Below are 57,671 nucleotides of genomic sequence, written 5' to 3' on the forward strand. Positions count from 1 at the left end.
TTGCGTCGACGACGAGGTGCGCAGCCTGATCCACCAGGGCGCCGGCGAGCAGGATCTGCGCGTGGCGGCGCGGCGTGCGGGGATGTTCAGCATGCGTGAAGACGGCGAGCGCTGGGTGCGCAGCGGCGCCACCGCGCCCGAAGAAATCCTGCGCGTGACACGGGACGCCTGATGAACCGCTATCGCTATGAAGCCGCCGATGCCAGCGGCAAAGTCGAGGCCGGGCACCTGGAGGCCGACAGCCAGAGCGGGGCATTTGCCGTGCTGCGCAGCCGTGGCCTGACCGCGCTGCTGGTGCAGGTCGAGGGCGGTCAGCAAAGCGCCGCCGGCAGCAGCCTGTTCAGCGCCAAGCTGTCGGACAACGACCTGGCCTGGGCCACGCGGCAACTGGCGAGCCTGCTCGGCGCCAGCCTGCCCCTGGAGGCGGCATTAAGCGCCACGGTGGAACAGGCGGAGAAAAAACACATCGCCCAGACCCTGGCCGCCGTGCGTGCCGATGTACGCGGCGGCATGCGTCTGGCGGATGCCTTGGCGGCACGGCCACGGGACTTTCCGTCGATCTACCGCGCACTGATCGCGGCGGGGGAGGAGTCCGGTGACCTGGCCCAGGTGATGGAACGCCTGGCCGACTACATCGAGGAGCGCAACAACCTGCGCGGCAAGATCCTCACCGCCTTTATCTACCCCGGTGTGGTCGGGCTGGTGTCCATCGGCATCGTGATTTTTTTGCTCAGCTACGTGGTGCCCCAGGTGGTCAGCGCGTTTTCCCAGGCGCGCCAGGATCTGCCCGGGCTGACATTGGCGATGCTCAACGCCAGCGACTTTATCCGCGCGTGGGGCTGGCTGTGTTTCGGCGGGATTGTCGGTGGGTTCTGGGGCTGGCGCCTGTACCTGCGTAACCCGGTGGCGCGCTTGAACTGGCACAGCCGCGTGCTGCGCCTGCCGCTGATCGGGCGCTTTGTGCTGGGCCTGAACACCGCGCGCTTTGCCTCGACCCTGGCGATTCTCGGCGGTGCCGGGGTGCCGTTGCTGCGGGCCCTGGAAGCGGCGCGGCAAACCCTCTCCAATGAGCGCCTGAGCCAATGCGTCAACGATGCCACGGCCAAGGTGCGTGAGGGCGTCAACCTGGCCCCGGCACTGGCGGTGGAAAAAGTCTTCCCGCCGGTGCTGATCCACCTGATCGCCAGTGGCGAAAAAACCGGCTCGCTGCCACCGATGCTGGAGCGGGCGGCGCAGACCTTGTCGCGGGATATCGAACGGCGGGCCATGGGCATGACCGCGTTGCTGGAACCGTTGATGATCGTAGTGATGGGCGCGGTGGTGTTGGTGATTGTGATGGCGGTGCTGTTGCCGATCATCGAGATCAACCAACTGGTGACCTGAACACACCAAAAAACCAATGTGGGAGGGGGCTACACCCTGATAGCCATGGATATTTACACAACTTTCAGAGACGGGTGAGTTCCTCTGTGGTGAGCGGGCTTGCCCCGCGCCGTGCTGCGAAGCAGCCCCAGTAAAGCAGAATGCGGTGTATCAGAAACTCTGCTGAGGCTGGTTTTGGGGCAGGCCGATATCGCCGGCTCCCAACCTCGGGTTCCTCATTCCGTCACATCCAGGCCCTGCGCCACAGCCCGCGCCGCCTTGACTAAACCCACGCTGAAACCTCGCTGTCACCTGCCGCCAAACCGCTCAAAACCATGACCAAAACACCCGAGAATCTTTTTAAAAATCAAGCCCTTCCTCCCGAGGTTTTTTCCTTTTGCTGTCATCGGAAACTGCGAAATTTCCTACCCATGGCCTCACCCCTCGCCACCCCCGAGACACGGCCTGGGACCGAAGCCATGGCGTCATGCAAGAGCCATCTACCCCAACGTACAAACACGACGAAAGGAGATTCTTCATGTTTAAGCGCAACGTTCTCGCGGTATCCATGACCCTCGCCGCACTGTGCTCGGCACAGGCTGCAATGGCTGACATCAACGGCGGCGGTGCCACCCTGCCACAAGCGCTGTACCAGACCTCCGGCGTGCTGACGGCCGGTTTCGCCCAGTACATCGGTGTCGGCAGCGGCAACGGCAAGGCAGCCTTCCTGAACAATGACTACACCAAGTTCCAGGCGGGCGTGACGAACAAGAACGTGCACTGGGCCGGCAGCGACTCCAAGCTGAGCGCCACTGAGTTGTCGACCTACGCCTCTGCCAAGCAACCGACCTGGGGCAAGTTGATCCAGGTGCCATCGGTGGGGACTTCGGTTGCCATTCCTTTCAATAAAAGCGGTTCCGCCGCTGTAGACCTGAGCGTTCAAGAGTTGTGCGGCGTGTTCTCGGGCCGTATCAATACCTGGGACGGGATTTCCGGTTCTGGCCGTACCGGTCCGATCGTTGTGGTTTATCGCAGCGAAAGCAGTGGCACCACTGAGCTGTTCACCCGTTTCCTGAATGCCAAGTGCAACGCAGAAACAGGCAACTTCGCCGTCACCACCACCTTCGGCACCAGTTTCTCCGGTGGCTTGCCTGCCGGCGCCGTTGCTGCTACTGGCAGCCAAGGTGTAATGACTGCCCTGGCCGCCGGCGATGGTCGCATCACCTACATGAGCCCGGACTTCGCCGCCCCGACATTGGCCGGCCTGGACGACGCCACCAAAGTGGCTCGCGTGGGCAAAAACGTCGCCACCAACACCCAGGGCGTTTCGCCTGCCGCCGCCAACGTGTCTGCCGCCATCGGCGCAGTACCGGTACCGGCTGCCGCTGATCGTTCCAACCCGGACGCCTGGGTTCCAGTCTTCGGTCCGGACAACACCGCCGGTGTACAGCCTTACCCAACCTCGGGCTACCCGATCCTGGGCTTTACCAACCTGATCTTCAGCCAGTGCTACGCCGATGCCACCCAGACCAGCCAAGTGCGTGATTTCTTCACCAAGCACTACGGCGCCTCCAATAACAACGATGCAGCCATCACCGCCAACGCTTTCGTTCCGCTGCCAACCGCTTGGAAAGCCACCGTTCGCGCCAGCTTCCTGACCGCGAGCAACGCCCTGAGCATCGGCAACACCAACGTCTGCAACGGTATCGGTCGCCCGCTGTAACCCTCGCTTTCAACGACCTGCACCACCTGATCAGCAACGGCCTGTGCCGTTGCTGATTTTTGCGTTTGTGCGGTTTTTCGAGCCGTTAACAGCCCTATATGAACTTTGCGTGACAGAAGTTCAGTCCCGTCCCTCGCCAACCGCCTAACCCTCATACGTGAGCCTGTCTTGCTCCCTGCGTGATAACAAAGAAGGAAGATCCCCGATGGTCCGCTGCAAATCGCCGGTTAACCTGAAAGCCCAAGAAACTGTGCTGCGCCTCAAGCCCCTGGCCCAGGCCATCGCCTTGTTGATGGTGGCGGGCAATGCCCATGCGGCCACGGCGTTCAGTTCCAGCTGGTTTGCCGATAAAGGTGCGACCCAGGCGGCGACGGCGGCGCGGATCAGTGCCGGGCAGGTGCAGGGGATTCCTTCGCTGAACCAGCAGGCGCGGGTCAACCAGCAGTTGGCGCGTTCCATCAGCACTTTGAACACCAGCGTCGCGGCGATTGCGGCACAGCAGGCAGCACAAGCGGCGGGGCGTCAGGCGGCGTTTGGCCAAGTCTCGACGATTCCAGACGGCCTCGGCAAAGGTGGCCTGCAGGTGGATAACAGCCTGACCCAGGGCTGGACCAACGCCAAGGGCCCGGTGCAGACCCAGGCCGGCGGCAAGACCACGGTGACCATCGAACAGACCGCCGACAAGGCCATCCTCAATTGGGAAACCTTCAACGTCGGGCGCAACACCAGCGTCGACTTCCAGCAGCAGTCGAGCTGGGCCGTGCTCAACCGCGTCAACGACCCGAATGCGCGCCCGAGCGAAATCCAGGGCCAGATCAACGGCGCCGGTACGGTGATGATCGTGAACCGCAACGGCGTGGTGTTCAGTGGCACCAGCCAGGTCAACGTGCGCAATCTGGTGGCGGCGGCGGCGAACATCACCGATGAGCAGTTCACCCAGCGCGGTATCTACGTGGACGCCACCGGCACCCAGCCGACCTTCACTGACGCGGCCGGCAAGGTCGAGGTGCAGCGCGGCGCATTGATCCAGACCCACAACCCCGCCACCTCCACCGACGCCGGCGGCTATGCCTTGCTGCTGGGCTCGGAAGTGGAAAACGCCGGTACCCTCACTACCGCCAAGGGCCAGACCACCCTGGCCGCCGGCGACAGCTTTTACATCCGCAAGGGTGTCGGCACCACCGGCAATGACCGCTCCACCACCCGTGGCAATGAAGTGGCCACCGGCCTCAAGGCCGGCAGCAGCGCAGGCAAGGTCAGCAACACGGGCCTGATCATGGCGTCCACCGGTGACATCACCCTGACCGGGCACCAGGTGCAGCAAAATGGCGTGGCCTTGGCCAGCACGTCAGTGGACACCCGTGGCACCATCCATTTGCTGAATTCCGCTACCGACACCACCGGCAGCGTGACCCTTGGGGAGGGCAGCACCACCGCGATCCTGCTCGACAGCAGCGGCAGCACCGCGCTCAACGGCCAGAAGGACAACGGCCTGATCAAGCTCGACGGCACGCCCGCCAACCTGATCACCGGCCAGTTCAACAACCTCAGCGCCGTGGCCGACCGCACCGACCAATCACGCATCGAGATCGTCAGCGGCGGCACGGTGGACTTCCAGAAAGGCTCGATCACCCTGGCTACCGGTGGGCAGGTCGCGGTCAGTGCCACCGGGCGCAGCCTGGTACGCGACGGGGCGATGATCGATGTCTCCGGGGCGGTCGGTGTCAAGGTGTCGATGGAATCCAACAACATCAAGATCAACGTACAGGGCAACGAGCAGCGCGACGCACCGGTCAACCGTGACGATGGGCAGTTGATCAATAACGATGTGTGGGTCGACCTGCGCGAGCTGGTGTTTGTGCCCGCAGGCACCAACGGCTATGCGACGGATCGCTGGTACACCGCTGGCGGCTTGCTGGAAGTGGGCGGCTACCTGGGCACCCAAGGCCACTCGGTGGGCGAGTGGATGGCCCAGGGCGGTACCGTGACGTTTACCGGCAAGGACGTGGTGACCCAGAAGGACGCGCAGATCAACCTGTCGGGCGGCACCGTGGATGTGCAGGCCGGTTATATCCAGCAGACCTGGCTCAAGGGCCCGGATGGGCGCTTGTATGAGCTGTCCAACGCGCCGGGCGACATTCTCTATTCCGGGTTCTACAAGGGGTATGAAGACACCAGCAAGCGCTGGGGCCAGACCGATTACTACTACAACCCGATGATCGCCAAGCAGCGTCGTTATGAGAGCGGTTACACGGTGGGCCGCGATGCCGGCAAGCTGGTGATCGGTACCACCAGTGCGGTGCTCGAGGGCCAGGTGATCAGTGACGTGTTCCAGGGCGATCGCCAGACCCAGGCGCCGAACATCAACCTCGACGGTTACCAGCAGTCGCAGAAGGCCATGGCCCAGCGCGCGCAATTGATCATTGGCGGCTACACGCCTATCTACAACAAGACCACCGGCACCCTGCGCTATGCCTTGGGCGCAAACGCGGACGAGGTGTTGATCGAGGGCGGTACGCAAAAAATCGCCGATGGCCTGGACCTCACCACCGCGCTGCCCGCGGACCGCCAGGGCAAGATGGTACTCGACAGCGACCAACTCAATGGCTATCAGTTGGGCGCGATCAAGGTCGCGGCCAAGCAGCAGGTCACCGTCAACGGAGCGCTCAAGGTGGCCGATGGCGGCGATATCACCCTGTTCGGGCCAAGGGTCGACATCAACGCCCACCTCACGGCCCACGGCGGCAGCCTCAACGCGGGCAATATCCTCAGCCAGGTCGACCCGCTTAAAGGCGGTGCGGTGGGCGACAGCATCCTCAACGGCAACGGCAGCGGCACGCTGAACGTGGCCAGCGGGGTCACGCTGGATGCCACCGGGCGCTGGAACAATCTGCTGCTGGATCCGGCCAACAGCAGCGGCTTGGCCTATGTGAACGGCGGCAAGGTGTCGCTGCGCAGCACTGGCGGTGTGAACCTGGCGGCCGGCAGCGTGGTGGACACTTCCTCCGGTGGCACCCTCGGCTTGGATGGCAAGCTCAACGGTGGCAAGGGCGGCGACGTGACCTTGGCGTCTCTCGGTACCCTGGGTTTGGACGGCGAGATTCGCGGTTATGGCGTGAGCGGTGGCGGCACCCTGGCGTTGCAGGCGCGCAAAGTACAGATCGGCGACAGCGCCACGGCGCCCGATGTTGGCACCGTGCAACTGGCGGGGGATTTTTTCAACAAGGGCTTCTCGGCCTATGACATCACCGGCAATGAAGGGCTGCTGGTCACGGACGGTACCCAGGTCGAAGTCACGACGCCGGTCTACCGTATTGGCGAGCAGACCTCGGCCGCTGCCACGGGCAGCGACCCGGCCACCGCCCTTGAACGCTGGACGCCGGCGCTGTACCAGGAAGACGCCGCCAAAGGCGTACTGACCCAGCGCCGTGGCGCTAGCCTGACCTTGACCGCCGGCAATCTGAATTCCACGGCGGCTGAACTGGCCACCACGGCCTTGAGCGTGGGGCAGGGCGCGGTGATCACTGTCGACCCGGGCCAGGCCATCAACCTGCGCAGCGTCGGCCAGTTGACCATGAACGGCAGCCTCAACGCCTGGGGCGGCAGCGTCAGCCTGGGCGGCCTGACGGCGACGGGCTCGGAAGCGGCCAACGCCGCCGGCCATAGCCGTTCGATCTGGGTGGGTGAAAACGCGCTGATCGACGTGGCGTCGCGTGCGGTCACGGCGGTGAGCAACCGTGGCAATGTCTACGGCCAGGTGCGCAATGGTGGCACCATCAGCATCGGCGGCGATATCAACCTGGCCACCGGCATCGCCAAGGCCAGTGACCTGTTTGTGGTGGTGCGCGACGGCGCGCGCCTGGACGCGTCCGGTGCCCAGGCGATGCTGGATGTTCCCGGCCAGGGCCGCGTGCCGATGGCCAGCAATGGCGGCAGCATCAGCTTTGCGTCGAACAACGGCCTGTACCTGGACGGCAGCTTTGTTGCCCGCGCGGGTGGCGCAGGTGCTGCGGGCGGTAGCCTGGCCCTGGCCCTGGAAAGCCCGTATTACCTCAAGGCCGGCGTCAACGACAGTGTGCTCAAGGTGCGTGAACTGGTGCTCAGCCAGACCCATCAAGCCAGCCCGACTTCCAGCCTCGAGTACGGCCATGGCCGCCTCGGCGTGGACCAGGTCAGCGCCGGCGGCTTTGACAACCTGGCGCTGCTCAGCAACGGCTTGCTGAGTTTCGACGGTGACGTGTCGTTGAACATGGGCCAGAGCCTGCGCCTGTACGGTGGCAGCTATAACCTCAGTGAAAACGCGGCGGCCAGTTCGCGGGTCAACCTGTCGGCGCCATACCTGCTGTTGGCCGGCATCCTCGCGCCGGCAGAATCCGGCAAGGAAGCCTATACCCGCGCGGTGCCGGTGTTGCCCAATCCCTCCGCGCTGGCCACGACGGCGCAGTTCAACGCCAACGCCAACCTGATCGACGTGCGTGGCAATGTGGTGTTCGGCAACAAGAGCTATCTGTTGCGGCCCGACAACAGCCAGGCCAGCCTCGAACGGCGGGGGTTTGATGATGTGCAACTGACCAGCCAGGGCGACTTGCGCTTCCTGGCGGGGGCGGGGGCAGATGTGATTGCCCAGGGCATCAGCACGCAATTAGTGACCAGTGGTGACATGACCCTGCGCGCGGCGCAGTTGTATCCGGCGACTGAGGTCGGCGCCCGGGTACTGGCGGGCTATCTGAATAATGCTGCCAGCAATGACACAGGCTTCAATTACGATCCGACACGCACCCTGACCATTGCACGCACCGCCAATAGCAATGCCGCCATGCCTTACTCGGCCTTTGGTCGTCTGCAATTGGGCGGGCCCACCATCAAGCAGGGCGGGGTGGTGCGTGCGCCACTGGGGCTGATCGAGATTGGCAACCTGGGCTCTACCAACGTGCAACTGCTGCCGGGCAGCCTCACTTCGGTGAGTGGCAAGGGCCTGGTATTGCCTTACGGCGGTACCGTGGATGGCCAGATCTACAAGTACAACGGCAAGACAGTGACGTTTATCGGCCAGGGTGGCGGCAACAGTGCGGGCAGCCTGAACGTTGGGGTGATTCTCGGTGGCCAGCAGTTGACGGTGCTGCCGCAGGCGACGGTGGATCTGTCCGGCGGTGGCGAACTGCTCGGCGCCGGATTTATTTCCGGGCGCGGGGGCTCTACCGATGCACGTTACAACCCATTGGTACAGTTCGGTGCGAACGGCGGGTTTGTACTGCCGGGTCTGAGCACCAACCCGATCTATGCGATTGTGCCGGGCGTGCAACCGGGCTATGCCCCGGTGGCGCCGGAAGGTGGCGCGGTCGATCCGTTGATCGGCCAGCAGATCACAATCGGCGCCGGCGTGCCGGGCCTGGCGGCCGGCACCTATACCCTGATGCCGTCCACCTATGCGTTGATGCCTGGGGCTTTCCGGCTCGAGATCAACGGCCTGGCCGGGTTGGGCACCGACGGTGTGACCCAGGCGTTGCGCAATGGCTCATGGGCCACGGCAGGGCGCTTGTCCATCGCCAATACCGGGATCAGCAACAGTACGGCCAGCCAGGTAATTCTCACGTCGGCCGATAGGTTGCGTCGTTACTCCCAATACAACGAAACCGGCTACGCACAGTTCGCTGTGGCCGACGCCACCAGGCTTGGTGTACCTCGGGCACTGCTGCCGGTGGATGCCAAGACCCTGCAACTGGCCCTGCGGCCAGGCGCAGGTGCGGATGCCTTTTCGTTCCAGGGGATCGGCCGCTTCGAGGCCGCTGACGGCGGTTACGGCGGTACCGTATCGCTGATAAACGAAGAAAAGGGCAGCTTGGGAAGGGACATCGAAATTGTCGCGGCAGGCAACGCGGCTACCGCCAATTTCAAAGGCATTACGGTGGATGCGGACAGCCTGAATGCAATGGGCGCGGCTCGCCTGCTGATCGGTGGAATGACCTATGTCACGTACGGCCAGGGTGGCAACTACATCAACCTCCCCAGCAGCATCATCAGTTCCATCATCCTGCGCGACGGCGCGAAACTGGCGGCACCGGAGGTATTACTGGTGACCTCCACCGGAAAAATTACGCTCGAACAAGGCGCCTCGATCAACACGATAGGCCAGGGCAAGGCCAGCTACGACGCACGTGACGGTTTTATCTACAACCTGAGCAATGTGCTGGCGGTGTCCAACGGTTTGCTCAACGTAATTGCCGCGCCGTCATTGGGTGGACTCATCAGTGGAGGCATCCAGTTAGGCGTGTGCGACAGCGCGCCCTGCAGCGGCCAGACAGCCCTGTATTCCGAAGGCAGCATCGTTACCTTGACCGACAGCACCCTGCAGATGGGCGATGAGGTGCGCTATGGCACTCGCCACCTGAACCTGGGCGTGTCCAGCATCAACGTCGGCAGCCCCGAAGCCTTGGCCGCTGCAGCCGCCAACAATCGCCTGCCGGTGGGCATGACCCTCAACCAGCAAGTGCTGGAGCGCCTGCTGCGCGGCGACACCCAATTCGGCGCCCCGGCCCTGGAAACCCTGCAACTGTCGGCGCGTGACAGCTTTAACTTCTACGGCACCACCACCCTGGACACTTATGACGCCGTGACCGGCAAGTCGTTACTGAGCAACCTGATGCTGTCCACGCCGGCGATCTACGGCTCTGGCGGCTTGAACGACGTGGCGACTATCCACACCGCCAATCTGATCTGGCAAGGTGCCGTCGCGCCGCCTGTGGCGGCGGTGACCGGCGGTGCCGGCAGCGGCAGCGGGCGCCTGGACATCAATGCCGAGCGTATCGAATTCGGCTATGGGGATTTTGCCCAGCCGAGCACGACCAATACCTTCGACCGCCTCGCCCTGGGCTTTACCAACGTCAACCTCAATGCCAGTGAGCGCATCACCGCCAACCACAAGGGCAGTCTCTCGGTGTACCAGAGCCAGGGCGCGTTTGATGCGATCAAGGGCTTTGCCTACAGCGGCGGCAACCTGAATATCCTCACGCCGCTGATGACCGGTGAGGCCGGTTCGGTCAACCGTATTACCGCTGGTGGTGCAATTGATGTGAGCGCTTCGCAGGGCACGGTGGGCAAGGTGGACGGTATCGGCGGCGAGTTGTCGTTGCAGGGCGACAGCCTGCGCCTGGCCAGTGCCGTGGTACTGCCCAGCGGCAAGGTGACCTTGGGTGCCCGTGGCGATGTGGTGCTGACCGACGTCGCATCGATTGATGTGGCAGGCCGTGCCATCCCCTTCAACGACCTGACCAAGTACAGCGCGGGAGGTGAAGTGCTGCTGGAAAGCCGCGCAGGTAATGTGCTGCAGGCGGCCGGTTCGACCATCGACCTGTCGGCGCAGCACAACCAGGCGGGCCGGTTGCGCGCAGTGGCCGTGGACGGCGCGGCGGGCATCGTCGACCTGTCGGGCAAAATCGTCGCCGGCAGCAGCGGTTACTACGATGCTGGCGGCACGCTGGTGCCGTACCTGGCCGGTTCGGTTGAAATCCAGGCCCAGCGGCTGGCTGCCAGTGGCACCCTGAGCGACCAGTTCGCCGCGCTCAACCAGCGCCTCAATCAGGGCCAGGTCTATGGTGCGCGCAGCTTCCAGCTCAAGCAGGGCGACCTGACCATCGGCAACGACGTCAAGGCCAACAACGTCAACGTCTCGATCGACAACGGCAGCCTGCGCGTGACCGGCCTGGTAGATGCCAGCGGTGAGCGCGTGGGCAGCATCAACCTGGCCGCGAAAAACGGCCTGACCCTCGACGGCAGCGCCGTGCTGGACGCCCATGGCACGCAATTACGCGTGGACAGCTACGGCAAGATCATCGACTCGCCCAACCGCGCCATCGTGGTCCTCAGCTCTGGCCAAGGCCAGTTGACCCTGGCCAATGGCGCGCGCATCGACCTGCGCCATGGCACCGAGGCCGCGACCGGCAATGACGGGCGCAACCGTGGCACGCTGGAGCTCAATGCGCCGCGCGTGGGCGGCGATGACATCGCCATTGACGCCAGTGGGCAGTTGACTATCCAAGGCGCGCGTTCGATCGCCCTCAATGGCATGAGAACCTACGACGATGCCCCGACCAAAACTGACGAAACCCCCAACGGGCGCCCCTACCAAGTTATTGATCAGGACTACCTCAAGAAAGTCGTCGATCCATCCAATAAGGATTTCATCAATGCCGCGCGCGTTAACAACAACTTGCTGCAAAAGCTCGCCGGCTTGAACAACGCCACCTACGGCGATGTTTTCCACCTGCGCCCCGGTGTGGAAATCATCAGCAAAACCCCGGACGGCGACCTGGTGGTGCAGGGCGATCTGGACCTCTCCAGCTATCGCTACGCCAGCCTCAAATCAACGGCCAAGACCGAGTCCGGCAGCCTGACCCTGCGCGCCGGTGGCGACCTGAATATCTATGGCAGCATCAACGACGGTTTTGCCGCGCCACCGCCCACCGACGATGACAATGGCTGGGTGCTGCGCGCCGGTATCGACTACACCGGCGGCACCGTGGTGGTACCGGGCAGCGGCGTGACCCTGGAGATGGGCACTGTGTTCCCTGCGGGCGCTGCGCTTAATTTCGATGTACTGACCAACCCCCTGTTTCTGCCGGCGGGCACCCGATTGCCCGTCGCGGCTACGCTCAAACAACCGTTGGTACTCCCGGCGGGTACGGTGTTGGCGGCGGCTGTTCGGGATGCCTCGGGCAATGTGCTGTTCGCGGCGGGCACGTTGCTGACTCAGAGCCAGACCCTCGCCATCGGCAGTGTCCTGGATGCCGGCAGCCTGTTGAGCACGTCAGCCAGTGTCGACGGCTTGATCTGGCCCAAGGGCGTGCCATTGGCCACCAAGGTGACGCTGACCGCCAGCCAAGCGCTGCCCCGGGGCGCCCTGTTGCCGTCGGGGACAGACGTGAAGCTGCCGGGCGGCGTGGAGTCGGTGACGTTGCGTGACGCCGGCCATCCAGGCAAGAACTGGGCAATTGCTCCCATGCTGGAGGAGGGTGCGCAGTCGTGGTCGATTCGCCTGGTTGCGGGGGCCGACACCGAGGCAGCCGACAGTCGCCTGCTGCAACCGCATCCGGTAAGCGGCAATCTGCGCTTGGCGGACAGTCACTATGGGACGTTCGGGAAAGGAACCCAGGTCTGGACCGAGGAGGGCTCTAAGGAGTGGTTCGGCGATGAAAGCATGGTGGGCCAACCGGTTGATTTCGACGCAATACAATACCCGGGTATATGTGACGATCTCCCGGACTACTGCGTTACCAGTGGTGAGGACTACACGCTGCTGGTGGGTGGCAGCACTCGCTTCAGCGTAATCCGCACCGGCGCTGCAGACCTTGACCTGCTGGCCGCCGGCAACCTGAGCATGGAGTCGCTGTTCGGGGTCTATACCGCGGGCAGTTCGTCCACCGGCACCTCGGCCAACGATCCTTATAACCTCAAGCGCGCCGTGGGCAGCAACAACAAGGTGCTGGGTAACGCGGGGGGCAACGAGAAGCTGGTCGATGGGGGAACGGGCAGCCTGTACCGTGCCTGGTATCCGGACACTGGCGGCAACTTGCTGCTTAAAGTGGGCGGCAACCTGACGGGCAATATCACCAGCCCGGCGCAGAATGGCGTTGGTCGTCCGGTACCCAGCGACCAAGGCCAGGATTCCGCCAACGTCGGCAACTGGCTGTGGCGTCAGGGCAACGGCCTCAGTGGCAGCCAGGCGCAAGCCACCGCCTGGTGGATCAACTTTGGTTCCTACGTCGCCAGCGACCGCTCGGACCAGATGGTCGGGTTCACCGGGTTTGGCACCCTGGGAGGCGGCAACCTGAATGTTGATGTGGGTGGCGATGCAGGACTCATCAGCCCTGTCTCTTCAACAGCTCTGAACGTCAGTCGCCGTAGCCAAGGCCTGGTACTGGCAGTCGGCAGCACCGGTCGGGTCGGGGCCGATGGCAGTGTGCAACTGACGGGTGGCGGTGATCTGAACCTGCGGGTCGGCGGAGCGGTTAACCCCGCCAGCCAGACCTTCGCAGACCACCTCAATGGTGCGCTGGTGAACCTGCGTGGGCACGTGCAATTGACCGGTGGCGCCCTGGGCAGCCTGACGCTGCGTTATGGCAACCGGTTCACAGACCAGAGCCCCAGCGAAGTGCGCGCCTACGATCCTTTGCGTTCCACTTCGGCCATGGCCTCGGGTGGTTTGAGCCTATTGCCGGGCGACGCCACTTTCGGCCTGTCCACCCGTGGCGACCTGGTGTTGCAGGACGTCGCCGACCCTGGGCGCGCGCCGCAGATGAACGCCTTGACCTTCGTCAATAAGGGGGTCAACGGGATCGGACAAAGCTGGTTCAGCTTGTGGACCGACCGCACAGCAGTGGACCTGTTCTCTGCCGGGGGCAACCTCACGCCGCTGACCCAGACCCTGGAAACCGATATGGCGGCGGTCTATCCCGCGACATTGCGTGCGGTTGCGGCTAACGGCAGTCTCTATTACGGCAGCGCCTCGACCAGTAATCCTGGCACCGTGCAGCCGCTCAGGGCGTTGGTACTCGCACCTTCGTCCAATGGACAACTGGAATTGCTGGCCGGGGATTCGATCTCCGGCGGCGATCTGACGATCAGCCGCTCCAGTGCAGCACCCAATAGCCTGGCGACTATTCTGCGTCCGGCCTTCGCCGGTTTCCTGACGGATCAAAAAACGGCAATAGTGGGCAGTGGCAATCTTTCCAGCGATGGCAACATTGCAACCTTGACGGTTTCCCCGCTGTTTGCCTTTGGCCCCAACACCGCCAGCATGGCTTGGGGTGATGCCCTGGAGCCCGCGCGTTTCTATGCGCTGAACGGGGACCTGCTGGGCGTCAATAGTGGGCGCGCCCTCACGATCACGGGGGTGGGTGACGCTCGGTTCGGGCAAACCTTTTACGAAGGCGCAGGCCCGGTATGGATGCAAGCCGGACGCGATATTGTCGGCAGCGGCACGCGCTTGAGCGGTGCCAGCGCAGGTGTCACGGATACGGGGCAATACACCTTTACCGGCAACCTGTTCGTGCACAACAGCCCCACCGATATCTCCATCGCCAGCGCTGGCCGCGACATCCTCTACAGCAGCTTTAACGTTGCCGGCCCCGGTACCCTGGAACTGACGGCGGGGCGCAACATCCAGATGGAAGACAAAGTCGCGGTGAACAGCCTGGGTGCTGTGGCGGCGGGCGACAGCCGCCCTGGCGCAAGCATCGTCATGCAAGCCGGCATGGGCCCCAATGGCCCGGATTACCGCCGCTTCGTCGAGGCCTACCTGAACCCCGCCAACCTGGCGCAAGCGGGTGAATCCTTGCAAGGCGCCAAGGTGGCCAAGACTTACGAAAACGAGCTGGTTACCTGGCTCACCGAACGCTTCGGCTTCGCCGGCGACAGCGAACAGGCGCGGACCTACTACGCCGCACTGCCCGCTGAACAACAACGGATCTTCGCCCGCGACGTGTACTTTGCCGAACTCAAGGCCGCCGGCCGTGAGTACAACCAGGACGGCAGTGTGCGCCAGGGCAGCTATGTGCGTGGTCGTGCCGCGATTGCCCGGTTGTTCCCCGAGACCGACGTGGCCGGCAACCCGATCACCTACAAAGGCGACATCACGATGTTCGGCGGCGCGGGCGTGCACACCAACTTCGGTGGCTCGATCCAGATGCTCACGCCGGGTGGCCGCCAGACGTTCGGCATCGAAGGCGCCGCACCGCCGTCCACGGCTGGGGTGATCACCCAGGGCGCTGGAGATATCCAACTGTACTCCCTGGGCAGCATCCTGCTTGGCCAGAGCCGCATCATGACCACCTTCGGCGGCTCGATCATGGCCTGGACCAGCGAGGGCGACATCAACGCCGGTCGTGGCTCCAAGACCACCGTGGTGTACACGCCGCCCAAGCGCGTCTATGACAACTGGGGCAACGTGAGCCTGTCGCCGTCGGTACCGAGCACCGGTGCGGGGATCGCCACGCTCAACCCGATCCCGGAAGTGCCGGCGGGGGATATCGACCTGATCGCGCCGATGGGCACCATCGATGCGGGCGAGGCGGGGATTCGGGTGTCGGGTAACGTCAACATCGCCGCCCTGCGGGTGGTGAACGCGGCGAACATCCAGACCCAGGGCAAGTCGTCCGGGGTGCCGGTGTCGGCCACCGTCAACACCGGCGCCATGAGCTCGGCCAGCGCAGCGGGGGCGGCGGCGTCCCAGGCCGCAGAAGACGCGGCGCGCAGCCAGCAGGCGGCGGCCAAACAGGGCCGGCCGTCGATCATGACCGTGGAGGTGCTGAGCCTGGGCACCGAGCCGCTGTCGCGTGAACCGGAACCTCGGAAAACCTCGGGCTACAACCCCGACAGCCCGGTGCAGGTGCTGGGCGCGGGGCCGCTGAGTGAGCAGGCGCGGGCGCGGTTGACGGATGAGGAGCGTAAGCAGATCAGTTTGTAGCGTTTCAGAAGGACCTCTCGATGTACCGTTCGGGGCGATCAGTGATCGCCCCATTTTTTTGCGCAAGCAGAAGGGTGGCGAGCTTCTTATTAGCCGACCGGTATGGTGGGGGAGACTCGGTTAAAACTGTGGGTGCGACGATTCGACTTGCTCCCGATGGCGGCCTTTGGGTCGACCATTTGTTGGAGTTGGAATGAGTACATATCCGTTGCTGCGGTAACGGCTGCCTATGGTTCCGCTCTTACAGCGGGTCACTTTTGGCAAACGCCCCAAAAGTAACCAAAAGGTCTTGCCCCACCACTCGGTGCCTCGCCTAGGCTCGGCATGCCCGAACGCAGGCTTGAATCCGTGGGCCGCCGTCATGGGCCATCCCTGGCCCAGGACGGCTAACCCGGCGTCCTGCCGGGTTACCCACGGATTCAAACCTGCATTCGGCCAGCGTGGTTGACGGGGCGCCTAAGATCAAAATCAAAATCAAAAACAGAGCAATAGCAACAGCTCGCGATACAACAGGGGGGGGTCAGCTCCATTCACACTGTTGTGTAGCCCCAACGGTCACCACGATGCGAAGCGAGCTGCTCTTGATCTTGCTTTTGATCTTGATCTTAGGCGCCCCGTTAACCACGCTGGCCGGAATTCGATAGTGATTTGGGGGGTAAACCGGCAGGGATGCCGGTTTAGCCGCCCCGCGCCATGGATGGCGCGTGGCGGCGGCCCCCCAAATCACTGTCGGATTACGGGCACACCGAGCCTGGGCGAGGTGCCGAGTGGTGGGGCGAAGCGTTTTTGGTTACTTTTGGCGCTCTTCCAAAAGTGACCCGCTGTAAGAGCGGAACCATAGGCAGCCGTTACCGCAGCAACGGATATGTACTCATTCCAACCCCAGCAAATGGTCGGCCCAGAGGCCGCCATCGGGGCAAGTCGAATCGTCGCACCGCCCCTCCCACATTTCCCACCGAGTACGGCCACACATGCCGACCCGGAAAAATTGCCCCCCTCACAATCCCAAATGAAGCTTTCATGACAAAAGTTCGGTAGCTCATCGCCACTTCCGTCTTGCCTATGTAACGCGCTGGAGGCCGCCACGAGCCGCCTCCCCAGCCGTCAGCGGGACGCCAGGAGTGGGGCAATGGGAACTATGGAACGTTACTCGAAAGTAGGCATGCAAGAGCTCGATCAGCGCCTGTCGAAGATCGTCGAGGCTGCGCGCAAGAAGCCGGTTTCGGTGTACCGCTACGGCGCGCCGTGGGTGTGGATCGTCTCCCAGGACGACTGGCAGGGCGCCTTGAAGGAAGTGTCCAGCTACATCCCGGCGGGGCATTCGCTGGTGTTGTTGCGCCCGCAGATCGACGAGGTGCTCGAGCAGCATCGCGACCTGCTCCAGGCCGCGTCGGGTATGTCGATCGCGCCGCAGACCGTGGTGCAGATCCTGCTGCTGCAACTGCTGTATTCGGTGCCCAGCGAACAGCAGTTGCACGAGCAACTGAACTACAACCTGCTGTTCCGCTGGTTCGTCGGCCTGGAGCTGAACCAGAAGGTGTGGAGCATCCACGCTTTGCAGCGCGACATCGCCAGCCTGTTGAACAACCCGCAGGCCGTGCAGTTGATCCAGACCATCATCGGTGAAGTGTTCTGTGGCGCCTTGCTGCACATGCCGGAGTTCTCCCTGAACTTCGCTTTGCTGCACACCTGGCTGGCGCGGCACAGCCATCTTTCGACCAGCAGCAATTGAGCAGGCCAGACGCCGTGCAATCGGCGACGGCGCAAAATCTTAGACAGTTAGGGGGCGGTGTGGAGCATCTGTTCAAATCAACGCTGGCGTTGTGCTGCCTGACGCTGGGCGTCCTGGCGCAACCGGTGTGGGCCGAGGAGGGTGGTGAGGCCCCGGCGCGTAAGGTGGACGTCAATGAGTACTTCGTGCGCGGCAATACCGTGCTCGATGCGGCGACGATCGAGGAGGCGGTGTACCCGTTCCTTGGCCCGCAAAAGACCCTGGACGATATCGAAGGCGCGCGCGATGCGTTGCAGAAGATCTACCAGGCGCGTGGCTACCAGTCGGTGTTTGTCGAGCTGCCGGAACAGAAGGTCGATGACGGCATCGTCTATCTGCAGGTCAGCGAAACCAAGGTCGGCCGCGTGCGTGTGGTCGGCGCCAAGCACTATTCGCCGGTGGAAATCCGCGAGGAAGTGCCGGGGCTCAAGGAAGGCGCGGTACCGGATTTCACCACGGTGCAAACCCAGTTGGCCGGGCTCAACCGCAGTGCCGGTCGGCAGGTCACGCCACTGGTCCGTGAAGGCCAGCGCCCCGGCACCATGGATGTGGATCTGCAGGTCGAGGACCAGAACCCCTGGCACGCCAGCCTCGGCCTGAACAACGACTACAGCGCCGACACCGAAAAGCTGCGCTCGGTCGCCACCCTGGGCTACGACAACCTCTGGCAACTGGGCCACAGCATTTCCCTGACCTACTTCACCGCGCCCCAGGACACCGAGAATGCCAAGGTCTGGTCGGGCTCCTACAGTGCGCCGCTGAACGAACGCTGGACCTTGCAGTTCTCCGGTTACCAGTCCGACAGCAACATCGCCACCATCGGCGGCAGCAACGTCTTGGGCAAGGGCCATTCCTATGGCGTATCCGCCATCTACAGTTTGCCGGCGGCGGGCAACTGGGCCAACTCGTTCTCGTTCGGGGTGGACTTCAAGGACTTCGACGAGCAGATGAAGTTCGGCGCCAGCAGCGACCAGGTGCCGCTCAAGTACGCGCCGTTCACCCTGGGCTACAACGGCTATCGCTACACCGAGCAATCCCAACTGGGGTTGGGCTTGAACCTGGTGGTCGGCACCCGTGCATTTTTTGGCTACGGCAGCGACGCCGAAGAGTTCGATTACAAGCGCTACAAGGCCAGTGCCAGTTTTGCCGTGCTCAAGGGCGACCTGAATTACACCTATACCTTCGCCAACGATTGGCAGTCGGCCTCCAAGGGCGCTTTCCAGCTGGCCTCCGGGCCGCTGGTGTCCAACGAGCAGTATTCCGCCGGCGGCGCCACCTCGGTGCGCGGCTACCTGGCGGCCGAGCGCACCGGGGACGAGGGCTATTTGCTCTCCCAGGAACTGCGCACGCCGTCCCTGGCCAAGTTCCTCGGCAGTTATGTGCAGGAGTGGCGCTTCTATGCGTTCGCCGAAGGCGCGCGCATGCGCCTGCACGACCCGCTGCCCGAGCAGGAAGACGAATACAGCCTGGCCAGTGTCGGCCTGGGCACCCGCGCCAGTTTGAGCAAGTGGTTGTCCGGCAGCCTGGATTGGGGTTACCCGCTGCTCGATGGACCGAACACCCAGAAACAGGACTCGCGACTGCACTTCAGTGTGCAGGCGACTTTCTGACTTTTTCTTCCGGAGACTTCACCCATGCAACGCCTATTCCTGAGCCTGTTGATCTGCCTGGGCTTCGCGCTCCCGGCCACTGCCCATGCCTGGTGGCAGGACGATTGGCACTACCGCAAACAGATTTCGGTGGACACCACCGCCCAGGGCGCCGCGATCAGCCAGGCCCTGGGCCGCACCGCACTGTTGGTGCGCCTGCACACCGGCAACTTCACCTTTGACGGGGTCAAGGACGACGGCGCCGACCTGCGCTTTGTGAGTGCCGATGACAAGACCGTGTTCAATCACCAGATCGAAAGCTTCGACCCGCTGATGGGCATGGCGTTGATCTGGGTCGATGTGCCCAAGGTCGAAGGCGGCCAGCGCCAGGACTTCTGGATGTACTACGGCAACCAGAAGGCCCCGGCCACCGCCAATGGCCAGCTGACGTTCGATCCGAATTACACCGCGCTCTATCACTTCGATGGCGCCAACGCGACGCCGCCACGGGACACCACGGCCTACGCCAACACCGCGTTGAACGCCACCGGCGCGAGCATCGACGGCGTGATCGGCCGCGCCTTGCAGTTCGGCGGCCAGCCGCTGCTGTTGCCGGCCAGCCCGTCGCTGCAACACGCCGCCGGCGCTGCCTTCACCTTCAGCGCCTGGCTGCGCCTGGACCAGGCCAGCGGTGAGCAAATCGTACTGGCCCGACGTGACGGTGCCCACAGCCTGTTGCTGGGCCTGAACCAGGGCTCGCCGTTTGTGGAGATCGACGGCCAGCGCGCGGTGTCGACCCAACCGCTGAACCCTGGCCAATGGCAGCACCTGGCGTTCACCGCCGAGGGCGACAAGGTCACGCTGTATGTGAATGGCCGTGAAAGCGCCACGCTCGCCGTGGCCATGCCTGGGTTCAACACGCAGCTGGCGGTCGGCGCCGACCTGCCGGAAGCCGGCAGCGCGCACCTGCCGTTCGCCGGGGCCATGGATGAGCTGCGCCTGTCCAAGGTGGCGCGCCCGGCCGCGCTGTTGCTGGCCGATGCGAGTGCCCAGGGCGCCGAGTCGAAACTGGTGGCCTACGGCGTGGATGAAGAACAGTCCGGCTTCGGCTTCGGCAGCCTGGGCTTTTTGCTCAACGCCGTGCCGGTGGACGCCTGGGTGATCATCCTGGTGCTGGTGGCGATGATGTTCCAGTCGTGGGTCATCATGCTGCGCAAGAACCGCCAGGTCAGCCGCCTCAGCAGTGCCAACGAAGTATTCCGCGAGCACTTCGCCCAGATCGGCACGCGCCTGGAGATGTATGCCGACGACGCGCAGTTGGCTGAGCGCCTGACCCACTCTTCGCTGTGGCGCCTGTACCTGGTGGCGGTCAAGGAGATCCGTACCCGGCGTGCCCAGGGCGCCGACACCTCGTCGGTGTCGGCGGCGACCATCGAAGCGATCCGTTGCTCCATGGACGGTGTGCGCACCCGTGAGAACCAGGCCCTGAGTTCCAAATTGTCGACCCTGTCCAACGCCATCGCCGGCGGCCCGTACATCGGCCTGCTCGGTACGGTGCTGGGGATCATGGTGGTGTTCCTCGGCACGGCCATGGCCGGCGACGTGAACATCAACGCCATCGCTCCGGGCATGGCGGCGGCGTTGCTGGCCACGGCCATGGGCCTGTTCGTCGCGATCCCCGCGTTGTTTGGCTACAACCGCCTGATCACGCGCAACAAGGAAGTCAGCGCCGACATGCGCGTATTCGTCGACGAGTTCATCACCCGCCTGGCGGAGATGCACGGCGAGAGCCAGCACAGTGAAACCGCGCACCGCCGCGACCATCACGCATCGGTTCCGGCCTGAGGAGAATCGCCATGGCTTCCGTAAATGCCTCCCACGACGATGACGATGATGCCGCCGTCGACAGCATCAACATCACGCCCCTGGTGGACGTGCTGATGGTGGTGCTGGTGATGTTTATCCTCACCGCCACCGCCCAGGTCTCGGGGATCCAGATCCACCTGCCCAAGGCCAGCGCCTCGGTGTCGCTGTCGGAGGCCAAGACCAAGGCCATCTCCGTGAATGACGGCGGCCAGGTGTTCCTCGACGCGTACCCGGTGACCCTCGGCGAACTGGAAGAACGCCTGCGCATCGAGAAAGCGCTGAACCCGGACTTCCCGGTGATCGTGCGCGGCGATGCGATGGTGCAGTACCAGAAAGTCATCGAGGTGCTCGACCTGCTGCGCCGGCTGGAGCTGTCCCAGGTCGGCCTGGTCACCGGCAAACCGAGCCAGGGCTGAGTGATGACCGCACAGATCCCGATCGCGCCATTGCCGGTGAAGAACAAACCGCCGTTGCGCCCATTGAAATGGGGCGCCGGCCTGTTGCTGGGCGCCGTGGCGGCCTGGTTTCTCTGGCAGTGGGCCAATGACATGAGTGGCGTACGCCGTGAAGCGCCGAAGGTGCCGACGATTATTCCGTTGCCACCGCCGCCGCCGCCACCCCCGGAAAAACCCAAGGAGCCCGAGCCCCAGGTTGAAGAGAAAGTCCCGGAGCCGGTGCCCAGCCCTGAACCCGAAGAGGTCAAGCCGGCCGAGGAAGCACCGCCTTCACCGAATGAAGACCTGGCCAACCCGATGCAGATCGACGGCGATGCGCAGTCCGGTAACGACGGTTTCAACATCGGCGCCGGCAAGGGCGGCGGCATGGCCGGCAGTGGCGGCGGCGGGTTGGGGACCGGCACGTACAAGCAGTACCTGGCCGGTACCTATCAGCGCCTGATGCGCGAAGACCCGGAGCTGCGCAAGAAGGCCTTTGCGATACAGATAGACCTGTGGCTGGGCGCCGACGGCCAGGTGACGAAGGCGCTGGTGGCCAAGTCCAGCGGGGATGCCGACACCGACGCGCAGATGCTGGCGCTGATCCGTGCGCCCCGCGCCACCCAGAAACCTCCGGCGTCGCTGACGCTGCCCATGCGCCTGTCCCTCAAGGGCCGGCGTCCGGATTGATTGCACGAAACCTCTTACCTACGGTTTTTTACAGGAGTTGCGTACACATGATTTCCCCCGTGAATCGACTGACCCTGGCGGTTGGCATGGTCATCGCGACCCTGGTCGGGCAAGCCGCGGCAGCCCCGGTTGCGCCTTCGGAAAACGTCACCATCAACCTGATTCGCCTGCTGGTGCAGCAAGGTGTGCTGACCCAGGACACCGCCAATGGGCTGATCGCCCAGGCCGAAAAGGAAGCCCAGCAGGCCCGCCAGGCCAACGCCGCGCCGGTGGTTGCCAGCGGCCCGGCGACCGCGCCTGGGGATGTGCGCGTGCAGTACGTGCCGCAGGCGGTGCGCGACCAGATCCGCGACCAGGTCAAAGCCGAAGTCATGTCCACCGCCAAGCAGGAAAACTGGGCGCAGCCCAATACGTTCCCCGACTGGATCTCGCGCATCAGCTTTGATGGCGATATTCGTCTGCGCGACGAGTCGCGCTACTTCTCGGGCAATAACAGCAACAACATCACCGATTTTGCCAAGCTCAATGACACCGGCCCGTACGACGTCAACAAAAACTCCAACACCAAGTTCCCACCGCTGATCAACACCCGCGAGGACCGCGAGAACCTGTTCCGCCTGCGGGCACGCCTGGGCATGAAAGCGGTGATCTCGCCGGAATGGACCGCCGGCATTCGCATCGCTACCGGCTCCGACAATAACCCGGTGTCCACCACCCAGACCCTGGGCGGCGGCTTCGGCAAAAAGGACATCTGGCTCGACCAGGGTTACCTGAGCTGGAAAACCACCGACTACATGACGTTGACCGCCGGGCGCATCGGTAACCCGTTCTATTCCACCGACATGATGTATTCCAACGACCTCAACTTCGACGGCGTGGCGGCGATCTTCAACCACAGCCTCAACAGCGAGTGGGGCCTGTTCGGTACCCTCGGCGCCTTCCCGGTGGAGTACACCTCCGACACCGCCAGCACCAATGGTATCGACAAGGAAGACAGCGACACCAAATGGCTGTTTGGCGGGCAGATCGGCGCGGATTGGAAGATCAACCGCAGCAACCGCCTCAAACTCGCCGCGGCTTACTACCAGTTCCAGGACATCGAAGGCGAGCGCTCCAGCCCTTGCTCCACCTGGCAGGGCGCGGCAGGTTGCGACACCGACGGCACGCGCGTGGCCTTCATGCAGAAAGGCAACACGGTATTCAACCTGCGCAACAACACCACCAACCCGGCGGATCCTGCGCGCACACCCGACCCGCAGTACGTAGGCCTGGCGTCCAAGTTCGATGTGCTGGACCTCAACCTGGTCTGGGACAGCGAACTGCCCAGCGACTTCAAGCTGCGCAGCCAGGCCAACTTCATCCACAACCTGGCCTACGACAAGGGCGAGATGCTCAAGCGCAGCGAAGGCGAGATCGTCAACAACATCAACAGCAACGGCCAGTTTGAAAGTGGCGGCAATGCGCTGATGGTCTCGTTCACCCTCGGCAGCGCCCTGGAGATGCGCAAGCGCGGCGACTGGAATGTGTTGGCCGGCTACAAGTACATCCAGCCCGACGCCTTGCCCGATGGCTTCAACGACTCGTCGTTCCACCTGGGCGGCACCAACGCCAAGGGCTATTTCATTGGCGGCAACTACGGTATCGACAAGAACATCTACGCCAGTGCGCGTTGGTTGAGCGCCTCCGAAGTGTATGGCCAGCCGTTCGAAGTCGATGTGATGCAACTGGAACTCAACACGCGCTTTTGATGCGCAGGGAGACGCCACATGAACACACGAATCTGCGCGCTGTTACTGCTGCTGGTGAGTACCGGCGCGTCGGCCGAAGGCATGGAGGAGCGCCTGCGTACGCAACTGCGCAGCACCACCCAGCAATTGCAGGCGCTGCAAAGCGAACAGGCCCAGGCCAGTGCCGCACGGCTGGCCGCCGAAAACCAGGCCAAACAGGCCCAGGCGCACATCAAGCAATTGACCGCCGAGCTGGAAAAGGCCCGTGGCATGGCTGAGCAACTGGCCGGCCAGCAACAGAGCCTGCACAGCCAGGCGCAGGCCCAGGTGGCGGCGAGCAACGAGCAGATCGGCAAGTTCAAGAAGGCCTATGACGAATTGCTGGTGCTGGCCAAGGGTAAAGAAGTCGAGCGCGCGCGCCTGCAGGCGGCCTTAAGCGAACGTGACACACAAGTGCAGCAATGTTCAGTCAAGAATCAACAGATGTACGGCGTGGCCCAGCAGTTGCTCGCGGCCTACGAAAAAATCGATGTGGCCGAGGTGATGAGCATTCGCCAGCCGTTCGCCAGCAGCGCACGGGTCAAGTTCGAGGAACTGGCCCAGGGTTTTGGCGACGATCTGTACAAGAGCCGTTTTGATGCGCCCCAGGCAGCCGCCAATCACTGATAGACAAGGAAGAGATCACCATGAGCGAATTGATCACCAGCGTCACCGTCCAGAGCCTCACCGACCTGTTGCAGGACGCCGGCTACCGGGTTAACCAGAGCGAACAGAACGGCATCGTGCAGTTGCTCAGCGCCAGCCAGGGCATCGGCTTTGCCGTGCGCTTCGGTAACCCGGCGGCGGAGCAGGGCAGCTATGTGGACTTCACCTACAGCTGCGCGCTGCGGGTACAGGGCGAGTTGCCCGAGGGCCTGGCCCCGGTATGGAACGCCTCGCGGCGCTTTGCACGGTTGTCGGTGCAGGGCGAGTTCCTGTTGATGGAAATGGACGTGGTGGTGGCCGGCGTTGGCGTCACGCACCTGCGCAGCCAGCTGGAATTGTGGGATCGCCTGTTGCAGGAGTTTATCGTCTACCTGCGTGAGTACAGCCAGCAGGCCGCGCAGTTGCAGGCTGCCGCGGTGGGTGAAGAGGCGGCGGTGCTGTGAAAAAGCCAACCCTGATGCTCGGCGCGGGGGCGCTGGCTGTGCTGGTGGTGGCCGTGGCGTTGAGCCTGCGACCGGGCAGCGACCCGGTGGCGGCGCAGCAACCGGCGCCGGTGATCAATCCCGCGCCGAGCGGGCCAGCGGTGGCGCGCCTGGGCAACCAGCAGATCGACCTGGCGGAGCTGAAAAGCGTGCTGGCCAGCCTGCCGGCCGAATCCCGCGAGCAACTGCGCGGCAACCGTGGCGCCCTGGAAACCTGGATCCGCTCACGCCTGGCGCAAAAAGCCGTGCTTGAACAGGCCGATGCCCAGGGCTGGCGCCAGCGCCCGGAGGTGGAGCAGCAGACCCGCGCCGCCGCCGAGCAGATCGTGTTTCGCGACTACATGCTGTCGGTCAGCCATGTACCGGCCGACTACCCCAGCGCCGCCGAGTTGCAACAGGCCTACGACAGCGGCAAGGCGCAATGGGTGACGCCGCCGTTGTACCAGGTGAGCCAGATTTTCCTCGCGGTGAATGACCCGCAAAACCTCGATGCCGTACGGCGCCAGGCCCAGGACCTGAGCCGCAAGGCCCAGGCCGCACCGGCTGATTTTGCCGCCCTGGCCACGCAGTTTTCCCAGGACCCCGACAGCGCCGCACGCGGTGGCGATTCGGGGATGCAGCCGTTGCAGCAACTGGTGCCGGAGGTGCGCGGCGCGGTGGCGCGGCTCAAGGTCGGTGCGGTCTCAGACGTGGTGCAGAGCCCGGCCGGGTTTCATGTGCTCAAGCTCATCGGCCAGCAACCGGCGCGCACCGCCACCCTGGACGAGTTGCGTGAACGCCTGACCCAGGCCCTGCGTGCCCAGCGCCAGGAGCAGATCGCCAAGGCCTACCTGGAAGGCATGCTCAACACCGCGACCTTGAGTATCGACGGCGCCGAGTTGAACAAAGTGCTGGAGTAACACGCCTCAACCCGCATTGGATGCACAGACCAACCAGACAGGGAGTCTCCCATGGCATTTCTCGAACCGTCTGCCCCACAGGGGCCCACTGCTTACCGTGCACCTACCGAGCCACGCAGTGCCTGGCTGGCCCTGGCCAGCGAGATCGACCCGGAGGTGGCCCGCTACTTTCTGGTGAGTGCGCGCTGCGGCTGTTTCATGCAGGCCGCGCGCAGCCTGAATATCAAGGCAACCCTGTTGCGCAAGCGCCTGGCCCAGCTGGAGGAGCACCTGCGCCATGCGCTGTTCAGCTACCAGGGCAACGGCCTGGTGCTCAGCCGCGACGGCCAGCAATTGCAGGCCCAACTGATCGCCCTGGCCCATGAACGGCGCCTGCCGGTACTGGAACAGCCGCTGATTCGCCTGGCGGTGGCCGAGCCGATCCTGCACGACATCCTCGGCCGCGACCTGATCGCCTTGCTGCGCCGCAATGCCAGCGTGCGCCTGGAGATCATCTCCCTCGACAGCCATCTGTCCCTGCAGGCGGTGGACGTGGATGTGGTGCTGTGGCTGGCGGACACCGACGGCCCGGTGCCCGGCCCGAGCTTTGTCACCGAACCGCCGCGGGCGCTGGCGCGATTGCGGTACCTGCCGCATATCGCCAAGCGCTATTCACGCCTGACCACGCGCCCGGACAGCGTGGAAGACCTGGCTGACTACATGCTGGTGCAATGGCAGCCGGACGCCCAGGTCGAGGCGCTGCAGCCGTGGAACCAGGTGGTGCAACAACGCCAGGCGGCGGTGGTGCAGGTGCATGCCTATTCGCTGATGCTGGAGATGATCCGCTGCGGCGCCTGCATCGGTTTGCTGCCGCACTACATGAGCAGCTTCGACCGGGGGCTGGTGGCGTTGCCGGGGTTGTTGGCCGAGGACAGCATGCAGCGCCAGGTGTGGCTGGCGGTGAATGCGCAGGTGCGCCACCCCGAGGCGGTGCAGATGATCGTCGAGTTGATCGTCGGTACGTTCGAGGGGCGGCGGGAGTGGTTTGATTAGTGGAAACAGCTTTGCAAATCGAGCCGTTCACTGCTCTGGGAGGCTGGGCGGGCTGCCGCCACCGTTAAGGCGGCGACGGCCGTGCGCACCCCTCACTCGGGTGTGAAGGTTTTCCACTCGTTTACCGCTGGCTCCACTTCACTTCGAGAATCGCGCATCAGCCAGTACCTGCCTTCTGTGACTTCAAAGAAAGGGACGTTACCCATGGGAGCCTCTACGGTCAGGCCAGTGGCATTGGCCAGCTTCTGGGGGAAGGCCGTCTGGGCAGCCTTATCGACGAGCAATCTAAGTGAGGTGGATTTTGTTTTGTCGCGCACCGGGGCGATCAGTGTGGCAAGGCTTTCCGGCGTCTGAGAGGTGGCTTCATTCAAGGACCCTTCAAATGTGTCTAGGGTGACTTCACTCCCCACGATATTTAATCGGTTATTTGGATTTTTGCCCGATCCATCAATGAAAAATTCAAATTGTTTATTTTCAGACGGGATCATCAGAATACTCTGGGCCTTCTGTTCGGGCGCTGATAGTTTTTCAAAGTCTCGGAAGTCATCGTAGCTGCGTATCGTCGCATCTTGTCGCGTGGGGATGAAGCTGGGATCGCTGGGGGATAGTTTGACTTTTGGTGGCCCGAAACGAGAAGGTTTGTAATTTGTCTCGACTGTCGCAACCACGGGTTTTTCAGTGGTTCCGATATTTATCTGTATCGGCTTGCCGTGTGGCTTGCTCGCCGTGGCGCTGGTGTAGTCTTGGACATATTTTTGTTGCATCGTAAGGCCTGCGAGTGTGTCGACTTCATCTTTAGATAGTGCAGGAAACTCTTTTGTAAAGTCAGTTACAAAATCATTGAATACGTCTTGGGGGTGAGTGCCCAGTGCAAAGCCTGAGTACACTTTTCCTTCAAAGCCTTTGAACGGTACGCCTGTAACTTCATGTAGATCGGTAGCGAGAGCTTTATCACCTCCATTTGCGGAGTAGCAGGTGAGGATACGCGCTGCTTTATAGTCTTTAATGTCGATGCCTCGGCTCAAGAGCTCAAAATATATGTCGCTGGCTGATAGTTTTCTTCCACCTTCGCCCATTAGTTTTGTCGGTTCGCCCGGTTCTGGCTCATATCCATGCCCGATAATATTTATGCGTTTTTCACCGTTGTAGACATCTTCAAAAGTTTGAACGCCACCATCGATGGCCTTGACGTTTTCGATGCGCCCTCCCAACGCCACGATATTGTTCGTTATTGGCGATCGCGCAACTTCGGGCAACATGCCGACGGTATTGCTTGAGTTTGAATGTGCCGCAGATGCTGAGCCTGGAGAGCGTGTACGTAAGTGAAGTACCAGTATTGCGAGGTTGGTCAACAGATCGGTAACGGCGGCTTCCTTGTGGCCGTCCTTTTCATTGGCCAGGGTTTCGATATCGCCAAGGATTCCCTGAGTCTGCAACGCCAGGCCGATGACGGCTGCGGGGCCGCGAAGGGCGGGCAAGACGGCGTTGAGGACGAGAAACCCACCTTCTTTCAGGGTTGCCCAGCGACTTTCCGCGTTTGACACCGTTTGCTGTTCGGCCAGCGTTGTCACGGTCTTGGCGTTAGCCTCGTACAGGTGGCTCATCAGTTGCCCGGCTTGCAGTTTTGCCCCTATGTCATCAATCCCGGCGCCGGTGGTGGCGAGTGTGGGGGCCGCCGGTGTGCTCGGTATAGTGAAGTCATCAATAAACACTCTGTTACGGTGCAGGTGAGGTTCGCTGAAACCACCGTGGGCATAGACTGTGCGGGTCGTTTCATCGGGCATCCAGGCCAGAATATCGTTTTGTAACTTTCCGGGTTTCTGGATGGCCTCCATCAATGCCTTGCGAGAAGGAAACTGCATCAGTGGAGCATCGGCCATCAGCGGGCGATAGAGAACATGCGGACCGACGGTGCTGTCCTTGGGTTCGATCAGGTACATGTTCTCGACGATGTCAGGCGATGCGCCAGGTTCGGGCACGAATGCCAATGGGCGCATCGTGATTTCATTGCCATTGACGGACTTGGTACCGGGAGTGGGGTCAAGTACCGCTTGAAGGTAACGAAACCCCATGGCGTTATCGAAACCAGACGCGCCTTTGGCGGTCAACTCCAGCGCCTTCATCTTTAGTTCAATCGGTACTTGTTGCACAAAACGTAGCTGACGTTCTGCTTTTTTTGCAGGGTCATCCAGCAACTCGCGTTTAAGCAAGTCTGGGTAGTTCTTTCCGACGTTGACTTTTTCAATCAACGCTTTGAGGGCGCCTTCTTTGCCCAGCGCCGGTATCAGCGTTCCCGTTGGTTTGTGGCGGACCTCTATGCTACCGCCAGGTAATCCAGCAAGGTTCTGGATGAACGCGTCGCTCAGGGCCATTTTAGTGGTCTGGATGGCTCCGAATCCGAACCCGGCCCCCGTGCCGCCATACGGCGTGTGAAACAGCACTTCTACATCATTGATGTCATAAGGGACGGGGGGCGGTGACAGCGCATTCAGTTGGTTCTGGGTATACGTGCGGATATCCGGGATACCGCTGTTATAGGTGTGTTCGTTGTTGCGATGCATGTAGCCCGCCAGTTCCATGGTGAGCTCATGCAGGATGAAGCGGTTGGCATCGGAGGTATTTTTTATCCAGTCGGACATCTTGTTCTGGGGCTGCCCAGGAGGCTGCGAGTCGAGCAGTGTGGAGTCGGTGGTGACTGCATCCGCTGCTTTGCTGTTGATAATAATGCTTGCTTGGATGTAGAACGCATTCACGTCCAATTGGGTGAGGGCGGTGCTGAACGTTGTGGTCGGCTGTTGTGTTTTCAGGTTTTGGTCCCAGGCCTGTTTGACTGCGGCCAACGAGGCATAGGGGGTTACCTTGCCGCTTGGCTCGCACACCAGCACGATCGTACGTCCCGCCACCTTACGTTCCATGACCAGGTTGGGGGTTAGATATTGCGGGGTATCGGGACGACTACTGTCAGTGCTGGAGAACCTATACACGATCACTTCGGAGCCGTCAGCCAATTTGGGACGTGTCGATCCTTGGGGATACCTTACCGCCATGTCGAGGGTTTCGCGTTGCAAGTCATCCAGCCCAGGGTGTTTCAGGCTGGCCAGGCGCAGGTTGCTACGTATCAGTTCACTGAGCATCAACCGACGATCTCCGGCGAAAATGGGCGTGACACTCACCGCCGTGTCGGCGCCTAAACCAGGGGCCGGTTCGTTGAAAGGTGGCTTGCCCCAATAATCGAGTTTGGCTGTCTGAAGCGCTTCGTTCAGCTTGCCGGGCAACTGGCTGATCGCCTGTTGGAGCGCTGATTTATCGATGTCAAGCGCGGTGCCCGCAGGATCGCCTGTACGTGCCTGCACGTCCGCACGAGTGTCGACAAACTTGCCGTCACTGCTGAACACGGGAGCGTCAGCGCCGGCGATGTGGTTAATCGCCAGTTCCATCAGGGGTATTTCCAGGTATTGACCGGGATTTGCCGGGTTGGGGACGGCGAAGGCCAACTGCTGGACATCCACATTCAATGAGGGGGATGCCTTATTGATGGCGTCCTTGAGCAATCCGGCTACCACTGCTTGCATGTTCGGTTCCCCTTCAAACAGACGCTGGCCGATGGTGTTCACGGGCCCAACGGTCGGCGGGGCGGGCGGCGTGGGTATGGCCGCATCGACCAGGTTGCGTCTGAACGGCGGTGTGGGAGTGGCGAAGCTGGGAACTGGGAGTCCTTCCCTGCGCGCCACGCGCTGTTTGGCTGCCTGTTGGCGTTCGCGAACCACAAGGGAGGCGGCGTCGTTCGGAGGATTGTCTTTGAGCAGGGCGGGGAAACCGTCGCGAATGAGCCCCGCGTTTTGTTCGGCCCACTGCGGTGAGCCGTAATGTTCGCGTACGCCGTAAAATTCCATAATGCCCGCTATCGGGTAGAGATAGTCTCCGTAGTTGTAGTTCGGCAAGGCCATCGGCCCGCTACCTCCTATCTCGCGGGCCACTTTCAAGATGGCAGGTTGAAGGGCTGCCCACTGTTTATGTTCAGCGGGAAGTGTGAGCCATTTGATGCGGCCGTCTGAGTCTGGCCCCCAGGCAGACAGACGCCCATCCGAATGGATCACTACACTTTCGATATCCAGGTTGTGTGCTTGCATGAAGCGCTTGAACGCGTCGCTGGAGAGCGCCTCTTTATAGGCTTGTGCTGCCTGTACATAGGACGAATCTTCAGGGGTACCGATGAGGACCCCCTTGGTCGCGTCGGCGCGGGGGTTCATGGCTTTGATTGTCACCAGCCTGCTGAGCATGCGCGCCAGTTCCCGGTCGGCTTCCTCGACACGTTCCGAAGGTGTCGGTGTGCGGTTTGCGTCAGCTACCCCCCTGGTGTGGTTATAGGTTGCCATGGCGATGGCGTTCTCTACTTCGGCTTGTGCCGTCCTGACGCGCGTGGCTTGCGGCGTAAGTGGGCCGTTTAAGGGCATCAGGGTTTTGAATTTATTGTTGTACTGCAAGTCGCGTATCGCACTGGGCAGGTCGTTTGGAAAGTTCGAGAAGGCTTCGCCATAGAAGTTGCTCACCACGTCAATGGGCGCGTTGCGTGCGCCGGTGTACCGAAACGATTCAAGTCGACCGGCGGCTACTTCTTTTGCCGCCGCTGCAACACCTGCGCTGGCTTCTTTCCAGCCGGGCGTATGGCTCGAGAAGAGTTGAATTTTGCCATTGATACTGCATTCCATATCATCCGCGTGGGGGAACCATCTGATCGTGGAAATATCGATGTTATTTTCCTTGGCATAGCGTGCAAACGGCTCTTGAGTGAGTGCTTGAGCGAAGAGTGCCCACGCCTGGCCGAAGGTGGAAAATGGTGGAATGTCAGTGATCGTTGGAAGTTGACCACCGTTTTTTATCACGGACTTTTTGCGACTTTCCAGCAACATCAATGCGGCGCAATACTGGCTTGCCATTTCACTGTCGCTTTTCTCCACAAGGTGTTTGCTTTGTTTCTGGATGCGTTGAAAACGTGCATCCGTTGGGGAGGGCTGCGGATTCACAGGCCACTGTGTGACAGTTTGAGTAAGTGATCGTTTGGCTCTTGGATGTTCTGACGCGCCATTGTTCTGACCGGCCTCCTGTGAGACCGGGTGCGGCTGTACGACAATCGCCTGGGGCGTGATAATCATGAGGTTTTCTCGTAATGGTCAGGGAAATAACGACACCGTAATTGCACTTTGCTGCGTCCGACGTATGACGCGTGGCTTGTAGGGAGTGGTATGGTTAAACTCGGCGGTTCCGCACGTGTGTATCAGGTTTATACGAGGCGCTATCCCGATGCAGAGTGAGCAGTGATGCAGGCCACCCGCTTGAGCCTCATCTGCCATGCCGCCACACCCGCTCAAAAGTACGGGCGTTTTCCCGATAACGAGTCCGTGGTCATGGATTGGCAAGCGGCGGCGCTGTCCCTGGCCGGGCGCTATAAGAAGAAAACGCGTCTGCTGTGCGCGCCCGAGGCACGCGCCTGGCAAACGGCAGGATTGTTCGGCAGTCAGGCGGTGATTGAAGAGGCCTTGCGCGATGGCGACTTTGGCGACTGGAAGGGCCAGGCCATCAGTCAGTTACGCAGCGATGCGTTAATGGACTGGATGACCCACAGCACCCGTGCGCCCCACGGTGGCGAGTCGGTCGAGCAGATTTGCGCGCGGGTCGCGGCGTGGATGAAAACGCTTGAGGCGCAACCCGGGCACGTGGTGGCCATTACCCATCCCTTTGTGATCCGCGCGGCGATGTTGCACGTCATGCAGTTTCCGGTGTCGATGTTCTATCGGATCGATGTCGAGCCCCTGTCCGCTACCGAACTGCGCTTCAACACGGTGTGGCGCTTGCGCCTGGAAACTCACGCCTGAGTGCGTGAACATGGCAAAATCCACGCCCCGCAATGAGAGCAACCCATGAAACGCATCCTGATCATCGGCATTGGCGCCGGCAACCCTGACTACATCACGATGCAGGCCGTGAAAGCGCTGAACCGCACCGACGTGTTTTTCCTGATGGACAAGGGCCAGAGCAAGGACAAGTTGATCGACCTGCGCCGCGAGATCTGCGAGACCTACATCACCGAACCTGGCTACCGCTTTGTCGAGGCCGAGTGCCCCGAGCGCGTACGTGGCGAGATCGACTACACGACTGCTGTGCAGGACCTCAACCGCGACAAGCAGGCAACTTTCGAGCGCATGATCAACGAGGAAATGGCCGACGGTGAAGTCGGTGCGTTCCTGGCCTGGGGCGACCCGGCGCTGTACGACAGCACTATCCGCATCTTGCAGGCGATCCTGGCCAGTGGCCGCTGCGCCTTTGAATTCGAAGTGATCCCCGGTATCACCAGCGTGCAGGCCCTGGCGGCCCAGCATAAGGTGGCGTTGAACCGTATCGGCAAGTCCATCGAGATCACCACCGGGCGTCGATTGGCGGCGGGGCAGGCCAGCGATGCCGATACCCTGGTGGTCATGCTCGATGCGGAAGATTCCTACCGTACGGTGGCCGATCAGGACCTGGATATTTACTGGGGTGCTTACCTGGGCACGCCAGACGAGATCCTGATCAGCGGCAAAGTCAGTGAAGTGGCTGAAGAGATCGAACGGGTGCGCAAGGCGGCGCGCCTGGAGAATGGCTGGATCATGGACACTTACTTGTTGCGCAAACCCTGAGGTAACGTCCCATGCTCAAACTGCTTGCCCTCGCACTGACCCTGGTGGCCGGCGTTGCCCACGCTGATTCCGAGCTGCACACCGATTTGCCGCTGGCGTACCTGGAACAGACCCAGGGCGATGCGCGCAACGAGCCGCTGGTGATTTTCCTGCACGGGTTCGGTAGCAATGAGGAAGATCTGTTTGGCATCAAGGACGCGCTGCCGTCCACCTGGACCTACCTGTCGGCCCGTGCGCCGACGCCGGTGCAGCCGAATGGCTTTCGCTGGTTTACCAAGGCGCCGGGTGACGGTGACTACGATGGTGTGACCGCTGATTTGCAGAGCAGCGCCAAGCTGATCAAGGACTTTGTCGGCAAAGCCACCGCCAAGTATCACACCCGGCCTGACCGGGTGTTCCTGGTGGGGTTCAGCCAGGGCGCGATCATGTCGTATGAGGTGGCCTTGCGCGACCCGCAGCTGGTGCGCGGCATTGCGGCATTGAGTGGCAGCGTGCTGCCGGTGCTCAAGGCTGAGCTGAAGCCGGATGAGCGCTTGAACAAATTGGCGATCTTTATCGGCCACGGCACCCTGGACCAGGCACTGCCGTATGCGTCGGCGACGCGGGCGAATGAGGTGTTGGTGGGGCTTGGGTTGAAGCCGGAGTTTCATGGCTATCCGGGGATGAACCACACCGTCAGTGAGGCGGAAGTGCAGGACTTGAAAGCGTGGCTGGAAACAAATTTGAAGTGAGCGCGCTGAATGAAGGTGGGAGGGGGCTTGCCCTAATGCCAGTCAGCTAAGGCTTTTTGTAGGAGCGAGCTTGCTCGCGAAAAACTCACAGGCGCCGCGTTCATTCAGGAAGCACGCGTTATCGTTGACGTTTTTCGCGAGCAAGCTCGCTCCTACAGGAGGCGATGTACGCTTAACTGACTGGCATTAGGGCAAGCCCCCTCCCACATTTGATGGGCGTTGTCAGGACTCTTTGTTATTTGCCGCCGGTAATCTGCTTCACCAGCTCTGCATGCCCCTTCGTATCATCGGCCCGCGAGATCGCCTGGATTACCAGCAAGTGGTTGCCGGAGCCGCCGAGAAACGTGGAGTTCAAGGTCTTGCCACCGCCCTGGGTGGCGGTGCTGTCAACCTGGCGCAGGCCGAGGCCCTTGAAGGTCAGTTTCTTCTCGCTCAGCTTCTTGAAGTCGGGCAGGGCAGCGCTCTGGTCCTTGACGAAGCCGGCCACGGCGCCATCGAGGAACTGCGGGTCGTTGTCCTTGATGCTCACCCCGTCGTTACGCACGGTTTCGGCGACGATCACCACGCTTTTCGTGGTCTGGTTGGCGTACATCGTGCCTTGGGTATCAGCGGTGCCGTCCTCGGCCTTGCCGGCCGGGAGGGTGTCGGCGGCGTAAGCCTTGGGCAGATTGAAGTTGAACTTACCGCCCAAGGTGGAAATGGTTTGCGTGGCCGGCTTGGCGGCGGCGAAGACGCTGCCGGCGGTCAGCGCGAGGGCCAGCAGGATAGCGGTCTTGGTGAACGTGGCCATGAAGCGCTCCAGGGGTGAACGAGATTGCGGCACATTCTGTCAGAAAATTCGCAATATCGTTCGCCCTTAGCCTCACACCTTGTCGGACTCTTCCTCAAGCCGATCCATCTCAAACAGTCGCGCCAGTTCCGCCCGGGCTTCCTGGGCGGTTTGCATCACCTTGGCCGCATCGTCGTACACCGCGTGCTGGGCGGCGAGCACTTGCAGGTCGTGGTGCTTGAAGCGGGTGATGCGGGCATCGGCCTGGGCCTGGGTCAACCCAAGGCCCACCAGGGTGCGACGGCTCATTTCCAGGCTGGAGTAGAAGGTCTCGCGAACCGGCGAGGCGTCGAGGTCCACCAGGCGGTGCACGTGCTGGCGGTTACGCGCACGGGCGATGATCTGCATGTGCGGGTAGAGGTTGCGCACCAGTTCGGCGGTCTTGATGTTGATCTCCGGGTCGTCCATGGCGATCACGAAGAACTCGGCCTGGTCGACCTTGGCGGCGTGCAGGATCTCCGGACGTTGCGGATCACCGTAGAACACCGGCATGCCGCCGAAACTGCGGGTCAGCTCGATGGTTTCCACCGAGGTGTCGAGGGCGATGAAGGAGATGTTCTGCGCGCGCAGGATCCGCGCGACGATCTGGCCCATACGGCCCATGCCGGCGATCACCACGCGCGGCGCATCGCTTTCGATGGTGCGGTATTCCTCCGGGACTTCCACCGGCTTGACCTTGGGCTTGAACAGCTTGGGGCAGACCAGCAGCAACAGCGGGGTGACGGCCATGGACAGGGTGATGGTCAGCACTAGCACGTCGTAGAGGTGCGGTTCGAACAGGCCCTGGTCGCGGCCGATCTTGAACACCACAAAGGCGAACTCACCGCCCGCAGCCAGCACCACACCCAGGCGCAGGGCGCTTTCGCGGTTGAGATCACCTACCATGCGGCCCACGGCGTACAGCAGCGGCAGCTTCAAACCGATCAACAGCAGGGTCAGGCCGATCACCACCAGCGGTGAGCTGAGCAGCAGGCTGAGGTTGGCGCCCATGCCCACGCTGATAAAGAACAGCCCCAGCAGCAGGCCCTTGAACGGCTCGATCTGGGATTCCAGTTCGTGGCGGTACTCCGAGTCCGCCAGCAGCAGGCCGGCGAGGAAGGCGCCGAGGGCCATGGACACACCCACCAGTTCCATCAGCCAGGCGGTGCCGATCACCACCAACAGGGCGGTGGCGGTGGACACTTCGCGCAGGCCGGTCTTGGCGACGATGCGAAACACCGGCCGCAGAAGGTAGCGGCCGCCGATGATCACCACGGCAATACTGCCGAGGATCTGCAGGACGTGTTGCAGGCCCTGGGCTTCGGTGGTCGGATGATCGCTGCCGGCCAGCAGCGGCACCATGGCAATCAACGGGATCGCGGCGATGTCCTGGAACAGCAGGATCGCAAACGCCAGGCGCCCGTGGGGCTGGTTCAGCTCCTTGCGCTCGGCCAGGCTTTGCAGGCCGAACGCGGTGGACGACAGCGCCAGGCCAAGGCCGAGCACGATTGCGCTGTTCCACGACTGGCCAAACAGCCACAACGCCACCGCTCCCATGACCAGGCCGGTGAGCAGCACCTGGGCCAGGCCGACGCCAAATACCGCCTTGCGCATCACCCATAAACGCTTGGGCGACAGCTCCAGGCCGATGATAAACAGCAGCAACACCACGCCCAGTTCGGAGAACTGCGCGACGCTTTGCGGGTTGCCAATCAGGCCCAACACCGACGGACCGATGATCACGCCGGCAAACAGATAGCCCAGCACCGCGCCCAATTGCAGGCGCTTGGCCAGGGGCACGGTCAGCACGGCGGCGAGCAGGAACACCACGGCTGCTTGTAACAGATTGCCTTCATGGGGCATTGCGAACTCCAGGATCTTTAAAACCAATCGACAGGAGGGTATTAGAGCGCTTTTTACCTTTCGAAAATTGTGTTTTTGCTGCGTTTGAGGGGACAACACGCCAGTGTGTGTCTGGCGGCGGGCGGTTCACACCGGCTTGCGGTATAAACCCACGGCCAGGCCGGCGATGATGATCGCAATCGAGATCAGGTCTGGCGAGGGAACGCGCTCGCCAATCAGCAGCATCGAACTGCTGATCCCGAACACCGGAATCAACAACGACAGTGGCGCCACCGTGGACACCGGGTACAGCTTGAGCAGCGAGTTCCAGCCCCAGTAGGCAAAGTGCGTCGCCAGGTACACCTGAAACAGAATGGACAGGATCGCAATGATGTCGAGGCTGGATTGCAAGCCTTCGAACGGCGCGCTGCCATGCATCAGCCAAGCCATGAGAAATAACGGGATCGGCGGAAACAGGCTGGCCCACACCATGAACGAGAAGACCTCAGTGACCCCCGACTTCTTGATGATGACGTTACCCACGCTCCAGGCCAGCGCACTGAGTACGATCAACATCACACCCAGCACTGCGTGGCTGCCTTCTCGGGTGGAGATGATAGCTGCCAGGCCGATCAGGGCCATAAATGCACCCGCCATTTGCGTCCCGCGGAGTGTTTCCCTGAACAACACGCAACCCCAGCCCATGGTGAAAAATACGCTGAGTTGAATGATCAATGACGCGATGCCGGGGCTCACACCCCTCTCGATGCCATAGTTGATCACGCCCCACATGCCCAGCCCGAAGATGACGCCGTAGGCGGCCACGTAGCTGAATTTGACGGCGGGGCGCTTGATGAAGAACACCAGCGGCAGGGCGGCGAGGGAAAAGCGGATGCCCGTGAGGACAAAAGGGTCGACCGAGCGCAGGCCGAGTTTGGTGATGGGGAAATTCACCCCCCATACCAGGGTGACGAGCACGGCTAGCGCCAGGTGTTTTTTCAGCATGGAATGTTCCCTTGGTCATGACGCTTTTTCGAGGGCGTTGATGTTAGGGGAGTGGCGGGTTGGCCCGCTTGCTATGCAAGGCCATCTTTTGACAGAATCGGGCCATGATTCCGACCTTTGATTCCGCCAGCCCAGAAGCCGTGGTAACGCTGCGCGAATACCCTTGCGGCACCGTCTTTGAGCGGCACACGCACTCACGTGGGCAGTTCGCCTATGCCTCCACCGGCGCGCTGAAAATGTTCACCGATCTCGGCAACTGGGTGGTACCGCCGCAACGGGCGATCTGGGTGCCGGGTGGTGTGCCCCATGAAATGCATATGCGCGGGGATGTGGTGATGCTCAATACCTACCTGGACACCGATGCCGCTAAGCGGGCGCGGTTGCAGGACCGCTGCCAGGTGTTTGAAGTGTCGCCCCTGCTCAGGCATTTACTGGAGGCGGCGCTGGCTATCGACTCCTCGGCATTACCCAGCGTGAGGCATCACTGCGTGCTGACGCTGTTGATTGATGAAATCGGAGCCATGCCCGAGCTGCCACTCAGCGCGCCATTGCCGTGCGAGCCGCGGCTGGCGCGAGCGTGTCAGCGCTTCCTGGATGCGCCCACGCAGAAAATCACCCTCGACGAGATGGCTGATTGGTCGAACATGAGTCGGCGCACCTTCACCCGCCATTTCTACGAGGGCACGGGGATGACGTTCGTGTCCTGGCGCCAGCAGGTGTGCCTATTGGAAGCCACCGCACGGCTAAGCCATGGCACGTCCATCACCGATGTCGCGTTCGAATTGGGGTTCAGCAGTTCCAGTGCATTCACCTCCGTGTTCCGGCGCAACCTGGGGGATTCGCCGGCGCGCTACCTGGCCAAATCAAAGGCTGCGGCGCAGTTCTGAGCCTTCGCGACCGCCACGCCGGTCAGGATTCACCGTTCTACAGGCCTCCCTTTGTTATTATCGCCGTCCCTCGTTACCAGGAGTCACCGGCCCATGCAGCACCAGTGGGATGAAATGCACCGCACCCGCAAGCCCACGTTCGTATTGTGCGGCGAGCCTCAGGGCGATGTGCTCAATCTCTATGTTCACGGTTACTCGGCGTTCTTTAACCGGCAACAGCTGGGCAATTTCAAGCAACAGCTGGCGGGTATCGAGGGTTCGACCAACCTGATGCTGTTCTGGCCGGCGGGGCATTTTCTGGAAAACCTGTTTGCGCCCTTCAAGGAGGTGATCGCCGCGATGCTGGGTGGTGGCAGCATCGGTGCCGCGACCGTCGGCGTGGGCAAGGCGATTGCCTATTTTCTCGACCACTACAAAAGCGTCGAGGCGCGGGTGGAGGAAGTGGCCAGGAGCTTACTGCCGGAGCTGGCCAGCTACCTGCATGGCGAGGCGCTGCAGGTGCGGCGTATCAACCTGATCGGGCATTCCCTGGGGGCGCGGATTCTGGTCAAGAGCCTGCTTGCCAGCCCGGATACCGCACGGGAACTGCCGTTGGACAACCTGCTGTTGATGGGCGGAGCGATCTGTACGTCCAGCCCTTGGGATGAGGTGTGTGCGCCGCTCAAGGGGCGGGTGATCAATTGCCACTCCAGCAAGGACTGGGCCCTGGCCATGAAGCCGGACACCGAGCGGTGCATCGGCCGGTATGCGATCCCGGTGACGCCGGCACTCAAGGCCAAGGTTACCAATGTGCACCTGGCTACCTTTGATCATGCCGCGTACTGGCCGCAGTTGCAGACCGTGGTGCAGTACACCGACCTCTTGCATGAGCGGCGCGGCGTGATCCGCGCCGACCAGCGCAGCAGCGAGGTACGCTTTGCCGAAGAGGACACCGACTTGCTTGCGGCCCTGGTGCAGGCGCGGCCGGAGGAGCTGGCGTTCCTGGCCGAATTGATGGCGCAAAAGCGCAGTGCGTCGATTGACGCCACGGTACGCGAGCCGCTCAAGCTGGCCATCGAGTTGCAGCGCATGGGCGGCGACAGCTTTATGAACCTTGCCCGTGGCCATGGCGTGAACTATCGGCAGATTGCCGAAGAGGTGGCGCAGCGACTGGGAATCAAGTTTGCCGAGCCCGTTGAAACGGTGGCACTGGCTGACCTCGAAGCCCAGGTCGCGGAAAAACTGCTCGAGCAGTACAAGGACAAACTCAGCCACGCCGACCGCCAGGTATTCGACGCTGAACTCAAGGCGGCGGCGCAAAAGGAGCTGGGTCTGTTCAGCCGTTTCGATGTCGGCCGAACAGCCACTACGGCGTTGAGCGGCACGGCGCTGGCCGGGTTGACCGGGTTTATCCTGCGTCGTGGTGCGGCCTCCGCGATCCCGGTGGTCGGCCAGGCGTTGGCGGCGGCGATGTTGCTGGTGAGCGGTGTACGGGCGTTTTCCGGCCCGGCGTACTCGATCACCACCCTGGCCGTGCTGGTGATCGGGGTGATTCGCCAGCGCATGGAGCGTGAAGCCTTGAACCAGGAGATGGACCTGGTGGTACAGGTCGTGGAGGCGTTTGACCTGCCTCGGGAGACGGTGATGCGCACGGTTGCGTCCGACTGATAAGCTGAGCCCCTGTCGAGTATGTTTGCCTGGGATACCGCGTGAAATTCAGCCTGCCGAAAATCGCTACCGCTCCATTCTGCCCGCCGGAAGTGGCCGGCTCCGTTGCCGTTGACCCCAAGGCGTCCTTCTTCAAGCGCATCCTGATGTTCGCCGGCCCCGGCCTGCTGATCTCCATCGGCTACATGGACCCAGGCAACTGGGCCACGGCCATCGAAGCCGGGTCGCGCTACGGCTACAGCCTGTTGTTCGTGGTATTGCTCGCCAGCCTGGCGGGGATGGCGGTGCAGTGCCTGTGCTCGCGGTTGGGTATCGCTACCGGCAAGGACTTGGCGCAACTGTGCCGTGAGCGCTACAGCAAACGCTCCGCACGCACCCAGTGGGTGCTGGCGGAAATCTCCATCATCGCCACCGACCTCGCCGAAGTACTCGGCTGCGCCCTGGCGTTTCACCTGCTGCTGGGCGTTTCCCTGACCACCGGTATTGTCATCACCGCCTTCGATACGCTGTTGGTCCTGGCCCTGCAAAACCGTGGTTTTCGCCGCCTGGAGGCGATCATGCTGGCGCTGGTGGCGACCATCGGCGTGTGTTTCTTCATTGAGCTGGTGCTGATCAAACCGTATTGGCCGGATGTGTTCAGTGGCTTCACCCCATCCCTGTCGGCCATCAGCGATGCCGCGCCGTTGTACCTGGCCATCGGTATTCTCGGCGCCACGGTGATGCCCCATAACCTCTACCTGCACAGCTCGATCGTGCAAACCCGCCTGATCGGCAAAGACCTCGCCAGCAAACAGGACGCGGTCAAGCTGGCCCGGATCGACACCATTGGCTCCCTGGCCCTGGCACTGCTGGTCAACGCCGCGATCCTGATACTCGCCGCCTCCGCCTTCTACAAGACGGGGCACACTGAGGTGGTGGAGATCCAGGACGCCTACCGCTTGCTCGACCCGCTGGTGGGCGGCGCCTTTGCCAGCATCCTGTTCGGCATCGCCTTGCTGGCGTCCGGGCAAAGCTCGACCTTTACCGGCACCATCGCCGGGCAAGTGATCATGGAGGGCTACCTCAACCTGCGCATTCCCTGCTGGCAACGCCGCCTGATCACCCGTGGGCTGGCGCTGATCCCGGCGTTTCTCGGGGTGTGGTTGATGGGCGACCAGGCCATTGGCAAGCTGCTGATCCTCAGCCAGGTGGTGCTCAGCCTGCAGTTGCCGTTTGCGTTGTACCCGTTGATCCGCATGACCGGCGACAAGCAGCTGATGGGGCCGTTCGTCAATCGCCTGCACACTCGGGTGTTGGCGTGGTTTCTGTTTGCGCTGATCAGTGGCGCCAATGCGTGGTTGATTGGGCAGTGGGTGTTCTGAGTTCCAGGCCGTGGGTGCGGGCTATACCAGGATTGCCAAGGATGTGTACTGGGCAATCTGCGTGTCGGCGGTCAATAGTCTCATCGGTTCACTGATGGCTGTCGCTACGATAAGCCGATCAAAAGGGTCTTTGTGATGAGGCTCAAGATCCTTGACGGCAATCGCGTGTTCCGAGGTGATGGGCAGTTCGACGAAACCGCTTTCAAGGCAGTATTCCCGGATTTCGTCCAGGTCTGCATCGAGTTTTCCAAGGCCGACCTTGATCGCCATTTCCCAGAAGGTTGCCGCGCTGACGTAGATCTCTGCGGCATTCTCGATCAGTCGTCGGGCTTTGCTGGATAGCTTCGGGTCGTCAGTCAGTGCCCAGAGCAGAACATGGGTATCCAGCAGCACCCTCATGGATGGCTGCCCTCAAACGCATCCAGCAGATCGGCTGGCAGGGGCGCATCAAAGTCCTCGGGGACAACGAGCTTTCCTTTCATCGCGCCAATTCGCTGACCTTTGGATTTCCCCACGGGGACGAGTTGCGCCATCGCACGTCCATGCTTGGCAATGGTGATAATTTTGCCGGCGGCGGCGTCATCCACCAGTTTTGACAGGTTATTCTTTGCTTCGCCCAAGGGTACGGTAATCATGAGGTGCTCCGCGTATTTTGGCCAAATATAGCCAAAACTGGGTGAGCTATCCAAGACGAGCCGACCGCTGGTTGCCGCCACACGTTCAGCGCGCGACGGCTTTGGGTACATGAAAACCATGGCATCTCTCCAAAAAGACATCGCCAAAGTCTGCCCCAATGCACCCGGTCCAAAATAGAGTGGCCCGTTAAATCAGACCGAGCCTACTTTTACTACTCGGAAAATTCCTCAACCGCTCATCGATCCCAATACGGCACCGTCCCAAAACACTCCACAAAATAATCGATCACCGTGCGCACCTTCAGGGACAGTCGTCGGCTCCCCGGCCACAGCGCAGCGATCTGCTGCGGCTCCAGCGTGGTCGCCACTTCATATTCCGTCAGTACCGCTTGCAGGGTGCCAGCACGTAGGCCTTCGCCGATCAGCCAGGACGGAAACACCACCAGGCCCAGGCCTTGTTCGGCGGCGTGGGTGAGGGTGTCGGCGTGGTTGCCGGTGATCGGGCCCTTGACGCTGTAGGGTGTCCAGTCGCCCTGGCCTTTGCGGAAGAACCAGCGTTGCTGGCCGGTGATGCCCTTGTAGGCCAGGCACTGGTGATGGAGCAGTTCCTCGGGGTGCTGGGGCGTGCCCTGGCGGGCCAGGTAGGCGGGGCTGGCGGCAAGGCGAAAGCGCTGGGGGGCGAAGATGCGTGCCTGCATGCTGGAGTCGTTGAGCACGCCGATACGGAACAGCAGGTCGGTGCCGTCTTGCAGCGGGTCGACGAAGGTGTCGGTTTGCTGGATGTCCAGTTGCAGCTTCGGGTAGCGCCGGCATAACTCGCCCAGCCACGGTGACAGGTGACGCTGGCCGAACACCATCGGCGCGTTGATGCGCACCAGGCCGCTGGGTTCGCTTTCCTGTTCCTGCAGGGCCTGGCCGGCGGCTTCCAGCTGTTCGAGCATCAAGCGCGCGTGTCGCCCCAGCAGGCGCCCGGCTTCGGTGGGGCTCACCGCGCGGGTGTGGCGGTAGAGCAACTGCTGGCCGAGGGCCTGTTCCATCAGTTGGATCTGCCGGGAGATGGAGGAGGGCGCCAGGCCTTCGCGGCGAGCCACTTCGGAAAAGCTGCCGTGATCCAGCACCGCGACGAACAGGCGCAGCGCCTTGAAACTCAATTCATTCAAGCCCTGCATCATGCCTCCGAGTTGTGCGTAGTGCGCAAAGGTGTTGTCAGCATACTCCCATTTATCGCACAGGCAGGCCACCGGATAATGCGCGCCATGTTTCCTTTATTGACGCGCAGGTGATGTATGCAGGCCAGTTCTATCGAGGGTGTGGCGCAAGCCAGGCCAAAAAACAGCCTTTTACGGTTGCTGTTGTTGCCGCTGGTGATCCTGGCGGGCATGGGCCTGTCGGTGGAGGCCGGGTTGCTCGGGCCATTGGGCGTCCAGGTGGGGCATTTATGGGCAACCTTGAGCATCTTCGGCGTCGGCTCGGCGATTCTGTTTTTGCTGCTGCTGTTCAGCGGCCCGCAGAAGGGCCCGGCGTTGTCCGAGTTGCCGCGCTGGCAACTGATCGGTGGGTTCCTGGGGCCGATGTATGTGGTGGTGCTGACCCTGGCCACGCCGCACATCGGTATTGCCATGACCATGATCGCGATTTTGTCCGGCCAGGTGGGCAAGAGCGTGCTGATCGACCATTTCGGCTGGTTCGGCACCGCACGCAAACGGGTCAATGGCGAGCGCTGGATAGCCCTGGCGTTGATTGTGGCGGCACTTGTTCTGATTGCACGAGGGTAAGGCGATGAATCTGATTCTGTTATTGGTGCTGGTGATTGCTGCCGGTGCGGTGCTGAGTGTGCAGGCGGCAATCAATGGTCGTCTCGGCCAGGCGGTGGGCGTGTTGCGCAGCAGTCTGCTGACGTTCGCAGTGGGCGCGCTCACCACCGCGTTGCTGATTTTCTTCTTCGAACCGGCCCAGGTCCTCAGCCTGCTGGACGTGCCCAAATGGCAACTGACCGGTGCATTGTTCGGCGTGGTGTACATGATGGTGATGGTCGGGGCCGTGCCGGTGGTCGGTACTGCAGTGGCAACCGTGGCCGTGATCACAGGGCAATTGGGCATGGGCATGCTGATCGATAACTTCGGTTGGCTGGGCAACCCGGCTGTCGAACTGTCGAGCAGCCGCATCCTGGCGATGGTGTGTCTGGCTCTGGCCTTGGTGTTCATGTACCGCAGCAATACGCGCACCGACTGATGGTTTGAACCATCGCCGAGGCCTGGCAGTCACTGCTTAAGGTGCCGGCAACCGCCGCACCGGACGACCATGAAGAAGGAGTCTGGCCATGCCTGATCAAACCTGTGCCTGCCCACATTGCAAGTGTGTGCTGGGCGTCGATGCGGTAATGAAGGACGGTAAGGGCTATTGCTGCCAGGGCTGCGCCGAGCACCATGCCCATGGCGAGCCTTGTGCGGCGGCGACGGGGTGCGAGTGCGCCAAGTCGGCTAAAGGCTGAATACGTTCGCAGGGAGCCTGAATAGCGGGCTCCCTGCGTATCGATTACTGGGGTTCCAGCTCCAGGCGCAGGCTGTGGTCGGACAAGCGCCGGCTGTCTTTTACCACGCCGCTGGTTCGTCGACCTTCGAGGGCCAGCACCAGGGTCTGCGCATCATGCAAATCGTCCGGCAGCGGCTGGAACACCTTCAGCACCAGCCAGCCGGGCTTATGCTGCACGCTCACCTGGCACTCGACATGCTTGGCCAATGGCCCGAACAACGTGTCCCGGGTGTAATCGATGCGCGCCTTGCCGTTGATTGAATCCATGCTCATTTCTCCTTGATCAAGCCTGGGCGCGCGCATCCGAGCGGCGCCATTGAACGTTTTTTATGCCGAATTTCTCGGCCTGTTCCTGGCTGGTTTTCTTCACCCGCTCGCGGGCGAAACGGCCGATACGGCCCACGCCGGCGTCACAGCTTGCCCAATGCCAGGCCTCCAAGGTATCCAGCTTTTCCAGACGAATAATGAATGACTTGGCTTCCTCATGAAGGGTGTAGTCGATCACAAACAGTTTTGCGTTATTCATTGGCCCCTCAACCCTGGTGGTGTAAGCAAGTGATCGCCCTCGGCGGCAAAAATTCACTCGGATTGTCCGGCGGTGGTCATTACCATGGCGGCTGACTCCCGATAGATGTGCTCCCCATGGCCCTGGCCGCACCCCCCGACCTCAGTGATCACGCCGTCCCCGTGCAACCCTTGGCGCGCACCTACCCGCGTGGCCTGTACGTGGAGCCCCATCGCCACGACTGGGGCCAATTGCTCTATGCCATGAGCGGCGTGATGTGGGTCGAGACGCCTCGTGAAGCCCTGGTGGTACCGCCCCAGCGCGCGGTCTGGCTGCCGCCGGGCGTGGAGCACGGCATCCGGGTGGTGTCGGATTTGCAGATGCGCAATATCTACTTGCGTCCGGCCTTGGCGGCGACATTGGACAGCCAGGTGCAAGTGATTGAAGTCGGTGGGCTGCTGCGTGAGTTGATCGTCACGCTGGTGGAACAGGGCGACAGCGGTGACGAGGGATATTACGCCGCCTTGGTCGGCCTGGCCCTGCTGGAGTTGCAACGGGCACGCCGCTCGCAGATCCGTATCGCCATGCCGGTGGAGGCCGATCGCCGGCTGATCAGCGCGTGCCAGGCGGTCATGGCGGCGCCGTCCCTGGAGATTCCTTTCGAGCAGCATGCGGAAGCGGCAGGTGCCAGCGTGCGCACCTTGGCGCGACTGTTCCAGCACCACCTGGGCATGGGCTTTGCCGAATGGCGCCGCCAGGTGCAATTGGCCACGGCGGTGGCCGAGCTGATCCAGGGCCAGTCGGTCAGTGCTGTCGCGCGTTCCCTGGGCTATTCGCCGAGCAGTTTCAGCGACATGTTCCGGCGTGAACTGGGGATGGCGCCTTCCCAGTACGTGAGTTGGCCGAAATCCTGAAGCCCTTGGCCGATGCTGCCGGGATGGGCTCCCTACACTAAGCCCATCAACCCAACAGGCGTCGCCCCCATGAGTTACCTGATCTCCCTTGCCATTGGCCTCTTTGTCGGCGTGATCTACGGCGCGCTGGACTTCCGTTCGCCCGCACCGCCTGCCATTGCGCTGGTGGGCCTGATGGGCATGCTGCTCGGCGAAAAACTCTGGCCCATGGGCCGGCAGTTGGTCAGCGGTTGGTTGTCCTGATTCCTTTTCTCCCTTCGATGGATACTGGCAATGAAAGCACTGCAATTTTCCACCACTGGCGACCTTGCCGCCCTGAGCTTCGTCGACGTCGCGACGCCGGTGCCGGCCGCCGATCAAGTGCTGGTACGGATCAAGGCGGCGGGCCTCAACCCCAGCGACGTGAAGAACGTACTCGGGCGTTTCCCCTACACCACCGTGCCGCGCATACCTGGCCGCGACTTCGCCGGCGTGGTGGTGCAAGGTCCGCAGGCGCTGGTGGGGCAGGAGGTCTGGGGCACCGGTCGCGACCTGGGCTTTTTCGCCGACGGTTCCCACGCCCAATACCTCACCGTGTCGGCCAAAGGCGTGGCGCACAAACCTGCCCACCTGAGTTTTGCCCAGGCCGCCAGCCTGGGTGTGCCCTACACCACGGCCTGGGATGCGCTGCAGCGCAGTGGCGTGGACAAAGGCACGTGCTTGCTGGTGATCGGCGCCAATGGGGCGGTGGGCAGCGCGGCATTAGCCTTGGGGAGGGTCCTGGGTGCGCAGGTGTTGGCAGCGGTGCGCAAGGCTGATCAGGCCGAGGTATTGCAGGGGCAAGGGTTCGACGCGATTGCGTTGGGCAAGCCCGAGGCGCTGGGCGCGCAGGTCAATGCGGTGTTCAAGGGCGGCGCCGATGTGATCTTCGACACCACCGGTTTCTGGCTGCCGGCGGCCGTGGCAGGCCTGGCGCCGTTCGGTCGCATCGCGATCATTGCCGCGCCGGTGGACGGTCACGTACAACTGCCGGCCCTGGCCCTGTATCGCAAGGGCGGCTCGGTGGTGGGGATCAATTCATTGCTCTACAACTGTGAGCAGTGCGCGGTGATGCTGGAGCAGTTCGGACGTTTTTTCGACGAAGGCTTGTTGCCGCTGCCCACCGGCCTGCGCGAGGTGGCGCTGGTCGATGGGGTGCAATGCTATGGGGAGGTGAACCAAGGCAGCGCGGACAAAATCATCTTCCTGCCTTGACACTTTTTGAGCGGCACTAGGCTTCTGGAACGCCTTTTTTCCAGGCCGACCAGTTGTTGAGGATCGCCTGTACCAGCGGGTTCCCCGTGCGGTACAGGTTTTCCAGCGCCGGTACGAACCCGCCCTGGTCGGCGTATTTGAGCAGGTTGTCGACTTCGCTGTAGCCGGGGTATGGGCGGTCGAAGTCCGAACCGGCACGTACGACGGCCAGGCGCTGGATGTCCACCAACCCCTCGCGGCTGGCGCGCAGCAAGGCTTCGTACGTGGAGTTGTCTTCCTGTTGGGTGGTGCAGTACTCGCCTTTGTTATCCGTGAGCAACTTGGTCCACACCTCGGCGCGTTCGCTCAGGCGCGTACCGGAGAACCAGGTATTGCCCGCCAGGGTGTCGCAGCGGGTGACTTGCGGCGGCTGGTTGGCGGGCGCGGCGGGGTAGTGTTTGCGCCAGGCGGCGGACTCTTTGCTTTCCGTAAGTTCGACTGTGTGCGACAGGGCGAACGCCTTGGCCTGCAGCTTGGGGTTCAGTTCAAACACTTCGGTCTTGTAGTCCAGCGGCGGCTTTTCGTTGGGCCCCTTGGTGTTGATACCAAGGTAGCCGGTCGGCCAATCCTTGGGCGCATCCCGCGAATCCAGCTCCCACTGGGTGCCGAACTCCACCAGGTAGTGGGCCCAGGCGGCAGTGCCGATGGTGCCGTGTTTCGGGCTGATCCCGGCAATCCCGGCGATCAGGAAATAGCTCTGGCGCAGGTCGAACTTGGGCGACAACGCCAGGGCCAGGGTGGACGCGGCGGCGTTGGTCTGGCCCATGCCGGTTACCAGCAGGCACACGTCCCGGGTGTTGCAGCGGATCACCGGGTATTCGGCGGACAGGCCCGGCACGCGCACTTCCTGCTTGAGTTCCAGGCGGTCGATCCAGGTTTGCGCCTCGGGGGCGAACATGGTGATCAGCATCACCTTGGGCTTGATGGGGGCAGCAGAATCAGCCAGCACTACATGGGGCAGCAGGGCAAGGCCGACGGCCAGCGAAAGACGGGTAAATGTATTCATCTAATACTCCTTGATCAGAATTGGTAGCCCACGCCGGCGTAATAACCCCAGCCGTCGGAGCGGGCGCGGAAGTTACCCTCGCCGAAGTTCAACTCACTGCCATCTTCCCAGTTGCCGCCGTTATGAAAATAACGACCGACCAGGGTGAAGCGCAGGTGGGTGAAGGAATACAGCAGCACGTTGGTTGCCACCAGGGCGTTGGCGGTGCGCGCCGGGTTGTCCTTGTGCAGGTCCGAGCCGAAATCGTAGTTGGTGAAACCGATATAGGTCAGCGACGCACCGTTGTCGAACTTGCCGATGGGCACGATGTATTTCATCTGCGCGCGGTAGCCATCCCAGGAATACTCATTGCTGGCGCCGTAGTTTTCCCACTGGTAACGCCCGTAGAAGTTCGCCGACAAGTTGACTCGCGAATGGGTGTCGATGTCCGTACCGAGGCCGCTGTACAGGGTGTTGGCGCGGTTGGCTTTATTGCTGCCGTGGTCGTAGATCCAGTCGAACGCCACATACCATTCCTTGAACGGGCCGATGGCCAGGCTGCGTCCGGCCAGGTAGTCGATGGAGATACGCGGCTCGTGCTCCATGAAGACCGGCGAGCCATGGTCCCACGCGCCTTTGTCGTTACTGTTGCCGATGCCGAGGATCTTCGGCACGTCGATGTAGCCGTACAACTCGAAGGGCCCCTTGCGGCCGAAGTACTCGTATTCCAGGTAGACATCATCCTGGGGCTTGGGGCCGAAGCTGATGTCTTTACTGCCGATCAGTGTCAGATCCTGGTTGAACCATTCCGACAGATAGACGCCTTTTTTCGCCGGGCTGGCCTCAGGGCTCAGGGTTTCGCCCTGTGCTGAGTCATCCACGGATTTTTCCTGCGCCAAAATGGGCGCGCTGAGTACTCCCGTTACGGCGGCCAGTAGCAAGGAAACACCAAAGCAGGCACGGGGCTTTGAGGTGGGGTGCATTGAAAGTCCCTATTCGTACGCGGTTTGAACCCGATTCATCGGGTCGTGGTGAACTTGGCGGTCAAGTTCGTACCGCAAACGGTTGCACAGGCTGTACCAACTTTGCTTAATGGATTGAATGTCATGGAAAAAAGCCGAATTACTCGACCTTTTGATCAAAAATGACTGGGTGTCATTTTCTCGATGGGGTTGAACAGGTGTATCGGCGGTTCGCGGCGATATTCACTGGGCGTCTGGTGCATCTCGATCCGAAAGTGCCGGTTGAAGTTGGACAGGTTGGCGTAGCCCACTTCAAAACAAATATCCGCCACCGACATCTCGCTTTGCAGCAATAACCGACAGGCGCGTTGCACGCGGAATTTGCGCATCAGGTCGATAAACCCATGGCCCGTGTTGCGCTTGAAGAAACGTGAGAAGCCCGGTTCGCTCATGTCCAACTGTTGGGCGATGACCGAGAGGCGCACGTCGCCGGTGAGTTCGCGCATCAGGTAGTCGAAGGCCTTGTTGATGCGCTCGGCGCTGCGTGCGTCCAGGGTCGGGGCGTAACAGGGGCTGGCCAGGGCCTTTACCTGCTGCGCCGGAGCGTTTTTCAGGCTGTCGAGCAGTTGCAGGAACAGGGTCAGCCGTTGCAGGCCGTGGGCGTTGCCGATGGCCTCCATCAAGCGTGCGGCCTGCACGGCGGTGTCGCCGCTGAATTCCAGGCCGCGCCGGGCCTGTTCGAACAGCGCGTGCAAGTCGCCGAGTTCCGGCAGGGTGTCGCGCAGGGCGAGGAGGGCGGCGCCGTCGAATTGCAGCACCACGTCACGGCCGGCCAGGTGTTCGCCGGGCGCCAGTTCGCCGATCCAGTCGTGGGGCAGGTCCGGGCCGATCAGCGCCACATGCCCGGCACTGAACGCACCGATATAGTCGCCCGCCACCAACTTGCCGCTGCCCTGGCGAATCAGGTGGATTTCGAATTCGGGGTGGTGGTTCCAGCGCGCCAGATCGTAAGGGTAGTCGTGCTCGAACCAGCGAAAGCAGTGCTGCGGCTCGGGCAGGATCACCTCAAGCTCGGCGGGGCGGTGTTCGAACAGCTTGGCGCGACTGACGGGCATGGTGATGCCTCTTCTATGGGTGCAGTCGCCTCAAAATACGCGGGTGGCACTACCTGCGCTACCCCCGGTTTCGCCCGGCACTGATACTTTTTTGATCCTGAGCCAGCGGTTAAAAAAGTATCAGCCGCGCATGCGCCATGCGTTTGTGAGGGCTAGGCCCAAGCTGCTGTAATCGGCCCTCAACAACAAAAACAACAGGTGGAAACCGCTATGTCCAAGATTCCGCAAGCGTTGTTCCTGCTTTCCGGCCTGGCCTTGGCTTTGCCCAGCCAGGCAGCCGACACCGTGACCATCGCTACTGTCAATAACAGCGACATGATCCGCATGCAACGCCTCTCCAAGGTGTTCGAGCAGCAGCACCCGGACATCCAGCTCAACTGGGTGGTGCTGGAAGAAAACGTGCTGCGCCAGCGCCTCACCACCGATATCGCCACCCAGGGCGGCCAGTTCGATGTGCTCACCATCGGCACCTACGAAACCCCGCTGTGGGGCGCCAAGCGCTGGCTGGAACCACTGACCCAATTGCCGGCCGATTACGACGCCGACGATATCTTCCCCTCGGTGCGCCAGGGCCTGTCGGTCAACGGCACCCTGTATGCCTTGCCGTTCTACGGGGAAAGCACCGTCACCTACTACCGCACCGACCTGTTCAAGCAGGCCGGCCTGAGCATGCCGGCGCACCCGACCTGGACGCAGCTCGGTGAATTCGCCGCCAAGCTCACCGACAAGAACAACGGCCAATACGGCATGTGCCTGCGCGGCAAGGCCGGTTGGGGCGAGAACATCGCGTTGCTGAGCACCATGGCCAACGCCTTCGGTGCGCGTTGGTTCGATGAGCAGTGGAAGCCTGAGTTGACCAGTCCCGAATGGACCGCCGCCGCCAACTTCTACGTCAACACCCTCAAGCAATACGGCCCGCCCGGCGTGTCCAGCAACGGCTTCAACGAAACCCTGGCGTTGTTCAACAGCGGCAAGTGCGCGATCTGGGTCGATGCCAGCGTCGCCGGCTCCTTCACCACCGACAAGAGCCAGAGCAAGGTCGCCGACAGCGTAGGCTTCGCCGCGGCCCCCACCGAAGTCACCGACAAAGGCTCCTCCTGGCTGTACGCCTGGTCGCTGGCCATCCCGGCCACGTCCACGCACAAGGACGCCGCCAAGGCCTTTATCGCCTGGGCCACGTCCAAGGACTACATCCAGTTGGTCGCCGATAAAGAAGGCATCACCAACGTACCGCCTGGCACCCGCCAGTCCACCTATAACGCGTCGTACCTCCAGGCCGCACCGTTTGCCCAGGTGACCCTGGAGATGATGCGGCACGCCGACCCCGCGCACCCGTCGGCCAAACCCGTGCCGTACGTGGGCATCCAGTACGTGACCATCCCCGAGTTCCAGGCCATCGGCACGTCCGTCGGCAAGCTGTTCTCGGCGGCGCTGACGGGCGGCATGTCGGTCGAGCAGGCGTTGCTCCAGGCGCAGTCCACCACCGAGCGCGAAATGAAACGCGCCGGCTATCCCAAATAATGTTCAAAGGACACCTGCCTTATGAAACGACTCGAAGGTAAGAGCGCGCTGATCACCGGATCGGCGCGCGGGATTGGCCGCGCGTTTGCCCAGGCCTATATCGCTGAAGGCGCGACCGTCGCCATCGCCGACATCAACCTGCAACGGGCCCAGGCCACTGCCGCCGAGCTTGGCCCACAGGCCTACGCGGTAGCGATGGACGTCACCGACCAGGCCTCCATCGACTGCGCACTTGCCGCCGTGATCGCCCAGGCCGGCAAGCTCGACATCCTGGTCAACAACGCGGCGCTGTTCGACCTGGCGCCCATCGTCGACATCAGCCGCGACAGCTTTGATCGGCTGTTCTCGATCAATGTCGCCGGCACGCTGTTCACCCTGCAAGCCGCCGCCCGGCAGATGATCCGCCAGGGTCACGGCGGCAAGATCATCAACATGGCCAGCCAGGCCGGGCGGCGTGGCGAGCCGTTGGTGGCGATCTACTGCGCGACCAAGGCGGCAGTGATCAGCCTGACGCAATCGGCGGGGCTCAACCTGATCAAGCAGGGCATCAACGTCAACGCCATTGCCCCGGGCGTGGTGGATGGAGAGCATTGGGACGGGGTGGATGCGTTGTTCGCCAGGCATGAAGGCCTGGCGCCTGGCGAGAAGAAGCGGCGGGTGGGGGCGGAGGTGCCGTTCGGGCGGATGGGGACGGCCGAGGATTTGACCGGGATGGCGATTTTCCTGGCGTCGAAGGAGGCTGATTATGTGGTGGCCCAGACCTACAACGTCGACGGCGGCAACTGGATGAGCTGAAGTCATTCCCCAATCAAAACTGTGGGAGGGGGCTTGCCCCGGTACAGACCGCAGACACCTTTACATGTATGAATCATGGCCAGGAGGTAACTGGCCATGTCATGGAATCGAGAGTCCCCGATGGATCAAAAAGTCATCTGCTTGATTGCCTGCTCGACATACTGGCTAGCTCAAATCATGCAGGTCTCGCCCGATGGGCTGACTCAAAGACCATTCAGAAAACTTTACCCTCAACCCTTGCCGTTCCGGTGTGCAGCACATAGGGCCAACCGTATAGCTTTCCGCCTCTGGAAAGGGTGCAAGCCTGAGCAATGGCCAAGTCACGCCGTCCGTTGAGTACTGCAAGCGTAGTGCTCCATCGGAAATGGTTAAACGAAGCCAGAAATCATTTGGGTTACCGGTGAAGCAGCTAGGCGCCCAATCCGACCGGCCTTGGGTCAGCACGCTGCTGATCATTGGCATTCCATCGTTATATTCTATCCCCGCCTTGAGCCAAGTCTCCTCATTGAGCCTGACCATAATTCCGGCTTGATCATAGAGCTCGCGAAAATCGGCGTTAACTCTGACCTGAGCAGTAAAGCTTCCTGAGGTTGAAAACCCTAAGAAATGTCCGCTGTCGCGTATGAATCCGTAGTGCGTTTCACGCCAGAAGTCGGTTTGGGCGTCGGTAACCATCTCCAAGGTGCCGTCAGTAAAGACTTGGCAAAGGCTCGGTTTATTCAGCCAATTAGCAGTTCGCCAAATTGACGCTTCAATGTCCTGATTGACCTCTGCAGTCTGCTTTCTGTCCATCCTGTTACCTCCACAATTTATTGGGTGGATCTGCGTTGCAAGCCAGTGCCAACGCTGCGCTTTCTTCCCTGAGTCGATTAGAAATTGCATGGTAAGCCAGTTTTGCACATCAACATGACCTTGGAGTACGAACGTCAACGTTAGCGTAGCGTGCTGCTCTGTGATGGCAGGGGAGTCAAACCAAGTCCTGTTGTCGCTTGGAGGCAGATCTTCATATGATGATCCTGGAACGCTTAGGATTACTCACTCAATTCAGTAACAGCCTGGAGGAGGCCACGGTTTATGGATATCGAATTTCGCGGTAATGGCATGCGTGATAATCCGTCTGTAGGTACATGCGATGAGTACGGCGTGAGCGCAATTACCAGCGTTGACGATCTGACCGAAGCTCGTCGTAAGATTGCTGTGGCGCACCCAGGCTTTAAACCTCTGTTCTCGCTCGATGATCTGCACCAAGCCCGCTACACCTCGGGGCATGCGCGCAACAATTTAGGGATGGACGATGCATCGGAGCAGGACATAGCGGGCTTACCTCCAGAGTGCTTCGAGAATGGTGAATACATAGGCTATCCGACTACGAAAGCGGAGTTTGCAATCTGCTATCGCAATTTCATGAACTTGGCTGCAGTCACATCTTTCGAAGATGCTTGCGCTCATGGTTTGACACTCGATGAGCAGGCCCTGCAAGAGTGGATCGCTTACCAGAACGACCCTGTCTCTCTTCTAGAGCAGCCTCTTTCAGCGCTCCTGGTGCCCGTTCAGCAGTCTTGCCAGGCACTCGCGGCTTTCCCGAATGGCTATTTCACGTCCGACCTGGATCCTGCGAAAAACTTTGCGGTTGCGCGTCACTTTTCAGAAGCACATGGCTATGAGTTGATGGGCGTAGGTGCTTCTTACATCGGCTTCATTCGTGCTGAACCGCCTGATACATCCCTTGCTAACGTCGTAGCCAAAGACTTCTGTGCGCTCTACAACACCAGCGATGAAGACCTACAGACACGCATTTGTGCAGTCGCACAGGCGATCTCCGGCCGGACGCATTTGTGGCTCCGTTACGTGGAATGAGCTCCGTGCGTATGGGTGCATCACTTTCCCCATACCACGAGGATCGACCGCAATGACTCGATAAGCAGCGTCCACCAGTTGGGGCATTACATAGCGCCCTGCATACCAGCTCTGCGGCCAGCCAGGAATCAGCAAGATAGGCGGGCCCCCTCCCACATTTGAACGTCATCGTCCTTGAAAAGGGCGCCTAGTCGGCAAAACTGCGATCAAAGAAGTAAACCGCCCCAGGCTTCAGGTTCTCCACCGTCGCCTGGGGCCTGCCGCCTTCACCCTGCTTCTTGCGCCCCGTCTCGCGCAAATATCCCGCTTCCGTCAGCTTCAACAAGCGCTGGCGAATACTGGTCTTGAGCACCGGCCGCTCCAGCACCAGGGAAAAGATCGTGGTCGCCTCCGGCGCGCTGAACTCATTGCCCAGGAACATCAGCGGCAAGCTGCTGTACAGCGACTTGGAAAACAGGCGTTCCTGCACGGCCGCGACGATGCTGTTGTGATCGAACGGCAACTTGATGCTGCCATCGGCCACCGCCTGCAGCGGGAACCAGCCTTGATGCTCACTCGGCGCCACCTCATCCGCGACGATCGCCAGGTAGTACGTTGACGACGACCAGCAACGCGGGTCGCGAAACGCATCACCCACCGTGCCCACTTGCTCGCTCCAGGCCAGCTCCAGGCCGACCTTGCTGCTGGCGCGCAAGCGTTCCACCGCATCCTGGAGGCTCAGATCTTGCACGCCGCCATTCACCACCACCCCCGGCAACGCCCAATGCCCGGCGAAGGGCTCGGCTTCGCGCTTGTTCAGCAACAACTGGAGTTCCCCGGCGGCGCGGCAGTAGCACAGCACGCACAGGTCGACGGTATGGAGGTAGGGGCTAAGGGGCATGTGACGTCCTTCTGAACAGCGGTGGGGCACAGTCTAACGGATCGAACAGATATGTCATGTACCTGCGTCAGGATAGATAAATAAATGTTTCTTGCAATGAAAGTACATGACGTGTACTTTTGTTTCCAGGCCACAGGAGAACCGCCATGACCCTTGCGAAAACTGCCATTGCTTCATTCGACGTCGATGCCCAGAAGAGCTTCACGCCGCTGTGCCCCAACGAGTTGCCGGTGGCCGGCGGTGACCGGATCGGTGCCGAACTCAACTACATGGCCAGCCTCGCCGGCCACCGCGTCGGCAGCAAGGACGCCCACACCCCGCATGCACCCTGGGTGGTCGCCCAGCACAGCGAGATGCTCCAGCCCACCGGCCTGGTACACGCCGATGTGACCTGGGTCAGCCACTGCGTGCCGGGCACCGAAGGCTTTACCTTGCTCGACGAGCTGCCCACGCCCTATGACTACGACTACTTCATCTGGAAGGGCGTCGAACCCGACCTGCACCCCTATGGCGCCTGCTATCACGACCTGCACGACAAACTCTCCACTGGCGTGATCGAGTACCTCAAGGCCCAGGGCGTCACTCGCGTGATCGTCGGCGGCCTGGCCCTGGACTACTGCGTCAAGACCACCGCCTTGCAACTGCTCAAGGCCGGCCTGGAGGTGGTCCTGCACCTGCCGGCGTGCCGGGGGATCAGTGAGGAGGGCGGTGTACAGGCCGTCAATGAGTTGCTCAAGGCCGGTGCCGTCATCAGCAGCACCCGCGAAGAACTGGCCGCGATGGCCACGCGTTAAGGAGATACACCATGGAAAGTGCCTACGACTACGAAGCCCCGGTGATCCAGGGCTTGCTCGACACCGACTACTACACCTTCACCATGATGCAGGCGGTGTTGCACCAGCACCCGAATGTCGATGTGGAATACAACTTCATCGTGCGCGCCAAGGAAAAGCTCGGTCACCTGATCCCCGAGTTGCGCGCCGAGCTTGAGAACATGGCCGGCCTGCAGATGCGCGAGGGCGAATTGCGCTTTCTGTTCAACCCACGCTTTCGCGAATACCTGACCCCCGACTACGAACGCTTCCTCGGCCTGTTCCGCTTCAACCTGCGCTATATCCACGTCAGCGAAGTCGACGGCCAACTGAACATCCGTGTGGTCGGGCCGATGCTGCACTGCATCATGTTCGAACAACCGGTACTGGCGCTGGTCAGCGAGCTGCGCAACCGCGCCAAATACCCCGACGTGACCCTGGAAGACGTCACCCGCAAGCTCTACCAGAAGTTCGACTGGCTGGAGAAAAACCTCAGCCGCGAGGAGTTGGCCGACCTGCGCGTCTCCGATTTCTCCACGCGCCGGCGCCTGTCGTTCAAGGCCCAGCGCGAAGTGGTGGACATCATGCGCCGCGACTTCCCCGGCCAGTTCGTCGGCACCAGCAATGCGCACCTGGCTTACGAATTCGACCTGCCGCTGATCGGCACCATGGCTCACCAGTGGATGATGGTGCATCAGCAACTGGGGCGGTTGCGCGAAAGCCAGAACGCCGGCCTGGAAAACTGGGTGCGTGAATACCGCGGCCGCCTGGGCATTGCCTTGACCGACACCATCAGCACCGATTTTTTCCTCAAGGATTTCGACCTGTACTTCGCTAAGCTCTATGACGGCCTGCGCCAGGACTCCGGTGATCCCATCGCCTGGGCCGACAAGGTGCTGGCCCGCTACAAACAGCTGGGTATCGACCCGATGACCAAGGACCTGATGTTCTCCGACGGCCTGAACTTCGAAAAGTGCCTGCCGATCCTGCGGCACATCCGTGGCAAGGCCAGGTTCGGTTTCGGCATGGGCACCAGTCTGGCTTGCGATGTGGAAGGCGTCGAGCCGCTGAGCATCGTCATGAAGCTGGTGCGCGTACACGGCGAACCGGTGGTGAAGTTCTCCGATGACCCGGTGAAGAACGTCTGCGAAGACCCCTCGTTTTTGCAGTACGCAGCGAAGGTATTCAATG

Annotated in this window: 45 protein-coding genes and 1 pseudogene (1 of these 46 running past the window's edge); 31 read left to right on the forward strand and 15 right to left on the reverse strand. The window is 61.8% G+C overall.

Annotated elements, in window-relative coordinates; translation table 11 throughout:
- The 14 genes and pseudogenes from F6S08_RS11995 to F6S08_RS12060 all read left to right on the forward strand — a co-directional run.
- Nucleotides 1-172: pseudogene (locus F6S08_RS11995) on the forward strand (type II secretion system protein GspE); the annotation flags it as partial.
- Nucleotides 172-1,383, forward strand: a complete 1,212-nt coding sequence (gene gspF, locus F6S08_RS12000; RefSeq protein WP_027607539.1) for a type II secretion system inner membrane protein GspF — start codon at nucleotides 172-174, stop codon at nucleotides 1,381-1,383. The pseudogene F6S08_RS11995 and the gene gspF, both read left to right, overlap by 1 nt.
- 517 nt (nucleotides 1,384-1,900) lie before the next feature.
- Nucleotides 1,901-3,085, forward strand: a complete 1,185-nt coding sequence (locus F6S08_RS12005) for a substrate-binding domain-containing protein (protein ID WP_027607538.1) — start codon at nucleotides 1,901-1,903, stop codon at nucleotides 3,083-3,085.
- A gap of 205 nt (nucleotides 3,086-3,290) precedes the next feature.
- Nucleotides 3,291-15,545, forward strand: coding sequence for a filamentous hemagglutinin family protein (locus tag F6S08_RS12010; RefSeq protein WP_315871639.1), 12,255 nt, complete (start codon nucleotides 3,291-3,293; stop codon nucleotides 15,543-15,545).
- Nucleotides 15,546-16,683: 1,138 nt separating this feature from the next.
- Nucleotides 16,684-17,277 carry a transposase gene (locus tag F6S08_RS12015; RefSeq protein ID WP_074846266.1) on the forward strand — a complete coding sequence of 198 codons (594 nt, stop codon included), beginning with the start codon at nucleotides 16,684-16,686 and terminating at the stop codon, nucleotides 17,275-17,277.
- Nucleotides 17,278-17,336: 59 nt separating this feature from the next.
- Entirely contained in the window at nucleotides 17,337-18,926 is a 1,590-nt protein-coding gene (locus F6S08_RS12020; protein WP_065949049.1) for a ShlB/FhaC/HecB family hemolysin secretion/activation protein, read from the forward strand.
- Nucleotides 18,927-18,950: 24 nt separating this feature from the next.
- A complete protein-coding gene (locus tag F6S08_RS12025) occupies nucleotides 18,951-20,750 on the forward strand; it encodes a DUF2341 domain-containing protein (protein WP_065949048.1) in 1,800 nt (599 codons plus the stop codon).
- A gap of 11 nt (nucleotides 20,751-20,761) precedes the next feature.
- Nucleotides 20,762-21,187, forward strand: a complete 426-nt coding sequence (locus F6S08_RS12030) for an ExbD/TolR family protein (protein ID WP_010211136.1) — start codon at nucleotides 20,762-20,764, stop codon at nucleotides 21,185-21,187.
- Nucleotides 21,188-21,190: 3 nt separating this feature from the next.
- Complete coding sequence (locus F6S08_RS12035) at nucleotides 21,191-21,895, forward strand: energy transducer TonB (RefSeq protein WP_065924370.1); 705 nt, start codon at nucleotides 21,191-21,193, stop codon at nucleotides 21,893-21,895.
- A gap of 47 nt (nucleotides 21,896-21,942) precedes the next feature.
- Nucleotides 21,943-23,643 (forward strand): putative porin, encoded by a 1,701-nt coding sequence (locus tag F6S08_RS12040; RefSeq protein ID WP_074846269.1) that lies wholly within the window; start codon nucleotides 21,943-21,945, stop codon nucleotides 23,641-23,643.
- A gap of 18 nt (nucleotides 23,644-23,661) precedes the next feature.
- Nucleotides 23,662-24,288 (forward strand): DNA repair protein, encoded by a 627-nt coding sequence (locus F6S08_RS12045; RefSeq protein ID WP_065924372.1) that lies wholly within the window; start codon nucleotides 23,662-23,664, stop codon nucleotides 24,286-24,288.
- A 20-nt stretch (nucleotides 24,289-24,308) separates the two neighbouring features.
- Entirely contained in the window at nucleotides 24,309-24,770 is a 462-nt protein-coding gene (locus F6S08_RS12050) for a YbjN domain-containing protein (RefSeq protein ID WP_065924373.1), read from the forward strand.
- A complete protein-coding gene (locus F6S08_RS12055) occupies nucleotides 24,767-25,708 on the forward strand; it encodes a peptidylprolyl isomerase (protein WP_315871640.1) in 942 nt (313 codons plus the stop codon). Before F6S08_RS12050 ends, F6S08_RS12055 begins: the two co-directional genes overlap by 4 nt.
- Nucleotides 25,709-25,759: 51 nt before the next feature.
- The gene (locus F6S08_RS12060) at nucleotides 25,760-26,740 is read left to right on the forward strand and encodes a LysR family transcriptional regulator (protein WP_065939816.1); all 981 of its coding nucleotides are present in this window, start codon (nucleotides 25,760-25,762) and stop codon (nucleotides 26,738-26,740) included.
- Nucleotides 26,741-26,832: 92 nt separating this feature from the next.
- Here the strand turns inward: F6S08_RS12060 and F6S08_RS12065 are convergent, their stop codons facing one another.
- Complete coding sequence (locus F6S08_RS12065; protein ID WP_141691245.1) at nucleotides 26,833-31,893, reverse strand: dermonecrotic toxin domain-containing protein; 5,061 nt, start codon at nucleotides 31,891-31,893, stop codon at nucleotides 26,833-26,835.
- Between the two features lie 165 nt (nucleotides 31,894-32,058).
- On the opposite strand from F6S08_RS12065, the gene F6S08_RS12070 reads away from it, so the two are divergent.
- The 3 genes from F6S08_RS12070 to F6S08_RS12080 are packed head-to-tail and all read left to right on the forward strand — an operon-like array spanning nucleotide 32,059 to nucleotide 34,145.
- A complete protein-coding gene (locus F6S08_RS12070; RefSeq protein WP_315871641.1) occupies nucleotides 32,059-32,613 on the forward strand; it encodes a histidine phosphatase family protein in 555 nt (184 codons plus the stop codon).
- Between the two features lie 45 nt (nucleotides 32,614-32,658).
- On the forward strand, nucleotides 32,659-33,414 hold the full coding sequence (cobF, locus tag F6S08_RS12075; RefSeq protein ID WP_065924378.1) for a precorrin-6A synthase (deacetylating): 756 nt from the start codon (nucleotides 32,659-32,661) through the stop codon (nucleotides 33,412-33,414).
- 11 nt (nucleotides 33,415-33,425) lie between these two features.
- Entirely contained in the window at nucleotides 33,426-34,145 is a 720-nt protein-coding gene (locus F6S08_RS12080; protein ID WP_074846284.1) for an alpha/beta hydrolase, read from the forward strand.
- A gap of 235 nt (nucleotides 34,146-34,380) precedes the next feature.
- Here the strand turns inward: F6S08_RS12080 and F6S08_RS12085 are convergent, their stop codons facing one another.
- From F6S08_RS12085 to F6S08_RS12095, 3 genes are all read right to left on the reverse strand, one after another.
- Complete coding sequence (locus F6S08_RS12085) at nucleotides 34,381-34,935, reverse strand: hypothetical protein (protein WP_065924380.1); 555 nt, start codon at nucleotides 34,933-34,935, stop codon at nucleotides 34,381-34,383.
- A 72-nt stretch (nucleotides 34,936-35,007) separates the two neighbouring features.
- Nucleotides 35,008-36,816: a monovalent cation:proton antiporter-2 (CPA2) family protein gene (locus F6S08_RS12090; protein ID WP_065949041.1), complete on the reverse strand. Its 1,809-nt coding sequence runs from the start codon at nucleotides 36,814-36,816 to the stop codon at nucleotides 35,008-35,010.
- Between the two features lie 126 nt (nucleotides 36,817-36,942).
- Nucleotides 36,943-37,800 (reverse strand): EamA family transporter, encoded by an 858-nt coding sequence (locus F6S08_RS12095; RefSeq protein WP_074846290.1) that lies wholly within the window; start codon nucleotides 37,798-37,800, stop codon nucleotides 36,943-36,945.
- 104 nt (nucleotides 37,801-37,904) lie between these two features.
- On the opposite strand from F6S08_RS12095, the gene F6S08_RS12100 reads away from it, so the two are divergent.
- From F6S08_RS12100 to F6S08_RS12110, 3 genes are all read left to right on the forward strand, one after another.
- The gene (locus tag F6S08_RS12100) at nucleotides 37,905-38,687 is read left to right on the forward strand and encodes an AraC family transcriptional regulator (RefSeq protein WP_065924383.1); all 783 of its coding nucleotides are present in this window, start codon (nucleotides 37,905-37,907) and stop codon (nucleotides 38,685-38,687) included.
- A gap of 93 nt (nucleotides 38,688-38,780) precedes the next feature.
- The gene (locus F6S08_RS12105; protein WP_065924384.1) at nucleotides 38,781-40,334 is read left to right on the forward strand and encodes a DUF726 domain-containing protein; all 1,554 of its coding nucleotides are present in this window, start codon (nucleotides 38,781-38,783) and stop codon (nucleotides 40,332-40,334) included.
- Nucleotides 40,335-40,375: 41 nt separating this feature from the next.
- Nucleotides 40,376-41,695: an Nramp family divalent metal transporter gene (locus tag F6S08_RS12110; protein WP_065924385.1), complete on the forward strand. Its 1,320-nt coding sequence runs from the start codon at nucleotides 40,376-40,378 to the stop codon at nucleotides 41,693-41,695.
- Between the two features lie 21 nt (nucleotides 41,696-41,716).
- On the opposite strand, the gene F6S08_RS12115 is transcribed toward F6S08_RS12110, so the two are convergent.
- The 3 genes from F6S08_RS12115 to F6S08_RS12125 all read right to left on the reverse strand — a co-directional run bounded on the left by F6S08_RS12115 (nucleotide 41,717) and on the right by F6S08_RS12125 (nucleotide 43,499).
- Nucleotides 41,717-42,094: a type II toxin-antitoxin system VapC family toxin gene (locus F6S08_RS12115; RefSeq protein WP_065924386.1), complete on the reverse strand. Its 378-nt coding sequence runs from the start codon at nucleotides 42,092-42,094 to the stop codon at nucleotides 41,717-41,719.
- Nucleotides 42,091-42,450, reverse strand: a complete 360-nt coding sequence (locus tag F6S08_RS12120) for a type II toxin-antitoxin system Phd/YefM family antitoxin (protein WP_235865582.1) — start codon at nucleotides 42,448-42,450, stop codon at nucleotides 42,091-42,093. The genes F6S08_RS12115 and F6S08_RS12120 overlap by 4 nt, the downstream gene beginning before the upstream one ends.
- A gap of 116 nt (nucleotides 42,451-42,566) precedes the next feature.
- Nucleotides 42,567-43,499 (reverse strand): LysR family transcriptional regulator, encoded by a 933-nt coding sequence (locus F6S08_RS12125; RefSeq protein WP_065949053.1) that lies wholly within the window; start codon nucleotides 43,497-43,499, stop codon nucleotides 42,567-42,569.
- Between the two features lie 117 nt (nucleotides 43,500-43,616).
- Between F6S08_RS12125 and F6S08_RS12130 the strand changes: the two genes are divergently transcribed.
- From F6S08_RS12130 to F6S08_RS12140, 3 genes are all read left to right on the forward strand, one after another.
- Nucleotides 43,617-44,105 (forward strand): DMT family transporter, encoded by a 489-nt coding sequence (locus F6S08_RS12130; RefSeq protein WP_027607513.1) that lies wholly within the window; start codon nucleotides 43,617-43,619, stop codon nucleotides 44,103-44,105.
- A 4-nt stretch (nucleotides 44,106-44,109) separates the two neighbouring features.
- Nucleotides 44,110-44,562 carry a DMT family transporter gene (locus tag F6S08_RS12135; RefSeq protein WP_065924387.1) on the forward strand — a complete coding sequence of 151 codons (453 nt, stop codon included), beginning with the start codon at nucleotides 44,110-44,112 and terminating at the stop codon, nucleotides 44,560-44,562.
- A gap of 88 nt (nucleotides 44,563-44,650) precedes the next feature.
- Entirely contained in the window at nucleotides 44,651-44,821 is a 171-nt protein-coding gene (locus F6S08_RS12140; protein WP_074846300.1) for a metallothionein, read from the forward strand.
- Between the two features lie 44 nt (nucleotides 44,822-44,865).
- Here F6S08_RS12140 and F6S08_RS12145 read toward each other — a convergent pair whose 3' ends face one another.
- Together F6S08_RS12145 and F6S08_RS12150 are read right to left on the reverse strand one after the other, a co-directional pair.
- Complete coding sequence (locus F6S08_RS12145) at nucleotides 44,866-45,129, reverse strand: hypothetical protein (RefSeq protein ID WP_027607511.1); 264 nt, start codon at nucleotides 45,127-45,129, stop codon at nucleotides 44,866-44,868.
- 16 nt (nucleotides 45,130-45,145) lie between these two features.
- Entirely contained in the window at nucleotides 45,146-45,388 is a 243-nt protein-coding gene (locus F6S08_RS12150; RefSeq protein WP_065924388.1) for a DUF6555 family protein, read from the reverse strand.
- 116 nt (nucleotides 45,389-45,504) lie between these two features.
- Here F6S08_RS12150 and F6S08_RS12155 point away from each other — a divergent pair, with 116 nt between their 5' ends.
- From F6S08_RS12155 to F6S08_RS12165, 3 genes are all read left to right on the forward strand, one after another.
- Complete coding sequence (locus tag F6S08_RS12155; RefSeq protein WP_065924389.1) at nucleotides 45,505-46,281, forward strand: AraC family transcriptional regulator; 777 nt, start codon at nucleotides 45,505-45,507, stop codon at nucleotides 46,279-46,281.
- A gap of 69 nt (nucleotides 46,282-46,350) precedes the next feature.
- Nucleotides 46,351-46,524, forward strand: coding sequence for a DUF1427 family protein (locus tag F6S08_RS12160; protein WP_017849167.1), 174 nt, complete (start codon nucleotides 46,351-46,353; stop codon nucleotides 46,522-46,524).
- A gap of 30 nt (nucleotides 46,525-46,554) precedes the next feature.
- Nucleotides 46,555-47,514, forward strand: coding sequence for a zinc-binding alcohol dehydrogenase family protein (locus tag F6S08_RS12165; protein WP_315871642.1), 960 nt, complete (start codon nucleotides 46,555-46,557; stop codon nucleotides 47,512-47,514).
- Between the two features lie 16 nt (nucleotides 47,515-47,530).
- On the opposite strand, the gene F6S08_RS12170 is transcribed toward F6S08_RS12165, so the two are convergent.
- The 3 genes from F6S08_RS12170 to F6S08_RS12180 all read right to left on the reverse strand — a co-directional run bounded on the left by F6S08_RS12170 (nucleotide 47,531) and on the right by F6S08_RS12180 (nucleotide 50,615).
- Nucleotides 47,531-48,559, reverse strand: a complete 1,029-nt coding sequence (locus tag F6S08_RS12170; RefSeq protein ID WP_065949037.1) for a purine-nucleoside phosphorylase — start codon at nucleotides 48,557-48,559, stop codon at nucleotides 47,531-47,533.
- Between the two features lie 14 nt (nucleotides 48,560-48,573).
- Entirely contained in the window at nucleotides 48,574-49,521 is a 948-nt protein-coding gene (locus F6S08_RS12175) for a nucleoside-specific channel-forming protein Tsx (protein WP_065949036.1), read from the reverse strand.
- 155 nt (nucleotides 49,522-49,676) lie between these two features.
- Complete coding sequence (locus F6S08_RS12180; protein WP_065924393.1) at nucleotides 49,677-50,615, reverse strand: AraC family transcriptional regulator; 939 nt, start codon at nucleotides 50,613-50,615, stop codon at nucleotides 49,677-49,679.
- Nucleotides 50,616-50,825: 210 nt separating this feature from the next.
- Here F6S08_RS12180 and F6S08_RS12185 point away from each other — a divergent pair, with 210 nt between their 5' ends.
- Nucleotides 50,826-52,136 carry an ABC transporter substrate-binding protein gene (locus tag F6S08_RS12185; RefSeq protein ID WP_065924394.1) on the forward strand — a complete coding sequence of 437 codons (1,311 nt, stop codon included), beginning with the start codon at nucleotides 50,826-50,828 and terminating at the stop codon, nucleotides 52,134-52,136.
- A gap of 21 nt (nucleotides 52,137-52,157) precedes the next feature.
- On the forward strand, nucleotides 52,158-52,931 hold the full coding sequence (locus F6S08_RS12190; protein WP_315871643.1) for an L-iditol 2-dehydrogenase: 774 nt from the start codon (nucleotides 52,158-52,160) through the stop codon (nucleotides 52,929-52,931).
- Nucleotides 52,932-53,096: 165 nt separating this feature from the next.
- On the opposite strand, the gene F6S08_RS12195 is transcribed toward F6S08_RS12190, so the two are convergent.
- On the reverse strand, nucleotides 53,097-53,723 hold the full coding sequence (locus F6S08_RS12195) for a DUF1349 domain-containing protein (RefSeq protein WP_083381361.1): 627 nt from the start codon (nucleotides 53,721-53,723) through the stop codon (nucleotides 53,097-53,099).
- 282 nt (nucleotides 53,724-54,005) lie between these two features.
- Between F6S08_RS12195 and F6S08_RS12200 the strand changes: the two genes are divergently transcribed.
- Entirely contained in the window at nucleotides 54,006-54,788 is a 783-nt protein-coding gene (locus F6S08_RS12200; RefSeq protein ID WP_074846311.1) for a DUF4253 domain-containing protein, read from the forward strand.
- Here F6S08_RS12200 and F6S08_RS12205 read toward each other — a convergent pair.
- Together F6S08_RS12205 and F6S08_RS12210 are read right to left on the reverse strand one after the other, a co-directional pair.
- The gene (locus F6S08_RS12205; RefSeq protein WP_137213013.1) at nucleotides 54,714-54,944 is read right to left on the reverse strand and encodes an alpha/beta fold hydrolase; all 231 of its coding nucleotides are present in this window, start codon (nucleotides 54,942-54,944) and stop codon (nucleotides 54,714-54,716) included. The two genes, F6S08_RS12200 and F6S08_RS12205, sit on opposite strands and share 75 nt — an antisense overlap.
- Nucleotides 54,945-54,975: 31 nt before the next feature.
- Nucleotides 54,976-55,668, reverse strand: coding sequence for an NUDIX hydrolase (locus F6S08_RS12210; RefSeq protein WP_065949033.1), 693 nt, complete (start codon nucleotides 55,666-55,668; stop codon nucleotides 54,976-54,978).
- Between the two features lie 146 nt (nucleotides 55,669-55,814).
- On the opposite strand from F6S08_RS12210, the gene F6S08_RS12215 reads away from it, so the two are divergent.
- Complete coding sequence (locus tag F6S08_RS12215) at nucleotides 55,815-56,462, forward strand: nicotinamidase (RefSeq protein ID WP_065924397.1); 648 nt, start codon at nucleotides 55,815-55,817, stop codon at nucleotides 56,460-56,462.
- An 11-nt stretch (nucleotides 56,463-56,473) separates the two neighbouring features.
- Nucleotides 56,474-57,671, forward strand: partial view of a nicotinate phosphoribosyltransferase gene (gene pncB / locus F6S08_RS12220; protein ID WP_065924398.1) — the 5' portion only. It continues 20 nt past the right edge of the window; 1,198 of the gene's 1,218 nt are visible here — the first part of the coding sequence; its start codon is at nucleotides 56,474-56,476; its stop codon lies beyond the right edge, outside the window.

The sequence above is a fragment of the Pseudomonas sp. JV449 genome (assembly GCF_032424295.1).
In the GTDB taxonomy this organism is placed as follows: Bacteria; Pseudomonadota; Gammaproteobacteria; order Pseudomonadales; family Pseudomonadaceae; genus Aquipseudomonas; species Aquipseudomonas marginalis.

Bases quoted from the DNA above. Each gene is read 5' to 3' on its own strand.
- F6S08_RS12085 (WP_065924380.1), bottom strand. From the start codon at position 34,935: ATGGCCACGTTCACCAAGACCGCTATCCTGCTGGCCCTCGCGCTGACC.
- F6S08_RS12065 (WP_141691245.1), bottom strand. From the start codon at position 31,893: ATGATTATCACGCCCCAGGCGATTGTCGTACAGCCGCACCCGGTCTCA.
- F6S08_RS12030 (WP_010211136.1), top strand. From the start codon at position 20,762: ATGGCTTCCGTAAATGCCTCCCACGACGATGACGATGATGCCGCCGTC.
- F6S08_RS12165 (WP_315871642.1), top strand. From the start codon at position 46,555: ATGAAAGCACTGCAATTTTCCACCACTGGCGACCTTGCCGCCCTGAGC.
- F6S08_RS12145 (WP_027607511.1), bottom strand. From the start codon at position 45,129: ATGGATTCAATCAACGGCAAGGCGCGCATCGATTACACCCGGGACACG.
- F6S08_RS12175 (WP_065949036.1), bottom strand. From the start codon at position 49,521: ATGCACCCCACCTCAAAGCCCCGTGCCTGCTTTGGTGTTTCCTTGCTA.
- gspF (WP_027607539.1), top strand. From the start codon at position 172: ATGAACCGCTATCGCTATGAAGCCGCCGATGCCAGCGGCAAAGTCGAG.
- F6S08_RS12005 (WP_027607538.1), top strand. From the start codon at position 1,901: ATGTTTAAGCGCAACGTTCTCGCGGTATCCATGACCCTCGCCGCACTG.
- F6S08_RS12105 (WP_065924384.1), top strand. From the start codon at position 38,781: ATGCAGCACCAGTGGGATGAAATGCACCGCACCCGCAAGCCCACGTTC.
- F6S08_RS12200 (WP_074846311.1), top strand. From the start codon at position 54,006: ATGGATATCGAATTTCGCGGTAATGGCATGCGTGATAATCCGTCTGTA.
- F6S08_RS12135 (WP_065924387.1), top strand. From the start codon at position 44,110: ATGAATCTGATTCTGTTATTGGTGCTGGTGATTGCTGCCGGTGCGGTG.
- F6S08_RS12150 (WP_065924388.1), bottom strand. From the start codon at position 45,388: ATGAATAACGCAAAACTGTTTGTGATCGACTACACCCTTCATGAGGAA.
- F6S08_RS12040 (WP_074846269.1), top strand. From the start codon at position 21,943: ATGATTTCCCCCGTGAATCGACTGACCCTGGCGGTTGGCATGGTCATC.
- F6S08_RS12070 (WP_315871641.1), top strand. From the start codon at position 32,059: ATGCAGGCCACCCGCTTGAGCCTCATCTGCCATGCCGCCACACCCGCT.
- F6S08_RS12045 (WP_065924372.1), top strand. From the start codon at position 23,662: ATGAACACACGAATCTGCGCGCTGTTACTGCTGCTGGTGAGTACCGGC.
- F6S08_RS12060 (WP_065939816.1), top strand. From the start codon at position 25,760: ATGGCATTTCTCGAACCGTCTGCCCCACAGGGGCCCACTGCTTACCGT.
- F6S08_RS12180 (WP_065924393.1), bottom strand. From the start codon at position 50,615: ATGCCCGTCAGTCGCGCCAAGCTGTTCGAACACCGCCCCGCCGAGCTT.
- F6S08_RS12170 (WP_065949037.1), bottom strand. From the start codon at position 48,559: ATGAATACATTTACCCGTCTTTCGCTGGCCGTCGGCCTTGCCCTGCTG.
- cobF (WP_065924378.1), top strand. From the start codon at position 32,659: ATGAAACGCATCCTGATCATCGGCATTGGCGCCGGCAACCCTGACTAC.
- F6S08_RS12015 (WP_074846266.1), top strand. From the start codon at position 16,684: ATGGAACGTTACTCGAAAGTAGGCATGCAAGAGCTCGATCAGCGCCTG.
- F6S08_RS12090 (WP_065949041.1), bottom strand. From the start codon at position 36,816: ATGCCCCATGAAGGCAATCTGTTACAAGCAGCCGTGGTGTTCCTGCTC.
- F6S08_RS12215 (WP_065924397.1), top strand. From the start codon at position 55,815: ATGACCCTTGCGAAAACTGCCATTGCTTCATTCGACGTCGATGCCCAG.
- F6S08_RS12080 (WP_074846284.1), top strand. From the start codon at position 33,426: ATGCTCAAACTGCTTGCCCTCGCACTGACCCTGGTGGCCGGCGTTGCC.
- F6S08_RS12160 (WP_017849167.1), top strand. From the start codon at position 46,351: ATGAGTTACCTGATCTCCCTTGCCATTGGCCTCTTTGTCGGCGTGATC.
- F6S08_RS12010 (WP_315871639.1), top strand. From the start codon at position 3,291: ATGGTCCGCTGCAAATCGCCGGTTAACCTGAAAGCCCAAGAAACTGTG.
- F6S08_RS12125 (WP_065949053.1), bottom strand. From the start codon at position 43,499: ATGCAGGGCTTGAATGAATTGAGTTTCAAGGCGCTGCGCCTGTTCGTC.
- F6S08_RS12050 (WP_065924373.1), top strand. From the start codon at position 24,309: ATGAGCGAATTGATCACCAGCGTCACCGTCCAGAGCCTCACCGACCTG.
- F6S08_RS12025 (WP_065949048.1), top strand. From the start codon at position 18,951: ATGCAACGCCTATTCCTGAGCCTGTTGATCTGCCTGGGCTTCGCGCTC.
- F6S08_RS12140 (WP_074846300.1), top strand. From the start codon at position 44,651: ATGCCTGATCAAACCTGTGCCTGCCCACATTGCAAGTGTGTGCTGGGC.
- F6S08_RS12115 (WP_065924386.1), bottom strand. From the start codon at position 42,094: ATGAGGGTGCTGCTGGATACCCATGTTCTGCTCTGGGCACTGACTGAC.
- F6S08_RS12195 (WP_083381361.1), bottom strand. From the start codon at position 53,723: ATGGACAGAAAGCAGACTGCAGAGGTCAATCAGGACATTGAAGCGTCA.
- F6S08_RS12185 (WP_065924394.1), top strand. From the start codon at position 50,826: ATGTCCAAGATTCCGCAAGCGTTGTTCCTGCTTTCCGGCCTGGCCTTG.
- F6S08_RS12155 (WP_065924389.1), top strand. From the start codon at position 45,505: ATGGCCCTGGCCGCACCCCCCGACCTCAGTGATCACGCCGTCCCCGTG.
- F6S08_RS12130 (WP_027607513.1), top strand. From the start codon at position 43,617: ATGCAGGCCAGTTCTATCGAGGGTGTGGCGCAAGCCAGGCCAAAAAAC.
- F6S08_RS12100 (WP_065924383.1), top strand. From the start codon at position 37,905: ATGATTCCGACCTTTGATTCCGCCAGCCCAGAAGCCGTGGTAACGCTG.
- F6S08_RS12120 (WP_235865582.1), bottom strand. From the start codon at position 42,450: ATGGTTTTCATGTACCCAAAGCCGTCGCGCGCTGAACGTGTGGCGGCA.
- F6S08_RS12095 (WP_074846290.1), bottom strand. From the start codon at position 37,800: ATGCTGAAAAAACACCTGGCGCTAGCCGTGCTCGTCACCCTGGTATGG.
- F6S08_RS12190 (WP_315871643.1), top strand. From the start codon at position 52,158: ATGAAACGACTCGAAGGTAAGAGCGCGCTGATCACCGGATCGGCGCGC.
- F6S08_RS12035 (WP_065924370.1), top strand. From the start codon at position 21,191: ATGACCGCACAGATCCCGATCGCGCCATTGCCGGTGAAGAACAAACCG.
- F6S08_RS12210 (WP_065949033.1), bottom strand. From the start codon at position 55,668: ATGCCCCTTAGCCCCTACCTCCATACCGTCGACCTGTGCGTGCTGTGC.